Here is a 57,671-nt window from a genome sequence, read left to right on the forward strand (position 1 = left end):
ACCGTCTGTCGCAGGGAGCTGGGGCAGTGCAGCAGGAGCAGGTCGTGCGCGGTCGGCGCCCGGCCGTCCATCGCGGGGACCGGGCCGACCACCCGCCGGGGGCGGCCGGGGTGTTCGTCCTGCTCGCTGTCCCGGTGGCGGCGGCGGGGTGCTGCGGTGGTCATGGTTACCGTGCTCCTGCGTGAGGGGTGGTCAGATGGCGTTCAGGCCGTGGCCGGTGAAGACGGCGCGGGCGGCGGCGACCTGTTCGGGGGTGGGGGTGGGGGTGTCGGCGAGGGGGAAGTCCTGGCCGAGGGCCTCGTACTTGGCGGCGCCGAGCTTGTGGAAGGGGAGGACGTCGACCCGGGAGACGTTGCCGAGCGAGGCGGCGAAGCCGGCCACGCCCTCGACGTTCTCCACCGGGTCGGTCAGCCCGGGCACCAGGACGAAGCGGACCCAGACGTCCTTGCCGAGGTCGGCGAGGCGGCGGGCGAAGTCCAGGGTGGGGTCCAACTGCCGTCCGGTGACCTTGCGGTAGAGCTCGCGGTCCCAGGACTTGATGTCGAGCAGGACGAGGTCGACGTCGGCGAGCAGGGCGTCGGTGGCGCGGGCGCCGAGGAAGCCGGAGGTGTCCAGGGCGGTGTGCAGGCCGAGTTCGTGCTTGAAGCGGTGGAACAGCTCGCCGGCGAAGACGGGTTGGAGCAGGGGTTCGCCGCCGCTGACGGTGGCGCCGCCGCCGGAGGCGCGGATGAAGGTGGTGTACTTCGCGGCTTCGGTGAGGATTTCGTCGGCGCTGGTGCGCTTGCCGTTGCGCATTTTCATGGTGTCGGGGTTGTGGCAGTAGAGGCAGTTCAGCGGGCACCCGGCGAGGAAGGTCACGAAGCGGGTGCCCGGCCCGTCCACCCCGGTGGAGAGGTCCCAGGAGTGCACCGAACCGGAGATCGGCCGCCGGCTGGCGGCGCCCGCCGGGGTGGTGGCGCAGCTCTCGGTCAGCGGCTCCTCGGCAGTCGGGTCGGCGGGCGGGCCGACCGGGATGTCGGTTCCGAGCAGTACGGCCATGGCAGGACCTCCGGGGAAGGGCTCCCGGAGGGCGGCGCCGGAACGGTCGGGGACCGGCGCCGTCCTCCAAGTGGTGGCGGCTAGAGCGAGCCGTGGAAGGTGCGGTTGAGGACGTCGAGTTGCTGTTCGCGGGTGAGGCGGACGAAGTTGACGGCGTAGCCGCTGACCCGGATGGTCAGCTGGGGGTAGTTCTCGGGGTGTTCCATGGCGTCGAGCAGGGTGTCGCGGTTGAGGACGTTGACGTTCATGTGGAAGCCGTTGGAGGCCATGTAGCCGTCCAGTACGCCCGCGAGGTTGGTGATGCGCTCGCCCGGGGTGCGGCCGAGCGCGTCGGGGGTGACGGTGTTGGTCAGTGAGATGCCGTCCTCGGCGTCCCGGTACGGCAGCTTGGCGACCGACAGGGCACTGGCGACGTAGCCGTGGCTGTCCCGGCCGTTCATGGGGTTGGCGCCGGGGGAGAAGGGTTCGCCGGCGCGGCGGCCGTCGGGGGTGTTGCCGGTCTTCTTGCCGTAGACCACGTTGGAGGTGATGGTCAGCACGGACTGGGTGTGCTCGGCGTTCCGGTAGGTGGGGTGCTTGCGGATCTTGCGCATGAACTCCTCGACCAGCCAGACGGCGATCTCGTCCACCCGGTCGTCGTTGTTGCCGTAGGCGGGGTAGTCGCCCTCGATGAGGTAGTCGGTGACCAGGCCGGTGTCGTCGCGCACGGGGGTGACCTTGGCGTACTTGATCGCGGCGAGCGAGTCGGCGGCGACGGAGAGGCCGGCGATGCCGCAGGCCATGGTGCGGCGCACGGCGCGGTCGTGCAGCGCCATCTCGATGCGCTCGTAGGCGTACTTGTCGTGCATGAAGTGGATGACGTTCAGCGCGTGCACGTACGTCTGGGCGAGCCACTCCATCTGCTGGTCGAAGCGGGCCATCACCTCGTCGTAGTCCAGCACCTCGGCGGTGATCGGCCCGGACGCGGGGCCGACCTGGGCGCCGGACTTCTCGTCCCGGCCGCCGTTTACCGCGTACAGCAGGGTCTTGGCGAGGTTGACGCGGGCGCCGAAGAACTGCATCTGCTTGCCGACGGCCATCGCCGAGACGCAGCAGGCGATCGCGGTGTCGTCGCCGAAGCGCGGGCGCATCAGCTCGTCCGACTCGTACTGCACGCTGGAGGTGTCGATCGACACCTGCGCGCAGAACTCCTTGAAACCCTGCGGCAGTTGCGGTGACCAGAAGACCGTCATGTTCGGCTCGGGGGCCGGGCCGAGGTTGTACAGGGTCTGCAGGTAGCGGAACGAGCTGCGGGTGACCAGCGGGCGGCCGTCCTGGCCGATGCCGCCGATCGACTCGGTCACCCAGGTCGGGTCGCCGGAGAACAGCTCGTCGTACTCGGGGGTGCGCAGGAAGCGCACGATCCGCAGCTTGATGATGAAGTCGTCCACCAGCTCCTGGGCCGCCTCCTCGGTCAGCAGCCCGCTGTCGATGTCGCGTTGGAGGTAGACGTCGACGAAGGTGGAGGTCCGCCCCAGCGACATCGCCGCGCCGTTCTGCTCCTTCACCGCCGCCAGGTAGGCGAAGTACAGCCACTGGATCGCCTCGCGGCCGGTGCCGGCCGGCCCGGAGATGTCGTACCCGTAGGAAGCGGCCATCTGCTTGAGCTCACCCAACGAGCGGATCTGCTCGGCGAGTTCCTCCCGCCCCCGGATGGTCTCCTCCAGCGCCGCCGGGTCGCTCGGCATCGCGTCCAGCTCGGCCTTCTCCGCCAGCTTGGCCTCGATCAGCCGGTCCACGCCGTACAGCGCGACCCGGCGGTAGTCGCCGATGATCCGCCCCCGCCCGTAGGCGTCGGGCAGGCCGGTGACGATGCCGGCCTTGCGGGCGGCCCGGATGTCGGGGGTGTAGGCGTCGAAGACCCCCGCGTTGTGGGTCTTGCGGTACTCGGTGAACACCTTCTCCAACTCCGCCGAGACCGGGTAGCCGTACGTCTCCAGCGCGCCGGCCACCATCCGCCAGCCGCCGTAGGGCATGATCGCCCGCTTCAGCGGCGCGTCCGTCTGCAGACCCACGATCAGGTCCAGGTCCCGGTCGATCCACCCCGGCGCGTGCGCGGTGATCGTCGAAGGCACGTCGTACGCGACGTCCAGGACGCCCTTGGCGCGCTCCTGCGGGAACAGGTCGGTGATCTTCTTCCACACCGCGGTGGTGCGCCCGGTCGGGCCGGCCAGGAAGGAGCTGTCGCCCAGGTAGGGGGTGTAGTTCTGCTGGATGAAGTCCCGGACGTCGACGCTGTCACGCCACAACCCGCCCTTGAAACCCTCCCAGGCCCCGCCCTGCGTCTTCTCGATGTGCTGGGTGCTCATGGTCTGCTGCTCCCGCTCTTCGTGGTTCCGAGCTCTGCGCCTACATTGTGAAACGATTCACAAAGTCACATGGGCTCGGAAAGTCCTGATTCGAAGGGACCTTCGTCCCAGCTCAGATGTGGTCCCCGTAGTAGGCCTGCCGCATCAGCTGCTGCATGTCGGCGAGCATCGGCATCCGGGGGTTGGCCGGGGCGCACTGGTCCTCGTAGGCGTACATCGCCTGCTGCGGGAGGGCGTCCAGGAAGGCGGTCTCGTCGACGCCCGCGTTCTTGAAGGACTGCGGGATGCCGACCCTGTCGCGCAGCTGCTCCACCGCGTGGGCCAGTGACTCGACGCCCTGCTCAGGGGTGCCGGCGGGCAGGCCGAGCATCCTGGCGATCTGCTGGAAGCGCTCGGGGGCCACGTAGCTCTGGTACTTGGGCCAGCTGGTCACCTTGGACGGGGCGGCGCCGTTGTAGCGGATCACGTGCGGCAGCAGGATGGCGTTGGTCCGGCCGTGCGCGACGTGGAAGGTGGCGCCCAGGGTGTGCGCCATGGCGTGCACCACGCCCAGGAACGCGGAGCCGAAGGCCATCCCGGCGATGGTGCCGGCGTTGTGCATCTTCTCCCGCGCCACCGGGTTGCCCGGCCCGTTGACCACCGCCTCCTCCAGGTTCTCGAAGATCAGCCGGATGCCCTGCAGGGCCAGGCCGTCGGTGAAGTCGTTGGCGTAGACCGACACGTAGGTCTCGATGCAGTGGGTGAGGGCGTCGAAGCCGGAGTCGGCGGTCACCGCCCTGGGCAGGTCCGTGGTCAGCGCCGGGTCGCAGATCGCCACACTGGGGGTGAGCGCGTAGTCCGCCAGCGGGTACTTCTGGCCGGTCTCCGAGTCGGTGATCACCGCGAACGGGGTGACCTCCGAGCCGGTGCCCGAGGTGGTCGGGATGCACACCAGCTTGGCCTTCTCGCCCAGGTCGGGGAAGGTGAAGGCGCGCTTGCGGATGTCGAAGAACTTCTCCTTCAGGTCCGCGAACACCGTCTCGGGGTGCTCGTACATCAGCCACATCACCTTGGCCGCGTCCATCGGCGACCCGCCGCCCAGCGCGATGATGGTGTCCGGCTGGAAGCCGCGCATCAGCTCCGCGCCCTTGTCCACCGTGTCGATGCTCGGGTTCGGCTCCACGAAGTCGATCACCCGGATCTCCACCGGCTCGGTGCGCCGGTTCAGCACCGACCGGACCCGCTCCAGGTGCCCGATCTCCACCATCGTCCGGTCGGTCACGATGACCACCTTGCGCGCCCCGCGCATGTCGGCCAGGTACTTGATGGAGTTGCGCTCGAAGAACACCTTCGGCGGGATCTTGAACCACTGCATGTTGGTGTTGCGCCGCCCGATCCGCTTGATGTTGACCAGGTTCAACGCCGTCACGTTCCCCGACACCGAGTTCGCCCCGTAACTGCCGCAGCCCAGCGTCAACGACGGCATGAACGCGTTGTAGACGTCCCCGATCCCGCCCTGCGAACTCGGCGCGTTCCAGATGATCCGGCACGCCTTCACGGCATGCCCGAACTCCTCCGCGAACGCCTCGTCCTCGGTGTGCACCGCCGCCGAGTGCCCCAGACCGTTGAACTCCACCATCTCGGTGGCCAGCTTCAGCCCCTGCTTGCGGGTGTCCGCCTTCAGCACCGCGAGCACCGGGCAGAGCTTCTCCCGGGTCAGCGGCTCCTCCGGCCCGACGAAGTCCACCTCCGCCAGGATGATCGAGGTGTCGGCCGGCACCTCGAAGCCGGCCGCCTCGGCGATCGCCACCGGGGACTGCCCCACCACGGCCGCGTTCAGCTTGGCGCCCGCGCAGTTGCGGTCCTCGCCGACCCCGAAGACGTACTGCTCCAGCAGCGCCTTCTCGGCCTTGCTGGCCAGGTGCGCCTTGAGCTTGCGGAACTCGCCGAGCGCCGGGCCGTAGATCTCCTGGTCCAGGATCACGGCCTGCTCGGAGGCACAGATCATCCCGTTGTCGAAGGACTTGGAGACCACCACGTCGTTGACCGCGCGCTTGAGGTTCGCGCTCTTCTCGATGTACGCGGGCACGTTGCCCGCACCCACCCCCAGGGCCGGCTTCCCGCAGCTGTACGCCGCCTTCACCATCGCGTTCCCGCCGGTGGCCAGGATGGTCGCCACCCCGGGGTGGTTCATCAGCGCACCCGTCGCCTCCATCGACGGCGACTCGATCCACTGCACACAGTGCGCCGGGGCACCCGCCGCGACCGCCGCGTCCCGCACGATCCGCGCCGCCTCCGCCGAGCACCGCTGCGCGGCCGGGTGGAAGCCGAACACGATCGGGTTGCGGGTCTTCAATGCGACCAGCGCTTTGAAGATGGTGGTGGAGGTCGGGTTGGTCACCGGCGTGACACCCGCGACCACACCGACCGGCTCGGCGATCTCCACGATCCCGTCGATGTCGTCCCGCCGGATCACCCCGACCGTCTTCATGTCGGCCATGGAGTGGGTGACGTGCTCGCAGGCGAAGATGTTCTTGACGGCCTTGTCCTCGAACACCCCCCGCCCGGTCTCCTCCACCGCCAGCACCGCCAGCCGGGTGTGCGCGGCCAGGGCCGCCAGCGACGCCTTCTTGACGATGTGGTCGACCTTCTCCTGGGTGAACCCCGCGTACTCCCGCAGGGCCTTCAGGCCGTTGCCGACCAGGACGTCCACGGCCGTGGCGGCCTCGGAGGGGGCAGGGGTCTCGGTTGCTGCGGCTTGCTGGCGGGCCATCTCGCTCACCTCGGAGAACGGTGCTGCGTGGCGCTCCGGCGGCGCTGCCGGTAGCGGCTGACAGCTCCACCCTCCGTCCGGAGCGGATGAGTCGGCCATGGGCCTACGATCGGAGTTACGGGGGACCAAAGGCCCAACGGCCCGGAGCCGTAAGGGCTGAGAGAAGGACGGCCGCGTCCGGTCCCGTTCGGCTGTACGGGTGAGCGGCCAGCCCCGGGGTGCGGACCGCCGCGGCCGGTGGAAGATTGGTGGCAGCCCGTCATCCGACCGATCGGAGGAGGAGACATGGGCATTCTGGACAGACTCCGCCACAAGGGTCAGGAGACCGCCGACCCGGTGGAGCGACAGCGGCTCGCCCACGACGAGGCGGCCGACGCCTTCCCCGACACCGCCGCACGCAGCGCCATGCACCGGGCGGAGCCCACCGAGGAGGACCGTCGGGCGGCCGAGGAGATGACCGCCGAGGGCGATCCCTGGGACTGAGGGCACACCGAAGGGGCGTATCCGTCAGCGGATGCGCCCCTTCGGCACGCCCGGCTCAGCGGGGCGGCAGTGGCGGGCGGCGCAGGTCGGGCCGGGGCGCGTCCGGAGGCGGGGGCGTGGCCGCCGGGTGCTCGGCCAGCAGCTCCAGCGCCAGCCGGACGGCCGCCTCCAGCTCGGTGTGCAGCGAGGCCGCCCACTCGTGCGGGCCGCGCACCACCCGGACGTCCGGTGCCACGCCGTGGTTCTCCACCGTCCAGCCGATGCCGCCGGTGAACCAGGAGGCGTTCTTCGGCACCGAGATCTGGGTGCCGTCGCCCAGGGTGTGACGGCCGGTCATCCCGACCACCCCGCCCCAGGTCCGGCTGCCCACCACCGGGCCCAGACCGAGCAGCTTGATGGCGGTGATGATCACGTCGCCGTCCGAGCTGGTGGCGTGGTCGGCCAGCGCCACCACCGGGCCGCGCGGCGCGTCCTTCGGGTAGCGGACCGGATGCCGGCCCCGGCTGTGGTCCCAGGCCAGCACCCGGCGGCTGAGTTTCTCCAGGACCAGTTCGGAGACGTTGCCGCCGGCGTTCCCCCGGACGTCCAACACCAGGGCGGGGTGGTCGAGTTCACGCCGGAGGTCGCGGTTGAACTGGGCCCAGCCGGAGCCGCCGAGATCCGGGATGTGCAGGTAGCCGCACCGGCCGTCGCTCAACTCCCGTACCAGGCTGCGCCGTCGGGTCACCCAGTCCTGGTAGCGGATCGGCCGCTCGTCGGTCAGCGGGGTGACCGCGATCCGGCGCAGGGTGCCGTCGGCGGCGGTCCTGAAGGTGAGCTCGACGGTGGTGCCGCCGGTGCCCGCGAGCAGCGGGGCGGGGCCGGCCGGCAGCTCGGGCGGGCGGCCGGAGACCGCCACGAACTCGTCGCCGTCGCGCAGCCCGTAGCCCGCCAGCGGGGCGCGGGCGCGCGGGTCGGAGGACTCGCCGGGCAGGATCCGGTCGACCAGCCAACGGCCGTCCGGGGCCCGGTGGATGTCGGCGCCGAGCAGGCCGAGCGGCTGCCCGGCCGGGGCCGGGCCCTCGCCGCGCCGGGACGGCGAGACGTACGCGTGCGAGGTGCCGAGCTCGCCGAGCAGTTCCCGGAGCAGGTCGGCGAAGTCGTCGGGGCTGGCCACCCGGTCCACCAACGGGGCGTACTGCTCGACCAGTCCGGGCCAGTTCAGACCGCACATCCCGGCGTCCCAGAACTGGTCCCGGACGATCCGGGCCGCCTCGTGGTACGCCTGGCGCCACTCCTCGGCCGGGTGCACGGTGTGCGTGATCCGACGCAGGTCGACGGTCAACGGCTGGCCTCCGGACGGGAGTTGGAGCAGGCGCAGGGTGCCGGCCGAGAACACCAGGACGGAGCGGCCGTCGCCGGAGACCGAGTAGCCGTCCAGCTGCTCGGCGACCGTGCTGCGGGTGCCCTGGGCCAGGTCGAAGTACTCCAGCGCCGGGCGGCCCGAGGTGTCGGCCGGGTTGGCGAAGGTCTGGCCGAGCGCGCCCGCGATCGGCCAGCGCAGCCAGAGCAGGCCGCCCCGGGCGGCGGCGGTGGCCGAGTACTTGGAGGCGATCACCGGGAACGGGACCAGCCGGGTGGAGAGCCCCTGCGGGTCCACCGTCACGGTGCCGTCGCCGCCGCTCTGCTCCGGGTCCAGGCCGACCGGAGGCCGTCCCTCGGCCGGGGCGGCGAAGGGTGACGGGGTGTCGGCGGCCAGCGGCACCAGGTACGGGCGGCAGCCGAGCGGGAAGGACAGGTCGCCGGTGTGCACGTCGTGCACCGGGTCGAAGCCGCGCCAGGAGAGGAAGACCAGGAACCGGCCGTCCCGGGTGAAGACCGGGTGCTCGTCCTCGAACCGGCCGCCGGTCACGTCGATGGTGTGGGTCGGATCGGCCACCCGGGCCAGCTGGATCGAGCGCAGTGAGCGGCCCGCCACCGGTTGGGACCAGGCCAGCCACTGCGAGTCCGGCGAGAACGCCGGGCTGCCGATCGGCCCGTAGCGGGAGCCGGCCGCCTCGGTGACGGTGCCGTCAGCAGTGGAGACCAGCAGCAGCCGGCCGTCCGAGGAGACCGCCGCCAGGGTCTGTCCGTCGGGTGCGGCGGTCAGCTCCAGCACCCGGCCGAGCTGCCCGGCGGCGATCCGGCGCGGCGGGGTTTCGGGCCCGGAGCGGCCCGGGACGGCGGCCAGCTCGATCGCGTCGGCGCCCTCCGCGTCGGTGATCCAGGCGAGCTGCCCGCCGTGGCCGAGCAGCACCGGCAGCCTGGTCCGCACCCCGGGGGTGTCGGCCAGCACCCGGGCCGGGCCGTCCCGGTGGGCCAGCCAGTACAGGCTGCCGCGCACCGTGATCGCGCTGGCCCGGCCGGTGGTGTCGCAGGCCAGGTCCTTGACCTGACCGGCCGTCGGCACCTGGTACGGGCGGCGGCCCGAGCGCGAGCCGCCGAGCGGGACGTCCAGCCGGCGCGGGTGCGGGTGGTCCAGGCTGTCCAGCAGCCAGAGGTCGCCCGCGTGCTGGTAGACGATCCGGGTGCCGTCGCTCGCCGCCTCGCGGGCGTAGTACGCGGCGTGGTCGGTGTGCCGGCGCAGGCCGGTGCCGTCCAGGCGGCAGGAGTAGAGGTTGCCGACGCCTTCGTGGTCGGAGAGGAACGCGATCCTCGGGTCACCGGGTGGGCCGACCGGCATCGGGGAGGCCAGGTGGCCGGGGTGGTCGGGGAGCAGCTGGGTGGTGCCGAGCCAGAGCCGGCCGGTGGCGCCGCCCCGGTAGCGCTTCCAGGCGGCGGGTTCGTGCGGGGCGGTGGCGGTGAGCAGCACGGTGTGCTCGGCGTCCTGCTGGGCGTCGCCGACCGGGCCCCAGGGCATCCGGCGTCCCGGGGAGCCGTCCGGGGGCAGTGCCCAGGCCCAGGTGTAGTGGGCGAACGGCTCGTGGTACGAGGTCACGGCGAGCACCTCGCCGTCCGGCAGCCAGCCGCGCACCCGGGTGTCCTGGCTGCCCCAGTGGGTGAGCCGGGTGGCCTGGCCGCCGTCCGAAGGGGCGGTCCACACCTCGGGGATGACGGTGAGCCAGCTGGTCCAGGCGACCGTGGCGCCGTCCGGGGAGAGCCGCGGGTGACTGACCCGGGTGCGGTCGCAGCTCACCCGCCAGGCCCGGCCGACAGTGCCGTCCGCGGCCAGCGGGGCGGCCCAGACGTCGTCCTCGGCGGTGAAGGTGAGCAGGCCGCCGCGCAGGTGCGGGTACCTGAGATAGCCGGGCTCGGTCACCCCTTCATGCAACGGGCGACCCGGGCGGGTCGCAACTCGGACGGACCGTCAGATCGCCCGCCCGCTCGGCGGCGCTCCCGCAGGCGGCGTTGCTGGTTCAGACCATTGACACCCGCAGGCCGGAAACGGTTCAGTGGTCCAGTCCAATCAGGCTCCCCACACCGCGCCTTCCCCCGAGGCGAGTTGGACGACCCCCACAGATCGAGGCAGGAGCATCCCCCCATGCGAACTCCCCGAACCACCAGACGAGTGGTCGCCGCCGCGACCGCCTGGGCCACGGCCGCGGCCGGCGCCGTCGCCCTCAGCTTCACCCTGGCCCCGACCGCGAGCGCCGGCGAATTCCTGACCAACGGCGGCTTCGAGACCGGCAGCGTCTCCCCGTGGAGCTGCACCGGCGGGCTCGGCAGCGTGACCGGCCAGGCCAGGACCGGCGGCTACGCCCTGGCGGCCGCCGCCTCGGCGAGCGACTCGGCCAAGTGCAGCCAGACCGTCACGGTCAAGCCCAGCACCACGTACCAGCTGACCGGCTGGGTCAAGGGCGCGTACGTCTACCTCGGGGTGGAGGGTGGTACCGCCGCCAGCACCTGGACCCCGAGCACCGGCGGCGCCTTCCAGAAGCTCTCGGTCAGCTTCACCACCACCGCCTCGCAGACCAGCGCCACCGTGTACACCCACGGCTGGTACGGCCAGGGCACCTACTACGCCGACGACCTCTCGCTGGACGGGCCCGGTGCGCCGAGCCCGTCGCCGTCGGCCTCGGCCTCCCCCTCGACCTCCGCGTCGCCGTCCAGCTCGGCCTCGCCGTCCGCCTCCCCGTCGGTCTCGGTGTCGCCCTCCCCGTCGGCGTCGCCGTCCACCTCGCAGTCGCCGACCGCACCGCCGAACGGCCTGCCCGCGCACGCGCTGGTCGGCTACCTGCACGCCAGCTTCGCCAACGGCGCCGGCTACACCAAGGTCGCCGACATCCCGGACTCCTGGGACGTCATCAACCTCTCGTTCGGCGAGCCGACCTCGGTGACCTCGGGCGACATCCGGTTCAACCGCTGCCCGGCCACCGAGTGCGCCGGGGTGGAGTCGGACGCCGACTTCAAGGCGGCGATCGCGGCCAAGCAGGCCAAGGGCAAGAAGGTGCTGATCTCGATCGGCGGCCAGAACGGCCAGGTCCAGCTCACCACGACGGCAGCCCGGGACACCTTCGTCAGCTCGGTCTCCGCGATCATCGACCGATGGGGTCTGAACGGCCTGGACATCGACTTCGAGGGCCACTCGCTGTCGCTGAACACCGGCGACACCGACTTCAAGAACCCCACCACGCCGGTGGTGGTGAACCTGATCTCGGCGCTGAAGACGCTCAAGGCCAAGTACGGCCAGAACTTCGTGCTGACCATGGCCCCGGAGACCTTCTTCGTCCAGCTCGGCTACCAGTACTACGGCTCCGGCCCCTGGGGCGGCCAGGACCCGCGCGCCGGGTCGTACCTGCCGGTGATCCACGCGCTGCGCAACGACCTGACGCTGCTGCACGTCCAGGACTACAACTCCGGCTCGATCATGGGCCTGGACAACCAGTACCACTCGATGGGCGGCGCCGACTTCCACGTCGCGATGACCGACATGATGCTCAAGGGCTTCCCGGTCGCGGGCAACACCGCCAACATGTTCCCCGCGCTGGCCGCCTCCCAGGTCGCCATCGGCATGCCGGCCACCACCAACGCCGGTAACGGCTACGTCGGCCCGGCCGAGGTGAACAAGGCGCTGGACTGCCTGACCAAGCTCACCAACTGCGGCAGCTACGTCCCGCGCAGCGGGGCCCAGCCCAACCTGCGCGGCCTGATGACCTGGTCGATCAACTGGGACCAGTACAACGGCACCCGGGAGTTCTCGAAGAACTTCGACGGCTACTTCGGCTGAACGAGCCGGGAACGAAGGAAGGCCCTCACCGTGAGGTGGGGGCCTTCCGACCGTCGGTGCGCCGCCAGGGACTCGAACCCCGGACCCGCTGATTAAGAGTCAGCTGCTCTAACCAACTGAGCTAGCGGCGCCTGCTGACGGAGAGAACATTACCTGGTCAGCAGCCGAAAGCAGAAATCAGTCCGTCCAGGGAGTGATGACCGCCTTGCCCCGGACGTGTCCGTCCTCCACCAGCCGGTGCGCCTCGGCCGCGCGGGACAGCGGGAAGGTCGCGGCGATCTCCAGCCGGAGGGCGCCGGACTCCCAGAGCGCGGTCAGCTCGGCCAGCCGGGCGGCGGTGCGGGGGCCGCGCAGGCCGGCGAGGCCGAGCCGCTGGGCGCCGGCGTAGTCGACGATGGTGCCGATCCGGGAGCGGTCGGCGACCAGCTCGACCGAGACCTCCAGCGCGCCGCGCCCCGCCGCGTCGAAGGCGGCGTCCACGCCGTCCGGCGCCAGCGCGCGGACCCGGTCGGCCAGGCCCTCGCCGTACGTGACCGGGATCGCGCCGAGCCCGCGCAGGTAGGCGTGGTTGTGCTCGCCGGCGGTGCCGATCACGGTGGCGCCCCAGGCCCTGGCCAGCTGGACGGCGACGGTGCCGACCCCGCCGGAGGCACCGTGGACCAGCACCGTGTCGCCCGGGCCGACCTTGAGCGCGGTCAGCGCGACGTGCGCGGTCTGTGCGGAGGCGGAGAACGACCCGGCCTCCTCCCAGCTCATCCCGGCGGGCTTGGCCACCAGCTGGGCGCCGTCCACCACCACGTGCTGGGCATGGCAGTTCAGCAGCCGGAAGCCGAGCACCTCGTCGCCCACCTCCCAGCCGAAGCTGCCCGCGCCGAGCTGCTCGACCACCCCGGCGAACTCGTTGCCCGGGATCGCCGGGTAGCCGACCTCGGCGCCCGGCGGGGACCAGCCGGCCCGGACCGCGGTGTCGGCCGGCTGGATGCCCGCCGCCAGCACCCGGACCAGCACCTCGCCCGGCCCCGGTGCGGGCACCGGCAGCTCCGCCACGTACAGCACCTCGGGGCCACCGGGCTCGTTGAACATCGACGCCAGCATCGGACCGCTCCTTCTGGGATCTCGGCTTCTGCGGCCCACTCTGAATGCTCAAGCGGACTTGAAGTCAAGCACCTCCGGCGAGCCGGTGCGCCGCCTGGCGCATTGTCAGATTTATCCTGGCCGAGGGACCGTCAGAGCCGAGAGGCCGTCAACCGAGAGGACAGCACTCCGTGGGTCAGCTGTCACTGCTCTTCCTGGTGCTGCTCGCCTCGGTGGTGACCATCCCGGTGGCCCGGCTCACCCGGGTGCCGCAGCCGGTGCTGATGACCGGGATCGGCCTGCTGTTCGCCTGGCTCCCGCAGGTGCCGGACATCGCCATCAACCCCGAGCTGATCCTGCCGCTGGTGCTGCCGCCGCTGATCTTCGCGGTGGCCCGGCGCTCCTCGGTCCGGTACTTCCGGGCCAACATCCGCTCGATCCTGCTGCTCGCGGTCGGCCTGGTGATCGTCACCACCACGGTGGTGGCCGGGGTCTTCCACTGGCTGGTGCCCACCCTCCCGCTGGCCGCCGCCGTCGCGCTCGGCGCGCTGGTCTCGCCGCCCGACCCGGTCGCGGCCGTCGCGGTGGCGGGCAGCGTCGGACTGCCCCGGCGGCTGGTCGCGGTGCTGGAGAGCGAGGGCCTGTTCAACGACGTGACCGCGATCGTCATCTACTCGGTGGCCGTCCAGGCGGTGGTCACCGGGGACTTCTCGGCGGGCGGGGCGGCGCTCAGGTTCGTGCTCTCGGCGGTGCTCGCGGTGGTGGTCGGGATCGCCCTGGGCTGGCTGAACGCCAGGCTGGCCGGGCTGCTCGACGACCCGACCCAGCAGGTGGCGCTCAACCTGCTGGTGCCGTTCGCGGCCTACGTGCTGGCCGAGGAGATCCACGGCTCGGGCGTGCTGGCCGTGGTGGTCTGCGCGCTCTACCTGGCGGACCGGGCGGCCGACGCCGACGACGTGGCGTACCGGCTGGTCGGCAACGCCTTCTGGGAGATCGTCGAGATCCTGATCACCGGGGTCGCCTTCGGGCTGATCGGGTTGGAGCTGGCCCCGCTGATGGCGGAGGTCAAGGACGGCTGGCACGACATGGTCGGCGACGCGGCCTGGGTGATCGGCGCCATGGTGCTGGTCCGGCTGCTCTGGCTGCTGCCGGCCGCCTGGATCTCCAAGCGGGTCAGCCGGGCGGACGAGGACACCCCGATCAGCTGGCGGGAGACGGTGGTGCTCTGGTGGTCCGGGATGCGCGGGGTGGCCACCGTCGCGCTGGCGCTCGGCATCCCGCTCACCATCCACGGCGGCGTGGGCTTCCCCGGCCGGGACGAGATCATGGTGGTCGCCTTCGCGGTGGTGCTGTTCACCCTGCTGGTGCAGGGCCTGACGCTCCCTCTGGTGGTCCGGCTGCTCGGCCTCGGCGGTGCGGCGGACGCGCACGAGGAGGCGGTCAAGCGGATGTGGTGGCGGGCGGCCAAGGCCGGGCTGACCCGGCTCGGTGAGCTGGAGGACGAACGCGACCTGCAGCCCGAGGTGGTCGAGCGGCTGCGCGAGCGCCAGCACGACCGGCTGGCCCGGCTCTGCCCGGAGAAGTACGCCGAGGAGGAGGCGCAGGAGGCCAGGGAACGGTTCGTCCAGTGGCAGGCCGCGGCCGACATCGAGCAGGAGATGATCGCCGCCTCCCGCCGCGAGGTGCTGGCCGCCCGGGGCGAACTCGGCGCCGACCCGGAGGTCGCCGACCAGGTGATGCGCAAGCTCGACCTGCGCTCGCGCCGCAAGTGACCTGTGCGGGTGACCTGCACAGGTGGCCTGCGGGTGTGGAAGCGACGAAGTGTCGGTGACCGCCGGTGGCGGGGCGGGTGACGGACCGCCAGGACGCGTAGGCTGGCCCGGGCAGGCCGTCAACGGAGTCGGCGCAGCACCACCCGTACCACCGCCGGACCTCGCGTCACCCTCCCGCTGGGCCCTGCCGGTACCCACAACCGGATGACTTCGAGGAGCAACCGATGACGGCGCAGAACCGCACCCCCCTGGACCGGCTGCCGCAGTGGGCGGCGCTGGCCAAGCACCGGGAGGAGTTCGGTGACACCCACCTGCGCGAGCTGTTCGCGGCCGACTCCGGCCGCGGGGCCGACCTCACGCTGCGGGTCGGCGACCTGCTGGTGGACTACTCCAAGCAGCTGGTGACCGGCCGGACCCTGGAGCTGCTGCGGGAGTTGGCGGCCGCCACCGGCGTCGCCGAGCTGCGGGACGCGATGTTCCGCGGCGAGAGGATCAACATCACCGAGGACCGGGCGGTCCTGCACACCGCCCTGCGCGCGCCGCGCGGCGCGGTGGTCGAGGTGGACGGCGAGAACGTGGTGCCCGCCGTGCACGCGGTGCTGGACAGGATGGCGGTCTTCGCCGACAGGGTCCGCTCCGGCGAGTGGACCGGGCAGACCGGCCAGCGGATCAGGAACGTCGTCAACATCGGCATCGGCGGCTCCGACCTCGGCCCGGCGATGGCCTACGAGGTGCTCCGGTCCTACGCGCAGCGCGACCTGACGGTCCGTTTCGTCTCCAACGTGGACGGCGCCGACCTGCACGAGGCGATCCGCGACCTGGACGCCGCCGAGACGCTGTTCATCGTCGCCTCCAAGACCTTCACCACGATCGAGACCATCACCAACGCCACCTCGGCCCGGGAGTGGCTGCTCGACGAGCTGGGGGCCGGCCAGGAGGCGGTGGCCAAGCACTTCGTGGCGCTCTCCACCAATGCGACCGGCGTGGCCGACTTCGGCATCGACGTGGCCAACATGTTCGAGTTCTGGGACTGGGTCGGCGGCCGCTACTCCTACGACTCGGCGATCGGGCTCTCGCTGATGATCGCGATCGGGCCGGAGAACTTCCGCGAGATGCTGGCCGGCTTCCACCTGGTGGACGAGCACTTCCGCACCGCGCCGCCGGAGCAGAACGTCCCGCTGCTGCTCGGCCTGCTGGGCGTCTGGTACGGCGCGTTCTTCGACGCCCAGGCGCACGCGGTGCTGCCGTACTCGCACTACCTGGCCCGCTTCACCGCCTACCTGCAGCAGCTCGACATGGAGTCCAACGGCAAGTCGGTGGACCGCGACGGCAACCCGGTGGCGTGGCAGACCGGCCCGGTGGTCTGGGGCACCCCGGGCACCAACGGCCAGCACGCCTACTACCAGCTGCTGCACCAGGGCACCAAGGTGATCCCGGCCGACTTCATCGGCTTCGCGCAGCCGGTCGCCGAGCTGAGCCCGGCGCTGGCCGCCCAGCACGACCTGCTGATGGCCAACTTCTTCGCCCAGACCCAGGCGCTGGCCTTCGGCAAGACCGCCGAGGAGGTCGCGGCCGAGGGCGTGCCCGCCGAGCTGGTCCCGCACAAGACCTTCAAGGGCAACCACCCGACCACCACCGTGCTGGCCGCCGAGCTGACCCCGTCGGTGCTCGGCCAGCTGGTCGCCCTGTACGAGCACAAGGTGTTCGTGCAGGGCGCGGTGTGGAACATCGACTCCTTCGACCAGTGGGGTGTCGAGCTCGGCAAGGTGCTGGCCAAGCGGATCGAGCCGGTGCTGCTGACCGGTGCGGGCGCGGACGCGCTGGACAGCTCGACCGCCGTGCTGGTGCAGAACTACCGCTCGCTGCGCGGGCGCTGACGGTGACCCGGCCCCCCGCTCCGGCGGGGGGCCGGGCAGGCCGTTGTCGAACCCGGGAACGAAGGAAGGCCCCCACCGTGAGGTGGGGGCCTTCCGACCGTCTGTGCGCCGCCAGGGACTCGAACCCCGGACCCGCTGATTAAGAGTCAGCTGCTCTAACCAACTGAGCTAGCGGCGCCTGTCTGACGTGGAAAACATTAGCAGCGGGATCGGGCGGAACCAAAATCGGTTTCAGGCCCCGGCGGGCTCGGCCGTCGACCGCACCCGGGAGGCCCGGACGCAGGCCCAGAGCACGGTGGCCGCCCCCGGCAGCCAGGGCTCCCGGGAATCCGGCGCGACCACCCAGCGGCCGGCACCCTGGCCGGGGGAGACCGGGGCGTCCACCATCCGCTGGATCGGCGGCACGGTCACCGCGTCGCCCTGCCCGTGGCAGAGCAGCGGCGGCACCTCGCGGGCCCACTCCTCCCAGGCCAGCAGCGTCCGGAGCCGGGGCGCCGCGCCCGGCTGGACGAACAGCAGGGTCCGCCCCCGGAAGGAGGCGACCGGGCCGCAGCCCGGCCCCGAGGCCCACAGCTCGTCCAGCACGGCGCGGCCGAACAGGGCCGGCATGCTGATCACGTCGAAGACCCGCCCGCAGGGCAGGACGGTCGGCGCCCAGGGGCGTGACTCCCAGAGGGCGCGCATGCTGCGCGGGTACTCACTCGCGGAGGCCAGCCAGGACTCCCCGGCCACGGTGACGTACTCCACGGATTGATACGTCCAGATGTCCACGGGCAGCAGACTGGCCCGGCCGGGGCGGGCCGCGCCGGGAAAGTGACGTTCGGCGGACAAGAGGCGGGGGAGGGGCGTACCCTTTCCGCCCGCATATGCCAGAGGCGTGTCGCCGGTCTCAGTGCTGCTCGCCGCTGTGCTGCTGGCGGATCAAGGTCTGCCCGTACTCGACCATCCGGGTCGCGTAGTCCGGCGTCCAGTCGATCCGGGCGGCGATCTCGGCGGGCGAGAGCGCGTCGAACCGGCGGGTGTCCGCCAGCTGGGCGGCGGCGATCGCCTGGAAGTCCGCGGCCCGCTCGGCGGCGACCCGGAAGGCCAGGGTCAACTCGGTGGCGCGGCGGAGCAGTTCGGCCGGGTCGTCGATCGACTCCAGGTCGAAGAACCGTTCCTCCTCGGCCTCCTGGGCGGGCGGCTCGAACAGCAGCTGGGCCGGCCGCCGACGGCGCGGCGGCGGGGCCTCGGCGGTGCTGGGCGGGGTGGTGCTCGGCTCGCCAGCGGAGGGGCCGGACTGTGCCGGGAGCGGCACCGCGGCTTCGCGGTCGACCGGCTGGGCGGACACCGGTGGATGGCGGTCGGGCATGGGACGACACCTCCGAGGTGGCGGGTGAGGGGACTGCCGTCCATTGTCGCGCGGGGACGGCCGGTAACGGAACGGTGCGCGTGCGGGCGCTATTCCCCGGCCACGCGCCCCCGATTTCAGGCCAACCGCACCCGGTGCTCGCTCAGCTGGGCGAGCACGGCGTGGTTGGCCTCCCAGCCGTCCGGGAACTTCATCGTCACCCCGAGCTGCACCGGCTCGGTCGCCGGGTGCTCGTCCAGCAGCTCCGGGATGCCGGCCCTGGCCACCACGATGCAGGCGTGCCGGTGCCGGGAGGCGAGCACGCAGAGCCGCCCGGTCTCCAGGTGGAAGGCGGTGGCGTCCGGCCGGCCGGAGAGCGGGTGCAGCACCACCGTGACGTCGTACTCGCGGCCCTGCAGCCGGTTCGCGGTGTCCACGGTGACGGCGGGACCGGCCGCGCCGTCCACCGGCACGCCGAGGCCCAGCAGCGCGGCCCGGACGGCGGCAGCCTGGTCCCGGTGGGCGGTGCCGACCGCGATCCGGTCGGCGGTGAGCGGGGTGCTGCCCTGCTCCGAGTGCGCGGTCAGGCCCCGGGTCAGCAGCCGGTGCACGGTGGCGGCGGTGGCGGCCACCGCCTGCGGGTCGGTCCGCACGGTGTGCCGGGCGGGCAGCTCCAGCAGTGCCCAGCCGTGCTCGGCCGCCTCGTCGATCGCCGCGTCCAGCGCGGAGCCGTCCGGGGCGGTCGCGGTGGTCAGCCGCCGGTCGTCCGGACCGGTGCCGGAGCGGAACGGGGTGTACGGGTAGAAGGCGGCCGAGATCAGCGGCGCGGCCGAGTACGGCAGCCGCCAGGAGACCGGCAGCCGGTGCGGCCGGATCTCCGGGTTGTGCGCGAGCAGGGTGACCACCGCGCTGCTGGAGGGGTCGTAGGACAGGCCGGCCCACTGGTCGGTGCCGACCGCCGTGAACGGGTCCAGCTGGCCGGGGTCGCCGACGAACAGGGCCCGGTCGAACAGCCCGGCCACGGCGAGCAGCGCGTCCGAGCGCATCTGGTACGCCTCGTCCACGATCGCGTGCCGCCAGCGGGCCTCGGTCTTCACCCACTGCCACTTGGCCGCGGTGGAGATCACCACGTCCTGCTCCAGCAGGTCGCCGACCTTGGGGGCGGCGGTGACGTTGGCGTACCGGGACAGCTCGGCGCCGGGCCTGCCGTCGGCGGCGTGCAGCCGGCCGATGGTGAGGTCCGGGCCCTTCTCGGCCAACCGGCCGACCAGGTCGTCCACCTGACTGTTCGTCTGGGCCACGATCATCAGCTTCTCGCCGCCCGCCACCAGCTCCCGGGCGGCCCGCACCACCAGGGTCGACTTGCCCGCACCGGGCGGTGAGTCGACCACCACCCCGCGCGGGGCGCCCGGGGCGGGGTGGACGGTGGCGGCCAGGATCGCGGCCACGGCGGCGTCGGCGGCGGCACCGGGGTGCTCGCCGGCCGGACGGGCGGTCTGACTGATGGTCATGCCGGTGGTCATTCCCACTCTTCGGTGGCAGTAGGCGAACGATCGCCGCCGCCCGGCGGTCCACCGTGCGTCCAGGGGGTGTCGTCCGGCTCGGGGAGCGGGGCGGACTGGCGGGGCGTCAGCTCGAACAGGGTCAGCACGATCCGCTCCCCGGGCTCGGGCAGGCTGCCCGGCTCCGGCTCCTTCTTCCGGCCCATCCCGCTCAGCACCCGGACGGTGACCGTGCCGGCGGCCTGGTCGGCCGCCACGATCACCGCCTCCTGGGCCGAGCTGTGGTTGGCCCGGTGCACCTTGCGGCCCGGGTCGGCGTGCGGCCGGTCGGTGGTGCGGATCACCAGCAGCGGGCGGGGCTTGGGCGAGCGGCCCGAGGTGTCGTACTCCGGGACCACCTCGATGACCTCCCCGGCGAACGCCTCGCCGGACAGCCGGTGCTCGGCCATCGCCAGCGGGTCGTCCAGCGCCTCCTGGACATCCGACCTGGCCTGCTCGCGCTCCCGCTGGGCCAGCTTGCGGGCGGCGGTGACGGCGTCGTCCTGCTTGGGCTGCGGCGGCTCGCCGGCCGCCAGCCGGTCGCGGTGGCCGGTGTAGGACCAGCGGTCGCCCTCCCAGCGCTCGGCCAGGTGGGCGGCCGGGGGGAGGGCGCGGAGCAGGTCGAGGCCGCGCCAGACGTCCTGCCAGGTGGGCAGCAGCACCCGGAGCAGTGCGGCGTGCAGCTCCTCGGCGGCGTGCTTGACCCGGAGCCGGGCCGCCTGGCCCTCGCCGGGCCGCCCGTTCCGCTCGGCCTGTTCGGCGGCCGCCAGTGCGGCGAGCGCGGTGTCGTGCCGGGTGATGGCCGGGGCCAGCACCCGGGCGTCGAAGGCCGGGTCGGTGGCCGGGCCGGCCGGAGGGTGCAGCAACTGGCCCGCGGCGTCCCGCTCGGTCTCCACCCGGGTCGCCAGCTCGGCCCCGCCGACGCCGAACGGCGGCCGGTGCCAAGCGAGTTGGGCGCCGAGGTGCTGGTCCTCCAGGTGGCTCTGGCCGGTCGCCCAGTGCCGGGCCAGCAGCCCGGTCATCGGCAGCAGCAGGCTGGAGCCGGGCACCTGGGTCCGCTCGGTGAGATGGGTCAGCCAGCGGCCCAGCAGTGGCACCCTGGTCGGTGCGGGGTAGGGGCCGGGATCCGGGTCCTCGGCGGTGCGGCGGAACCGGGTGGACCGGCCGAGCAGGGCCAGGTGCTGTACGGAGCCGCTGTTCGGCACGATCAACTGCGGTGCGTCTGCGCAGAGTTCGCGGAAGGTCTGGGTCTTCTCGCCGGTCTCCGGGTCCTTCTCGGTGCGCTCGATCTGCTCGACCTCGGCGCCGTACGACTCCAGGTAGGGGACCAGCTCGGCGGCGAACGCGGCCAGGAACTCGAACCGCTGAGCGCGGTTCAGCGGCTGCGGGACCAGGTGCAGCCGGGGCGCGTCCCGCTCGGTGCCGAGCAGCACCGCGAGCGGGGCCCCGGCCTCACCGGCGGCGGCCAGCGGGACCAGCACCATCGGCCGGTCGGACAGGTGCCGGTGGCGGACGGTGGCCAACGGCTCGGCGTGGCCGCTCCGGACGGCCTCCAGCCGGGCCAGGGTGGCGAGCAGGCTCACCGGTCGGCTCCGGCGGCTGTGGTGGCGGGGGCGGCCGCGACGAGCGTCTCGGCCGCCGCGAGCGCCTCGGCGCGCAGGGCGGCGGCGTGGGCCAGCCGGGCGGCGGCCTCCCGGTCGGCCTGCTGGTCGACCTGCGGGCCCTGGTCGGTGGCCGCCGCCAGGGCGGCGGCCACCGTGCGGAGGCTGCCCAACTCGCCCCGGACGCCCCGGCCGAGCTGCTCCACCGCGTCCGCGCAGCGGGCCTGCGCCCGGCAGTGGAAGCCCAGCTCGCAGGTGGAGAGGCAGTCCGGACTGTAGGCGGCCGGGACGGCGGCGACGGACTCGGTCAGCTCGGCCACCGGACGGGTCGGCACCCCGGCCTGATCCGGTGCCAGGTCGAAACTGGTGCCGGCCGGGAGCGCGTCGAGCAACTGGTCGATCCCGGTCAGCCTGGCCAACTGCCGCCGGGTGGTGGCCAGCTCGCGCCGGACGTCCACCACGGTGGCCGTCGGCCGGTTGGAGAAGTCCCTCGGGCAGACCAGCAGCACACTGAGCTCCGGGCTGCCGGGGAACGCGTCGGTGGCGTACGGGGACCGGTCGGCCGTCGTACCGGCCGGCCCGGCCGCCGTCTCCTGGAGCGCCAGCACGTACACCGCCGCCTGCCGGGCGGCCGCCCCGACCTTCGCCGGATCGGCCGAACCGTCGATGATCGGGAAGGACTTGATCTCCACCACCGTGCAGCGACCGCCGTGCACCACCACCGCGTCCGGCTCCAGGTAGGCCGGGCTGCCCGCCACGGTGAGCCGGAACATCGGGTGGTCGAGCAGCGTCCAGCGGGTGGGGTCGGCGGCGGCCTCGGCCAGCACCTGGGCCGTCCGCTCGGCCCGGGTGGCGGGTGCGGCACGGGGCAGCAGATCCGGCACGGTCAGCTCGCCGCCCTCCGGCGGTGCGCCGAGCAGGCGGCGGAGCGGCTCCAGCAGCGCCGCGTAGCCGTCGGCCTTGAGCCGGGCCTCGAAGACGTTCCCCCGGGTGATCGCGAAGGGGGACTGCCCGAACGGTGCGGGGTGCCCGAGCCGCTCGGCGACGGCGCCCTTGTCCACCCCCGCCGCGTCCAGCACCGCGCGACGGCGGCACCCCGGATTGGCCGCGAGGGCGGCCAGCGCCCGGGCGTCGAGGCTGCGCTGCGGCGCCTGGCCGCGCAGATCACGGAGCCGCCGCGCGACCGGCTCCGCCTGCCCGTAGGTCAAGACGTTCATGGTGCGGCCAAGTCTCGCACCCGGCACCGACAAACCACCCCGGAACGCGCTCCCCGGACCTTCCGGGGCCATCCGGACCCCGGACCGCCGGCCGGGGCACCCGGGTGGTGAGGGATCATGGAGGGGTCGAATGCAGCCCCCCGTCTGCGAGGAGTCCGCTCATGCCCGCCCGTATCGTGCTTGTCCGGCATGGCGAGACCGCCTGGTCGGCCAGTGGTCAGCACACCGGCCGTACCGATGTCCCGCTCACCGAGGAGGGCCGCGGGATGGCCCTGGCCCTCGGGGCCCGGCTGGCGAAGGCCCCCTGGAACGGACTGCCGGGCGCCACCGTCTACACCAGCCCGCTGTCCCGGGCCAAGGAGACCTGCGAGCTGGCCGGCTTCGGCGACCGCGCGGTCGACCGGGACGAACTGCTGGAGTGGGACTACGGCCGGTACGAGGGACGCACCGGCCCCGAGATCCGGGCCACCGACCAGCCGGGCTGGCTGATCTGGCGGGACGGCGTGCCGGGCGGCGAGAAGCTCGCCGACGTGGCGGCGCGGGTGGACGGCTTCCTCGCCGGGCTCAACTCCGAGCACGGGACGCCGCATCCGGACACCACCACCATGCACTGCGCCGACCACGACGTGGTGATCTTCGCGCACGGGCACCTGTTGCGGATCCTGACGGCGCGTTGGCTGGGGCTGCCGCCGGAGTTCGCGCAGCGGTTCAAGCTGGGGACGGCGGCGCTCTCGGTGCTGTCGTGGGAGTACGGGGCACCCGCGGTGGAGATCTGGAACGACCACAGCCACCTCCAGGGCTGAACGCAGGAAGGCGCTCAGTTTCTTGCAGGGCGCTCCGTTGCCCTGCCCAGGGGCTCGGGGCTGCACTTTTGCAGGTGATCCGGGTCTACGGTCCAGGGGCTCGGGGAACTGCGAGGAGGTCTGGCGTTCGGGTCACTGCGAAAGTGCCTGACCCTTTACGCACGGATCACCTTTTCGAGGCCGACGTCGCAGTTCCCCGAGCCCCTGACGGCTGAGCCCGGACCGCAGGTCACCTGCTCAGGCAGCTTCGTAGCTGGTGAGGAAGGCGGCGACCTCGGGGACGGTGCGGTGGGGGCGGAGCCGGTCCGCGGTGGTGGCGAGCATGCTGCGGATGCGGGCCGAGCGGACCTGGTCGAGGAGGGTGACGGCGGCGGTGCCGTGGACCGCTGCGCCGGCCAGGTCGCCGAGGCCGAGGCGGTCGTGGGCGAGCTCGGCGGTGTAGAGCACCCGGTTGCGGACGAAGTGCGGCTCCTGGAGGGAGATCGCCCGGCAGACCCGTTCGGTGGCCCGCTCGAACTCGCCGAGGGCGGACCAGCACTGGGCCTCGAGCCCGGCGATCTCGGCTTCGCCGAAGAAGCTCATCCACTCCGGGTCGGCCTCCGACTCGCCCCGGTCGAAGAGGGTGTGCGCCCGCCCCAACGCCCGTTCGCAGGCGGCCCGGTCGCGCAGCAGCGCCCAGGCCCCGGCCTCCCGCATGACCAGCAGCGAGAGCAGCCGGTCGGAGTCCAGGTGCCGGGCCGCGGACTGGCCTGCCTGGGCGGCCCGGAGGGCTTCGCGGGCCCGGCCGGCGTCCCTGGCCAGGAAGGCGCTGTTGGAGAAGACGTGTGCCTCCAGCGCCGCGTCGTTGGCCATCCGGGCGGTGGCGAGGGCCTCGGAGTAGAACGAGCGGGCGTCCGCCAGCCGGTCCGAGTCGTGGGCCAACCAGCCGACCGAGATGGCCAGTTCGCCGGCCCCGGACTGCAGCCGGCGTTCGGTGGCAGCGCTGTACTCGCCGTCGTTGAGCATCACGTACGCGCCGCGCAGCGACTGCCCGGCCAGCTCGAACAGGGTGTCCGCGCCGTGCACGTCGTCCAGCAGCCTGATGTCGCGGACGGCCTGCTCGACCCCGAGCACCTCGGCCGCGCCGACCCGGCGCTGGGGCGGCACGACCGGGGTCGCGGCCTGGGCCGGCAGGTCGAGGGCGAGCGCGGTCACCAGGGCGGTCGAACCGCCGTTCAGGAATGTACGGCGACGCACGTCGTCGTTCTCCTCGTCGGGATGGTACGAGTCGTCGAGCCGGACCGGCCCGCCCGGCCCGAGCCTGGGGGCCGGGACTGACGGTGGGTCGGCCGCCCGGCGGCGGACCGCCGTACGGGGGGTGAACCCGAGTTCGGACAGGGAGCGGCCCGGCCACATGTGCCTGAACACCCGCTCGTACGCGTAGTTGGGACAACGGATCTCCCCGGCCTCCACCCGTCCGACGTAGCGGGCGTCGCAGGAGACGTGCTCGCCGATCTCCCGGGCGGCCCGACGGATCGCGACCGCGAACTCGCCGGGGGAGAGGTCGCCGCGCAGCGCTCGCATGGCGGCGTTGGGGGTGGGGGGCCTCGTGGCTGCCATCTGATGCGCTCCGAGCTGGTGCGTCGGGGGTACGTCCGTTGTCGGTGGTGGAGATGGTGGAGGTGGGGGCGACGGCCCGGGTGGGCCTCGATCCAGCGCAGAGAGTACCGGGCGTGACGGACTGATCACGTCCGGTTGTGGGTTGATCTGTGGTCAATTGGCATCAAATCGGGCACTGTTGCCGAGATCCGCCATGAAATGCCATGGCTTGCTGTACGTCGCCCCGTGGCCTTTCGGGGCCGTCCGGCGTTGTCCTGATACGTGGAAGCCCACCGCCGCGCCGCCACCGATCCGCTCCTCCGATCGAGCGACCCCCGGCTTCCGACCTGACGAGGTGACAGGAGGGCCCATGGCCACCGGACTTCCGTACTACCGACGCATCACGGCCGGGGCGAGCCGGGGCCTGCCCGGTCTCGGCCCGGCGCTGCACCCCGCACTGGTCCCGGGCGGGGTCGACCAGGAGCCGCCCGGCTTCGCCGTCGGCGGCGGGGGCCCCGGCGCCGCGCGGCCCGCCCCCGCCGGGTTCGACACCGTCACCGTCCCGGTCCGGCACGGTCTGGAGACGGTGGACATCCTCCGGCTCCGCCGAGCCTGCGGCACGGTGCACCAGACCGGCGGCGGATCGGCGATCGCGTTCCTGGTCCCCGCCGGGGTGGCCGGGCAGTGGCACCTGCCCGGCACCAGCTGTACGCCGGGGGCCAAGCAGCTCCCCGCGACCGACCCGCGCTGGGTGATGCCGCCCGCCGGGCCCACCGCCTCGGCCCGTGCCACCGACCCCTGGGTGCTCCGCTCGGCGCTCTGCGAGGCGGCCTGCACCCTGACCGCCGGCGGCCTCGGCCCGTTCTGACCTGCGCCGTCCGTCCGCTCCCGGCCTGCCGCCGTCGGCCGTGAGGTCGGGTGGCCTCGTCCTGCCCGGCGATAATGGTCCCCATGGGACGCAGCAACCGGGCCGGTCGGGCTCGCACCGAGACCGAGCCCGCCACGACGGCCCCCACCGGGTCGCCGGGCGGTCGTACCCATGCCCAGGGCCCGCTGGCCCGCCCGGTCGCCTCCGGCCTGGCCGAGCTGATCCCGGACCGTGACCGCCCCGCCGCCTGGACGCTGCTGCTCGACGGGGCGCCGCAGTCCCTGGTCGACCTGGCCGACCCGGGCCACCTGGGCTTCGAGTACCAGCGCCGGCTCGGCCACCTGATCGACCTCGCGGCCCCGCCCGGCAAGCCGATCACCGTGCTGCACCTCGGCGGTGGCGCGCTCACGCTGGCCCGCTACACCGCCGCCACCCGGCCGAGGTCCCGGCAGCAGGTCGCCGAGATCGACCCCGAGCTGACCGAACTGGTGCGCGCCGAACTGCCGTTGGAGCGTGGCTGGCAGATCAAGGTGCGCGGTGCCGACGCCCGTGCGGTGCTCGAACGGGCTCCCGAGGGCTCGGTCGACCTGGTGATCGCCGACATCTTCTCCGGTGCCAGGACCCCGGCCCACTGCGCCACCGTCGAGTTCGCCGCGCTGGCCGCCCGGTGCCTCGCCCCCGGCGGGCGGTACGCCGCCAACATCGCCGACGGCGGGGCGTTGAGCTTCGCCCGCTCCCAGGTCGCCACGCTGCTCGCGGTGTTCCCCGAGGTCTGTCTGACCGCCGACCCGGCGGTGCTGCGGGGCAAGCGGTTCGGCAACCTGATCCTGGCCGCCGCCCAGCAGCCGCTCCCGCTGGACGAGTTGGGTCGCCGGGTGGCCTCCGACTCCTACCTCGGGCGGATCGAGCACGGCCGCCCACTGGCCGACTTCACCGCCGGTGCAGCCCCGGCCACCGACGCCACGGCGGCGCCGTCCCCGGCACCGCCGCCGGGCGTCTTCCGCTGAAGCCGGTCCGCCCGGGGCGGTTCAGGCCGACCGGCACATGGTGCGTGGCGCCGGGGTGCGCGCCCTCCTTGCCCGGCATCGGGCAGGAGGGACCCTTCGCGGGCTTCGCGTCGGTCGCCGATGCTCCGCATGAACTCTCCCCCAGCCTTCGGCCGGGGGGACCCCCGCCCAGCCTTCGGCATCCCAGCCTTCGGCCGGGGGGACCCCCGCCCAGCCTTCGGCATCCCAGCCTTCGGCCGGGGGGACCCCCGCCCAGCCTTCGGCATCCCAGCCTCCGGCCGGGGGGACCCCCGCCCAGCCTTCGGCATCCCAGTCCTCGGCCGGGAGGGGCCCCCTGCTCCGCACCGCCGAGGCACGCACCCCGCAGAGACATCAGCCGCTGACGCGGCGGGCGCTCCTTAGCCCACCCACCATGTGCCGGTCGGTCTCAGTGCCCGCTGGGGATGCCCCGGTGCTTGTACATCGCCGCCCCGGTGAGCAGCAGCCCGGCCGCGATCGGGACCAGGACGGCGGTCAGCTTGCCCTCGGTGTCGGCCGGGGCGGCGGTGGTGACCACCGCCAGTTCCGGCTGGACGGGTTCCCAACTGCCCTGCACCACCTGGAGGTCGGCAGTCCTGGCGATCGGGAGGGTGCGGTCCACGGCGGTGCTGGCGACCGTCGCCTGCGCGACCGCCGCCGAGCGCAGCGTGGCGCTCGCGACCGGCAGCGGCCCAGGCGCCGCCTCCGCGGCCCCGACGCCCCCGACGGACCGGGAGGCCCGGGGCTCGCCGTCCCCCCGGGGCTGCGGCGGCACGGCGGGCAGCAGGACCGCCGCGATCGCGAAGGCGTCCGGCACGGTGGTCGCCTGGCCGGGCAGCGGCAGCCCGTCGGTCCTGATCCGGTCCTGCAGGGCGCGGCCCACCGAGGCGGTCTGCTGCTCCAGCACGGGTACGGCCGCCCCGGTCAGCCGGCCCAACAGCTCCGGGGCGCCGGCCTGGTTGACCAGGTCGGTGACGGCCGGACCGTCACTGGCGTAGGCACTGCTCACCCCGAGGCCGAGACCCCAGACGTGGGCGAGCACCGCACCGCCGGCGGCGAGCGTCCTGGCCCGGGGCCGGGGCAGTCGCCCCCGGCCCTGCGCCGGACCAGGACGCCCCTGACACTCCGGGTCGCCGCCCGGGGCTTCGACTCGCGGCCGGGCCGCGTGATTTGCTCGCACGACAAGAGAGAACGACCGGCCGGTGGTCAGGTCACGCGGCGGGGGTCACCCCTGCGGAAGGGTTCCGGTACGGATCACCTCGGCGTACCAGCGGGCACTGGCCTTCGGGGTGCGGGCCAGCGTGCCGTAGTCGACGTGCACCGCGCCGAACCGCTTGGCATAGCCGTACGCCCACTCGAAGTTGTCCAGCAGCGACCAGAGGTAGTAACCCCGGACATCCGCGCCGGCCGCCACGGCGTCGGCCACCGCGGCCAGGTGCCCGTGCAGGTAGGCGATCCGGTCCTGGTCGTCCACCAGGCCGTCCGGGCCGACGGTGTCCTCGAAGGCGGCGCCGTTCTCGGTGACCAGCATCGGCAGCCCGGGGTGCGCCCGGTGCACGTCGAGCAGCAGGTCGGTCAGACCGGTCGGGTCGATCGGCCAGTCCATCGCGGTGCGTTCGCCGGGGGCGAGGTGGAACGCGACGTCCTCGGCGCCCGGCCAGGGCGACTGGTCGCCGCCGCCGTGGCCGTCGTGGCGGGGCAGGTCCCTGGCGTTCTCGGCACTCGAAACCACGGTCGGGGTGTAGTAGTTGATGCCCAGCAGGTCGATCGGGCGGCCGATCTCGGCCTCGTCGCCGGGCTGGACCAGGGTGTCCCAGTCGACCAGGTGGGCGGTGTCGGCGAGCAGGTCGGCCGGGTAACCGCCGCCCAGCATCGGGCCGGTGAAGATCCGGTTGCCGACAGCGTCGATCCGGCGGGCGGCCGTCAGGTCGGCCGGGTCCGCGCTGAGTGGCCGGATCTGGTGCAGGTTGAGCGAGACGGCCAGCTGGGCGGACCGTGGCAGGGCCGCGCGCAGTGCGCCGACCGCGAGGCCGTGGCCCAGGTTGAGGTGGTGCGCGGCCCGGAGCGCGTCGGCCTGGTTGCTGCGCCCGGGGGCGTGCACGCCGGAGCCGTAGCCGAGGAAGGCGCTGCACCAGGGCTCGTTCAGGGTGGTCCAGGTGGAGATCCGGTCGCCGAGCGCCTCGGCGGCCAGTGCGGCGTAGTCGGCGAACCGGTAGGCGGTGTCCCGGGCCGGCCAGCCGCCCAGCTCCTCCAGGTGCTGCGGCAGGTCCCAGTGGTAGAGGGTGGCGACCGGCGTGATGCCGTGCGCCAGCAGCTCGTCGGTCAGCGCCCGGTAGAAGTCCAGCCCGCGTTCGACCGCCGGGCCGCGCCCGGTGGGCTGGACGCGCGGCCAGGAGAGCGAGAACCGGTACGAGGTCAGGCCGAGCTCGGCCATCAGCCGGACGTCCTCGCGGAACCGGTGGAAGTGGTCGACGGCGATGTCCCCGGTGTCACCGCCGGCCACCTTGCCGGGGGTGTGACTGAAGGTGTCCCAGATCGACGGGGTGCGCCCGTTCTCGGTGGCGGCCCCCTCGATCTGGTACGCGGCGGTGGCCGCGCCCCAGGCGAAGCCGGGCGGGAAGGCCGGGCCGGTGCGGATGGTGCTCGGTTCGGTCACGGTCATTGCGGGAGCGCTCCCATGGTGAGTGTGGACGCTGACGTCGGATCAGCTCTTGACGGCACCGGCGGTGATGCCGCCGACGATGTGCTTGCCGAGCACGGCGAAGATCAGCAGCAGCGGCAGGGTGCCGACCAACGCGCCGGTCATGATGACCGCCTGGTTGATGTCGTACGCGCTGCCGCCGCCGATCGCGGAGAGCGCGACCTGCACGGTCGGGTTCTGCTGGGTGAGCACCACGAAGGGCCAGAAGAAGTCGTTCCAGGACTGCACGAAGACCAGCATGCCCAACACGGCCATGGCGGGGCGGGCGATCGGGAAGACCACGTGCCAGACGATCCGCAGGCTGTGCGCGCCGTCCACCCGGGCGGCCTCGATCAGCTCCACCGGGAGCGCCTCGGCCAGGAACTGCCGCATGAAGAACACCCCGAAGGCCGCCACCAGCGAGGGCAGGATGACGGACTGGAGCTGGTTGCCCCACTCCAGGTCGGTGATGATCTGGTAGAGCGGGATCACGCTGAGCTGCGGCGGGATGGTCATGGTCGCCACCACCAGGGTGAGCAGGACGTTCCGCCCGCGGAACGGGAGCTTGGCGAACGCGAAGCCGGCCAGCGTGGAGAACGCGACGGTGGAGAGCGCCACCAGCCCGGCCACGATGGTGGAGTTGAGCAGGGCCTGGCCCATCGCGGTCTGGTCCCAGACGGTGGAGAGGTTGGTCCACAGTGCGCCGCCCGGCATCAGCGGCGGGGGTGACTGGGCCACCCGTTCGCCGGTGTGACTGGCCGCCACGAAGGTCCAGTAGAGCGGGAACAGCGAGAGCGCGGCAGCCAGGCCGAGCAGCAGGTAGGTGACCGGTCCGGCCTTGTCGTGGTCGCCGGCTCCGGCCCGGAACCGCCGTCGGGCGACGACGGGCCCCGAGCTGCTCGGGGCCTCGGCCGGACGGGGCGGGGTCAGGGTGCTCATCGCTCAGCCTCCCAGCTTGGCGCGGTTGCGACGGGCGATCAGCAGGTTGACCGCGCCGACCAGCAGCAGGAGCAGCAGCATCGTCCAGGCCACCGCCGAGGCGCGGCCCAACTGACGGCTGGGCCAGCCGAGTTCGTACAGGTAGAGGCTCAGGGTCTGGAACTGGTGCGCGGAGCCGCCGCTCACCCCGACCCCGCCGCCGAACAGCATCGGCTCGCCGAACAGCTGGGTGGCGCCGATGGTGGAGACGATGATGGTGAACAGGATGGTCGGCCGGATCGACGGGATGGTGATCCGGGTGAACTGCTGCCAGCGCGAGGCGCCGTCCAGGCTCGCGGCCTCGTACAGGTCCTTCGGCACCGCCTGCATCGCGGCCAGGTAGATCAGCGCGTTGTAGCCGGTCCAACGCCAGGTCACGATCGAGGAGATGGCGATCTGCGAGGGCCAGGTGTCGGCGAACCAGTCGGTGCGCTCCACCCCCAGCGCGGAGAGCGCCCAGTTGATCATCCCGTAGTCCGGGTTGTACAGCTGGACGAACACCAGGGTGGCCGCGGCGATCGAGGTCGCGTACGGGGCGAGCACCGCCACCCGGAAGAAACCCCGGGCGCGCAGACGGTAGTTGAGCAGGTGGGCCAGGCCGAGGGCCATCAGCAGCTGCGGGACGGTGGAGATCACCCCGATGGTGAAGGTGTTCCGGAGCGCGGTCCAGAACTGCTCGCTGTCCCAGAGGCGGGTGTAGTTGCCGAGCCCGCGCCACTCCAGCACGTCCGGCGTGAGCAGGTCGACCTGGTGCAGGGAGAGCCAGCCGGTCCAGACCAGCGGGATCAGCCCGAAGGCGGCGAAGCAGAGGAAGAACGGGGCGATGAATGCGTAGGGGGCGGCCTTCAGGTCGAAGCGGTAGAGGCGCGAGCGCCAACTGGTGGACGGGGCTGGGGTGGCCACGGGGTGTCCTCCCGGGGGTGGCTGCTGATGGTGCCGCCCGGCCGACGGGTCGTCAGGGTCGGCCGGGCGGTGGCGCTGGGGATACTGGGGATGCTGGGGGTGTTACCGGTGTGGGACGTCGCGGCTGGGGGTCGTCGCCGCAGGGGCGGGCGACGGCGGCAGTCGGCGGGGTGGTCGCCGACTGCCCCGGCAGTCCTAGCCGTTGACCTTGTCCTCGATGCCCTTGAGCACGTTCTGCCAGGCCTTGGCCGGGTCGGTGCCGTGCTCCTCGATGTCGAGGATGCCGTTGTCGGTGATGATGGTCTTGGCGGTGCCGTCGTCCGGGCCGATCTTGGCGGGCTTGATCGAGGCGGCGGCGGCCGCGTAGATCTGGCCGGTCGGGGTGTCGCCGAAGTAGTCCAGCTTGGCCGACTGGACGGCGGGCAGCTGGAGGCCGGCGGAGGTCGAGGGCAGGTTGCCGACCTTGGTGAAGACCTTGGCCTGCTGCTCCGGCGCGGTCAGCCAGGCGGCCAGCGCGGCGGCGGCCTTGGTGTGCTTGCCGGCCTTCGGGACGGTCAGGAAGGCGCCGCCCCAGTTGGCGGCGACGGGGGCCTTGGCGATGTCCCACTTGCCCTTGCCGGCCTCGCCGGACTGCTTGCTGACGATGCCGGTCATCCACGACGGGCAGACCACGGTGGCGAACTTCGCGTTGGCGAAGGCGGCCTCCCACGGCTTCTGGAACTGCCGGAGACCGGCGCTGATCTTCGCCTGCGAGGCGGCGACCGAGATGTCCCAGGCCTTCTGCACGGCCGGGCTGTCCTTGACGCTCAACTTGCCCGAGGCGTCGGAGTACTGCTGGGTGTCACTGGAGATCACGGCGTTGAACAGGCCGCTCGCCGAGTCGGTGAAGAAGGTCCCGGCCGGGGCCTTGGCCTGGTACTCCTTGCCCTTCTCGACGAACTTGCTCCAGTCGCCGGCCCAGAGCGCGCCGACCGCCTCCCGGTCGGAGGGCAGCCCGGCCTGCTCGAACAGGTCCTTGCGGTAGCACACCGCCATCGGGCCGATGTCGGTGCCGAGGCCGATCAGTTCGCCCTTGCCGGTGGTGGCCTGCTCGGACTTCCAGGGCAGCCAGGCGCCCGCCGAGATCCCGTCGGTCTTGCCGAGGTCGACGAACTTGTCGGCCAACTTGCCGGTGGCCTGGGCGATGTAGCCGACCTCGACGGCCTGGATGTCGGTCAGGCCGCTGCCTGCCGCCAGGTGGGTGGTGAGCGCGTCCCAGTACTTCTGGCCGTCCTGCGCGGTCTCGGCCTTGACGGTGATGTTCGGGTGGGCCGCCATGTACTCGGCGTAGAGCCCGGCCTCCTGGTAGCCGAAGGTGCCGAAGTCGCCGACGGTCAGGGTGATCTTCTCGTTGGCGTCCCCGCCCTTCGCGTCGCCGGAGCCCCCGTCGGAGCTGGAGCAGCTGGTGAGCAACAGGGCGGTGGCGGCCACCGTGGCGGTGGCGAGGGCGGCGGCTCTGCGGGGGCGGGTGGTGCTGCGGCGCATGGCGGTCTCCTTGTTCCAGGGTGGGGCAGGGGTGCTGTGTGCGCGGTGATTGGCCAGTAGGGTGTGGGAGCGCTCCCACGAAAGGCATGCCGGAAGGTTGCTCGGTCGCGGGGGTGAGTGTCAAGAGCAGAAGTCGGAACCGTTGCGGGAGTGTGTCCTGCGGGGCCCCCGGCGGGCTGCCCGGCGGGCGTCCGGACGGGTGCTGGGACGGCGGCTCGGGCGGGTGCTGGGACGGCGGCTCGGGCGGGTGCTGGGAGGGCGGCTCGGGCGGGTGCTCGGACGCCGGTCGATCGGCCCGGGGCCGAACCGGCCACAATGAGCAACGACGACCACGACGACGTGTCCCACGAGGTGAGCGATGAGCCAGACCGCACAGCGGCCGACGGGGCCGAACGGGCCGCAGCGGCCGCACAGCTCGCAGGGCTCACAAGGCTCGCCGGGCCCACAGGGCGGGCCGGGCGGTACGGGCGGTACGGGTTCCGGCCGCGCCGGGACGCGTACCGCCGCCGGATCGGCCCGGCCGACGCTGGAGGAGGTGGCCGCACTGGCGGGCGTCGGGCGCGGGACGGTCTCCCGGGTGGTGAACGGTTCGCCCCGGGTGAGCGAGAAGGCCCGGGAGGCGGTGAACGCCGCGATCGCCGAGCTCGGCTACGTCCCGAACCGGGCGGCCCGCACCCTGGTCACCTCACGGACCGACTCGATCGCCCTGGTCGTCCCCGAGGCGGAGACCCGGCTGTTCTCCGAACCGTACTTCTCCGACATCATCAGCGGCGTCTCCGCCGAACTTGCCGAGACCGACATGCAGCTGCTGCTGATCCTGGTCCGCAACCAGCGCGAGCGGGAGCGACTTTCGGCCTATCTGACCGCCCAGCGGGTGGACGGCGTACTGCTGGTGTCGGTGCATCAGGACGATCCGCTGCCGAGCCTGCTGGAGAGCCTGGAGATCCCCTCGGTGCTGGCGGGGCGGCGGGGGGACCTGGAGCCGCTGAGCTACGTCCACGCGGACAACGCGGGCGGGGCCCGGATGGCCGTCCGGCACCTGCTGCGGCGTGGCTGTGCGCAGGTCGCGACCATCACCGGGCCGCTCGACATGGAGGGGGCCAGGGCGCGGCTCTCCGGCTACCGGCAGGCGCTGGAGGAGGCCGGCCGGCCGTACCAGGAGGAGCTGGTCGGCCCGGGCGACTTCACCGAGGAGGGCGGGCGGGTGGCGATGCGGGAGCTGCTGGAGCGCCGGCCCGGGCTGGACGCGGTGTTCTGCGCCTCGGACGTGATGGCGGCGGGCGCGCTGCAGGTGCTCCGGGCCGCCGGGCGGCGGGTGCCGGACGACGTGGCGGTGATCGGCTTCGACGACTCGATCGTGGCCCGGCACACCGACCCCCCGCTGACCAGCGTGCGCCAGCCGATCGAGGAGATGGGGCGGACGATGGCGCGGCTGCTGCTGGAGGAGATCGCCGAACAGGGGCGCGCGCGGCGGCAGGTGGTGCTGGCCACCGAGCTGGTGGTGCGGGAGTCGGCGTAGGGCCCCGTGCGGACAGGGCTCGCGCGGGCAGGCCCAGGTGGTGTGCTGCTCAGGTGGGCGGTGCTCGGCGGGGAGGCCGGGTCGGCTGCTCCCCGCCGGGTGACCGCGCGTCAGGAGTTGGGGCGCAGGGTCCAGGTGATGGTCATCACGCCGGTGACGTCGCCGTCGGCGCGGGTGATGTCCACGGTGACCGTGAACTCCGGGCGCTCGCCCTTGTCGAGCTCGGCCACCACGTCGGCGGCCGGACGGTCCAGGGTGGCGGTGGCGGTGACCACGCCCTTCGCCAGCTTCTTGTACGCGATCTCCGCCTTCACGGCGAGCGGCACGGCCCGGTGCAGCTGGTCGCCGAACGCGGCGAGCACGATGCAGCCGCTGGCCGACTCGGCCAGCGTGAACATCGCGCCGGCGTGCGGGCCGCCGACGTGGTTGTGGTAAGCGGGCTGGTCCGGCAGCCGGAGCACCGCGCGCTCGGGACTGGTCTCCAGGTACTCGAGGTTGAGGGTGTGCGCCATCGGCACCGTGGAGTCGAGCAGCTGGCCGATCGAAGGTGTGGTCATGGCAGAGATGTTACTAGTGAGTAGCTTCTGAGGGTAGTGCCGGTTCGGCGTGGAGGTGTGGAGGCGTGGAACGCAGAAACGCCTTGAGGGTCCGATCTCCAGGAGATCGGACCCTCAAGGCTGTTGGGGTGAGTAACGGGACTCGAACCCGCGGCCACCTGGACCACAACCAGGTGCTCTACCAACTGAGCTATACCCACCATCTGCCGGTGCGTTCCCGCTCCGACAGGAAGAACTCTACAGGATCGGAACGGGTGCTCGCGCCAGGGTTTCGGTGACCGGAGGAGCGTCCCGCTGGTCAGCCCGTCGGCAGCTGGTACTTGGCGGCGATGGTGCGAGCGGCGTCGGTGTCCGGGCCCGGCGGGGCGACGAACACCGCCTCGCGGTAGTAGCGGAGTTCGGCGATGCTCTCCCGGATGTCCGCGAGGGCGCGGTGGCTGCCACCCTTCTGCGGGCTGTTGTAGTAGGCACGCGGGAACCAGCGGCGGGCCAGTTCCTTGATCGAGGAGACGTCCACGATCCGGTAGTGCAGGTGGCTTTCGAGCGCGGGCATGTCCCGGGAGAGGAAGCCGCGGTCGGTCGCCACCGAGTTGCCGCAGAGCGGGGTCTTGCCGGCTTCGGCGGCGTGCTCCCTGATGTAGGCGAGCACCCGGGCCTCCGCCTCGGCGAGCGTGACGCCGTCCGCGAGCTCGTCGAGCAGGCCGGAGGAGGTGTGCATCTGGCGCACCACGTCCGGCATGGTCTCCAGGGACTCGGCAGGGGGGCGGATGATGACGTCCACGCCCTCCCCGAGGATGTTCAGCTCGGAGTCGGTCACCAGAGCGGCGACCTCGACCAGGGCGTCCCGGCCGAGGTCGAGCCCCGTCATTTCACAGTCGATCCATACCAGGCGGTCATTCACACGCTCACCCTACGGCGCGATCACGCGAGCCGGACAGCTGTCGGCCCGTCCGCCCGTCCGTGGCTTCGCCCGCAGTGCCGTCGGCGGCGCTGTTCGCAGGGGTGCCCGGGGGCCGGCCGGAACCGGCGGGAGGGCCGCCGTGGCCCGGGCGGGGCCCGGACGCCGGTGCTCCGTCCGGACGGTGACCCTGGCCCAGATCACGGGCCGTCGGCTGGCCGTACCCCTCCTCGGACGCGGTGGCGTGTGCGTGCTCCACGGCGCGTTCGGGGCCGATCCCGCTGGCGTGGGTGTCGGCGCTCGGGTGCCCCTGATGGCCGGGGTGGCCCGGGTGAGCCGGGTGGGCACCACGGGAGGCCGGACGGGGAGCGGCGCCCGCCTGGGTGGGCACCAGCGGACGGGTCGGACCCGCCGTCAGGTGGGTCGCCCCGCCCTGGACGCCGGCCGACCGGTCGGCCGGATGGGCCTGCGCGGGCACGGTCGGGTTGGTCCCGGTGGGCAGGGTAGGACCGGCGGTCGGCTGGGGAGCCGGGCGCCGGGCGCGGTAGCCCGTCCGGTACGCGGCGGGGGAGACTCCGAGCTGGCGGCGGAAGTGCCCGCGCAGGGCCACCGGCGAACGGAAGCCGCAGCGGCGCGCGACGTCGTCCACCGAGAGCTCGGACGCCTCCAGCAACCGCTGTGCCTGGAGCACCCGTTGGGTGATCAGCCACTGCAGCGGGGCGCTGCCCGTGAGGGTGCGGAACCGCCGGTCGAACGTACGGCGGCTCATGTAGGCGCGGGCGGCCAGGACCTCGACGTCGAACTGCTGGTTGAGGTTCTCCAGGGCCCAGGTCACGACCTCGGCGAGCGGGTCGTTGCCGATCTCCTCAGGTAAAGACTGGTCGATGTACTGGGCCTGACCGCCGCCGCTGCGCCGGCTCGGGACCACGAGGCGACGGGCCAGCGCGTTGGCGGCCTCGGCGCCGTGGTCGCTGCGGACCACGTGCAGGCAGAGGTCGATACCGGCGGCGGTGCCCGCCGAGGTGAGGACGTCGCCGTCGTCGACGAAGAGCTCGCGCGGGTCGACGTGCACCTTGGGGTACCGCTTGGCCAGGGTCGGCGCGTACATCCAGTGGGTGGTGGCCGGGCGGCCGTCCAGCAGGCCGGCCGCGGCGAGCACGAACGCACCGGTGCAGAGGCCGATGATCCGGGCCCCTTCGTGGTGCGCCTTGCGGAGCGCGGCGATCGCCTCCGGCGGCGGGGGCTGCGAGATCGACCGCCAGGCCGGGACGACGATGGTGCCGGCCCGGGCGAGCGTCTCCAGCCCGTACGGTGCGGTGAGGGTCAGCCCACCGGTGGTCGCCAGCGGACCGTCCTCGCCCGCGCAGACCAGCAGGCGGTAGCGCGGCACTCCGGCGTCCTGACGGTCGACGCCGAAGACCGAGAGCGGGATCGAGCTCTCGAAGATCGGGGCGCCCCCGAAGATCAGTACGGCCACCGTCTCGCGGCGGCGGCGGCCGGAGAGCTTGCGCGGTGCGGCGGCGTGGCCGAGCAGGCCGGCATTCGCCGCGGTGGTGGCGGTCGGCGCAGTGAGGGTGGCCGTCGCGGACCCGGTGGAGAACTGGCCTTGCGTCAGTTGGACTGCGGTGGTGGCACCCTGACCTGCCGCCAGATTGGCGGCGGGGGAGATCCCGCGGCGCGAGGCGGAGTTGGCGGACGGCTGCTGCCCGGTCTGGTGGTTCACCGGGTGTCCGGCCTGATGTCCAGTCTGATATCCGGACTGGGAACCGGCCGACGGGCCGGTCGACGGATTGGCCGGATGTCCTGCTTGGTAGCCCGGTTGGAATCCGAGGGATGGGGCGGAGGGGTAGATCTGGTGCTGGTGTGACTGGTGGGGCGCGTTGTCTCTCGAAGCGCGGTTCGTGAAGCCGGCCGACGACTGGCCGCCGTCAGGACCCGTGTCGCTCCTGCTCACCCTGCTCAAGGCGCTCCAGCCCCCTCGGTGGTGTGTGTGGTGGTGCCGCGGTGCCGAACTGCTCGCCGTGATCACCGAATCGCCTTGCAGATCGCCTTGCTCGCCAAGATCGAATCTACTGGTTGGACCGTTGCCGTTGTGACAAGTTCACCATCCGACGCTATGTCGACATGGCAATTTGGCGTGATGCATTCGATCACGAAGCGTGGCAGCCGTCGACCCCCCTGTGAAGAGGGCCGGAGGAGCGATGGCTTGTTGCCGCACGACCTACCTCTCGGTCGCACGGGAGATTGGGCTGCGCCGGCTGCTCTGGGCTGCGACTTTGCCGAACGGGACGGGCGGGCAGTGAGATTGACCGAAAACAGCCGGTCCGTAGCGGGGGCGCTCGCGGTAGGGGTGCGCGCCTGTGTGCGCCGTTCCGCCGCGGCGAGGCGGTGGAACGGGGGGTGGGGCGAGGTTGGCGCGGGGGCGGTGCGAGGCGGAGTGCGGGGCGTGCGCCCGAGGTGCGGGTGCGGGCGGGTTCGGCGGGCGGGTTCGATGGGCGGGTTCGATGGGGCGGGAGGGAATGGTGGGGCTGGAGCGGACGCATGTGCGAGCGCTGGTTAGGGTCGGGCCATGACGAATCGAGGTCGGCTCGAACAGGCCAATGACAACGCGGCAGCCTTCTGGCTGGCCCAGGCTCGGGCGCACGGTTGGGAGTTCACCGTCCGCCCCGGATTCACGGCGGTCCGGTGCGCCCGGGATGCCGCCGACACCCGTCGCGTGGTGATCACCCGCCCTTACGGGCCGGACGGGGTCGAACCGTTGCTGGCCGAAGTGGCCGAGCTGCTCAAGGAGTGGGACGGCGAGCGCTACCTCCTGGAGGACCCGTACAGCGGGATCGATCTGACCGGGGAGGGCCTGGAGTCCATTCGTGCGATGGCGGTGATGGTCCGCGAGCCTGACGCACCGTCGGTTGCGGAGCGGCGCCCGTCGGAGCGGCGGGACGGGGCGCCGGGTCCGGTCGAGGAGGTCTCGGTCGCTGAGGTGCACGGGGTCGAGGAACTGGCCGGTCTGGAACGGGTGGTGGTGGACGGCTTCCCGCTCGAGGCCAGGCAGCCCTGGGAGCGGGGCGTGCAGTTCCCGCCCGAGCTGCTGGCGGAACCCGGATACCGGGCCTGGCTGGGCCGGGTGGACGGCGAACCGGCCGCCGCCTGCATGACCTACGACAACGAGGAGACGGTCGGCGTCTACTGGGTGGCGGTGCTGCCCGAGTACCGCTCGAAGGGGCTGGGCCGGGCGGTGCTCTCGGCAGCTCTGCTGGCGCAGCCCGGCCGGGTGACCACCCTGGTGGCCACCCAGCTCGGCGAGCCGCTCTACCGGCAGTTGGGTTTCCTGGAGCAGGGCGTCACGCGCTGGTGGCGGTAGCGGAACCCGCCGTACCGGGAGGGACGGGGGCGAACCTGGTCGGGGCGGAGCGGAACTGGTCGCGAGCCTGATCGCGAGCCTGGGTCTGGGCCTGGGTCTGGGCCTGGGCCGGTGACGGGGACGGCGGCCGGGAGAACGTGGCGCCCGGGTGGCGGGCCGGCTTGGCCCTGGCGGCGGCGGTGCTCATGGAGTTGCCGGCGCTGTTGGGGACGGCGCTGTTGGGGACGGCGGTACTGGGGACGGCGGCGGTGCGGCGGGGCCCCGGGGCGGAGCGGGCGGAGAGGATCAGGCCGACCGCCTCGGGGATGCCCGCCGCGCTGAGGGTGGGTCGGTACCCGAGCTCGGGCCAGGGGCGGCCGTGGTGGAGCCAGACGCTGCGCAGGCCGGTCAGTTCGGCCCCGGCGATGTCGGCGGGAGCGTGGTCGCCGACCATCCAGGTGTGGGTGGCCCAGTCACCGGTCGGCGGGACTCCACAGCGTTGGGCGGCGATCTCGAAGATCCGTGGGTCGGGCTTGAGACATCGGGCCTCCTCGGAGATCACCCAGCCGTCCACCAGTGAGCCGAGGCCCACCCGGCGGATCTTCTCCAGTTGCGGTCGGGTGCCCCCGTTGCTGACGATGCCGAGCGACCACCCGGCCGAGCGGGCCGCGTTGAGTGCCTGGATATGTGAACTCGGGCATTGGATATGTGCATTGATGCCTCGCCGGTAGTGGGCGAGCAGGAAGTCCATCGACCGGTCGAGCCCGTAGCGGCGCTTCGCAGCGCCCAGTACCGTGCTGCGCGGGACGTGCCCACTCCCGTCGATGGTGGTGAACCAGCCCAGGTCCCCGGCCGGTAGCCGGTGTTCGGCCAGGAAGTCCTGCGCCCAGGCGCGGAAGGCGGCGTCCCGGGGCAGCAAGGTGTTGTCAAGATCGAACAGCAGCAGCGGCATGCGCTGCATGCTGCCAGCGCCCTGGCAGTTGCAGCAGGCATTTGCCGCGTCGCGTTCCGTAGTTGACCGAAATGGCCAGAAGCGACCGGTCCGGCGACTTGCGGGGTTTGGGCGGCAGGCGGCTGGGATCCGGATGGGAGGCGGTCGGGGTCGGGGCGTTGAGGCGGGCCGAGGGCGCATTGTCCGCGCCTGGTGTGCGGGTCTGTGGCCTGGGTGAATTCGTGGACGGATGTGTGGGCCTATATAGGGGACGGCAACAGACAGACCGCCCGGTCGGGTCGGCTGTCGGACGATGACAGTCGGGTCACGTTGTGTGGCGGCACTGTTGCGTCCCGGGGCTTCCTCGGCGAAGCTCCAGGGAACCTTCTCGTCGGGCGGCGCGCGGCCTCAACAGAGGGGCGCGAAAGTTACGGCGCGCGCATCCTCCGTTCGCAGGATCAACGCCGTTTCAGGGCTCCGCAGCTGGGCGGGACCCTGGCCCCGTCGTACTCTGAGAGGAACAGGTCGCATTCGGTGGTGCTCGGCAGAGACGGACTCGGTGTCGGGAGTGGGCCTGTTGCCCGGGCATCCGTGCCCCTTCCTGTCGGCCCATCTCACTCGAAGAGCTTTGAGCCATGGTTGGTTTTGAGCCTCCCCGATCCGCTGCCACCGATGATGCGGTCGGCACGTGGACGGTGGATGGGTTGTCGTCCGGCTTGTGGGACCTGCCGGGCCTGTCGGGCCTGCCCGGTCGTCGGCGTCCGCCGGTCGTCCTCGTCCGCGAGGTGGTCCGTCGGGGTTGGCCACGGCCGCGTCACTGGCGAGCGGGACAGCGGGGTGCCGGTGCGGGTGCGGTGGAGGAAGCCATGACGGACGGAATGATCGCGGGCGGCGCGGGGACGGGTTCGGGCGGTCCGAGTTCCCACCCGGGACGGGGCGGCGAACCCACGCTGCGGGAGCAGCCCGTACCCGCCTGTGACCCGGCCTTCCAGCACGGTGTGGTGGTCGGCTTCGACGGCTCCCTCTCCAGCGAGCGGGCGCTCGCCTACGCGGTGGGCATGGCCCGCCGCTCACGCTGCGGGCTGGTCATCGTGCACGTGGCGAACCGGTTGCCCGCCACGGTCTGGGCCGGCTGCGAGCCGCCCGTCTTCGTCGACATGCCGGATCATCGGACCGAGTTGCTCGGCCTGGAACTCGCCTGCGCCGACTACCTTGCGGGCGTGCCGTGGATCCTGGTCGAGCGGGGCGGGGACATCTGCCACGAGATCGAGGAGGTCGGCCGGGAGTACGCCGCCGACGCGATCGTGGTCGGCAGTACCCACGGGCTGCTCGGCAAGCTCTTCGGCTCGGTCTCCGGTCGGTTGGCCCGTAGGGCGAACCGACCCGTCATCGTCATTCCCTGACCGCCCCGGGCGGGCTGGTCCGGCCCGAGCGACCGCTCGGAACGGGATCGCGGACGGTCATTGGTGCGTATCCGTACGGTTGTTGTGGCGAGAGTGCGCCGCCGGCACCGGGTGGGCCGATCGAGTCATCTTGATCGCTGATGAGGTGTCAGGGTGCTGGATGACCGGGTGAATCGGGCAAGCATGACAACATGATCATTCGACCAGGGGGTGCGGCCGCCCGCCGACACCCGGGTGCCGAACCGGCCGGAGTGACCGGCGTCCGGGGCCGGGGTGGGTTCGTGGCGGTCGGCTTCCTGGCGCTGGTGTTGGTGCTGGGGATCGTCGGGTCGGGTGGCGGCGAGGTGGCCCGCGCCGCCGTGGTCGCGGGGACGCAGCGCGGTGGTGAGGCCCGGGACGCGCTGCGCCTGAGCGTCCGTACCAATGCCACGGAAGGCACGGCGGTCCGCGTCCGGGCCGGTGAGCAGGTGCTGCGGAGCTATCGGATCGTGAACCGGGCCGAGTACGGGCTGACCGCCGTCCTCAGCGATCAGCAGGTGCCGGGCGGGCAGGTCCGTTGTGGCCAGGGTGGTCAGGGCGGTCAGGGGGCAACAGTCGCGGTGCCGCCGTTGGGCACGGTCGAGTGCGGTGTCCGGTTCGTGGCCGGGGCCGGGCCGCAGGAGACCACGGTGACCGTGGACGGGGCAGCGCCGGACGGTCTGCCCAGGGCGGTGGCGACCACCCGGGTCGGGTACGTCGGGATCGCGTCGGGGCTGGCCCTGCGAGCGGTCGGGCGGCCAGCTGGGTCTGGGGTGACCCGGCGGTCGGGGGCGGTGGAGGCGCGGCCGGTGCGCCGGGTGCAGGCCGCTCCGGCTGCCGGGGCGGTTGAACTCCACTTTCAGGTCGAGGCGTTGGGGGATGTGCCGGTCAGTGGGACGAAGGTGGCCTCCGGGGTACCGGGAGCGGGCGCGGTCTCCTGTGCGTGGCTGTCCGGTGAGGGGCTGTTGGTGCCCGGGCATCCGGTGGAGTGCGTGGTGAGCGGTGCGGCACGTCCTGGCCCGCAGTCGGGGGTGGTGCGGGGCGATGGTTACGCGGAGGACGGCGCGATCGGGGAGGACGGGCAGCGACTGGCGGCACGTCGGCTGACGGGCGAGGCACCTGGCGGATATGACGGAGCGTCGGGCCAGGGCGGTGGTGGCAGCGGCTCGGGAGGCGGTGGAGGCGGTGGCGGGGGTAACGGGCACGGCGGCGGGACCGGTGCCGGTACGGGCGGATCGGGTGGTGGCCCCCAGGGCGGCGCGTCCGTAGGTGGGGGCGCTGGGGGAGGAACGGCGACCGGCGGCGCAGGTCCCGGCGGGGTGAACCCGGCGGGTGGCCCGGCGAGCGGACCGGCCGCGAGTTCGGACGGGTTGGCGGCGGGGCAGGCCGCCAGCGGGCTGGTTGTGCCGTACCGACCGGGTCTCGGCCCGCTGCCGGGGCTCGGCAGCCCGTTCCGGGTACCGGCAGCCGGAACGGGGCAGCCCGGTTCACCGGGGCCAGGCGCTGACGCGGTCGGTGTGCCCGCACCGGGCGCGGCCGCAGCAGAGCCGGGGGCGAGGGCGGGTGCTGGGGCCGGGGCGGAGGCACCCCTGGGGCACGAGGTTGCCGCCGAAGCCCCGGGGTCGGACGGTCGGGTCGACCCGGACGACAACGAGCCTTGGGAGATGGATGAGGTGATGGTGCTGCTGCTCGCGATGCTGCTTCCGGTGTTGTGCGCCTTGGCCGCGGCTTTCGCCGCCCGAGGGCGAGGCGGCCGGGGCTGAGCGGCTGAGCAGTCGAGCGGCCGGCCAGGGCCCGGAACTGGCGCCGAGGCGGGCGGCCGAAGGGTCGGTATCGGAAGGCCGGTATCAGAAGGGCCGACAGCGGATGGCACGCCAGGGCAGGCCACCGGCAGCGCCGGCCGGTGGCGGTGGGTTCGGAGGAGGAGTGGCAACTGATGTGGACGATCGGTCTGTTCTGTCTGGCGGGTGCCGTCCTGGCCCTGTTCTTCGGCCTGCTCTTCGGGCGGACCAAGCGCTCGCGTGAAGGGGTGACGTCTCCGCAGGCCCTGGCGTTCGCGGGTGCCACCGTGCTCGGCTTCTTTGCTCTCTTCACCGGCTTCAGCGTGGCCGGGGCCTGGCAGCAGCTCAACTCCGCCCGCCAGCAGACGTATGCGGAGAGCCGAGCGCTCACAGAGGTGTACTGGATCGCGAAGGGACTGCCTGGCCCGGACCGCGCGGTGGTCCGGCAGAAGGTCCGGGAGTACACCAGGGACGTGGCGGGGGACGAGTGGGAGCAGATGCAGAAAGGGCGGGGCAGCGCGACGGCGTGGCAGGCGCTCGACCAAGTCCGGGTGGCGCTCGACGGTTCGGTGGCCGTGACCCCGGGTGAGCTCGCGGTCAAGAACGAGGTGATGCGGAATCTGACCGACGCCTACGCCAGGCGGAACACCCGCCTGGCCGACGTCAGGGCGGTGGTGCCCGAGGTCGTGCTGAGTGGTCTGTTCGTCGGGGCGGTCTTCGTGGTGGCGACACCGCCGGTGATCGGACTCACCGTCAATGCGCGGAACCTGGTGCTGATGGCCTTCCTGGGAGCGTGTGTCGCGTTCGGGGTGAGCCTGGTCGTGGAGCTGAGCGGGCCGTACTCGGGGCTGGTGCGGTTGCAGCCGACCGCCTTCCAGCTGGCCCAGGTCAGGTACGACCAGATCGACGCCCAGGTGGGCGGCTGAGGCAGTACCAGGGGGTTCCGGGCGTTGCGCACCGCCCGGAACCCACTGGCCGTTCGAGGACGGCGGCCTGGTCGGCACCGTCCTGGTCCGGATCAGACATTGACCCCCAACTCGCGTGCGATGAGCATCCGCTGGACCTCGGAGGTGCCCTCCCCGATCTCCAGGATCTTGCAGTCGCGCCAGAAGCGGGCGACCGGGAACTCGTTCATGAAGCCGTAGCCGCCGTGGATCTGGGTGGCCTCGCGGGCGTTGTCGACGGCGGCCTCGGAGGAGAACAGCTTGGCGATCGCGGCCTCCTTCTTGAAGGGCTCGGAGTGCAGCAGGCGGGAGGCGGCGTCCCGCCAGGCCAGGCGGGAGGTGTGCGCGCGCATCTCCATGTCGGCGAGCTTGAACTGGATGACCTGGTTGGCGCCGATCGTCCGCCCGAAGGCGCGGCGGGTGCCGGCGTAGCTGACTGACTGGTCGACACATCCCTGAGCCAGCCCGGTGGCCAGGGCTGCGATGGCGATGCGCCCCTCGTCGAGGATGCGCAGGAACTGGGCGTAGCCGCGGCCTTGGGCGCCGAGCAGGTTGGCCGCGGGGACTCGGCATTCGGTGAAGGACAGTTCGCGGGTGTCGGAGGCGTTCCATCCGACCTTGGAGTACTTGCGGGAAACCGTGAAACCACTGGTACCGGTGGGCACGATGATGGAGGAGATCTCCCGGCTTGGCGAGGGGTCCGAACCGTCTTCACTCGAACGAGCGATCGGTTCGGTCAGGGCCGTCACCGTGACCAGACCGGTCATCTCCGTACCGGAGTTGGTGATGAAGCACTTCGTGCCGTTGATCACCCACTCGTCGGTGGCCTCGTCGTAGCGGGCGGTGGTCCTGGTCGCGCCCGCGTCGGAACCGCCCTCCGGCTCGGTCAGGCCGAAGGCGCCCAGCAGTTCGCCCGAGGTCAGCCGGGGCAGCCACTCGCGCTTCTGCTCCTCGGTACCGAACCGGTAGATCGGCATCGCGCCCAGCGAGACCGCGGCCTCCAGCGTGATCGCGACCGAGGAGTCGACCCGTGCCAACTCCTCCAGCGCCAGGCAGAGCGCGAAGTAGTCGCCGCCCATCCCGCCGTACTCCTCCGGGAACGGCAGGCCGAAGAGCCCCATCCGCCCCATCTCACGGATGATCTCGTACGGGAACTCGCCCTGCTCGTAGTACTCGCCGATCTTCGGGGCGACCACGTCCTGGGCGAACTCGGCGACGGTGCGCCGGAGTTCCTCGTACTCACTGTCCAAGCGGTGATCGAGCATGGTGATCCTCCTGGATCGAGGCGGCTGAGGGGCCGAGAGATGGGCCGAAGAGGGCCGGGAAGACGGTGGTACCGGTGGCACGGGCCCGGCGCGCGATCGGAGCGATCGCCGGGCCGAAGTGCCGGGTCGAAGCGTGGGGTCGAAGTGCGGGGCGGGCTCCATCGAGGCGCTGCCCACAGGGGTGGACCGCTCAGGACAGACCGCTCACGCCGCGTGGCCGGCCAGTGCCTGGACCGCTCGGGACGGGCTGGGACGGCCGAGCTGCCCGGCCATCCAGGTGCTGGTGGCGACCAGTGCGCGCAGGTCGACGCCGGTCTCGATGCCCAGGCCGTGCAGCATCCAGACCAGGTCCTCGGTGGCCAGATTGCCGGTCGCGCTCTTGGCGTACGGGCAGCCGCCCAGGCCGCCCGCCGAGGCGTCGACCGTGGTGACGCCGGCGCGGAGCGCGGCCAGCGTGTTGGCGAGGGCCTGTCCGTACGTGTCGTGGAAGTGGACGGCGATGCTGCCCATCGGGACCCCGGCCGCGGCGAAGCCCTCGAGCAGGGTGACCACCTGGCCCGGGGTGGCCACCCCGATGGTGTCGCCGAGGCTCAGTTCGGTGCAGCCGAGCTCCAGCAGCCGGACCCCGAAGTCGACCACCTGGGCGGTGGGCACGGGGCCTTCCCACGGGTCACCGAAGCACATCGAGAGGTAGCCGCGGGTCGGAACCCCGGCCGCACCGGCCCGTTCGACCACCGGCCGGAACATCTCCAGCGCTTCGCCCGCCGTCCGGTTGAGGTTCCGGCGCGCGAAGGTCTCGGTCGCGCTGGCGAAGACGGCGATCTCGGTGGCGTGGTGGGCGAGCGCGCGGTCGAGGCCGCGCTCGTTCGGCACCAGAACCGGCAGCCGCAGCCCGGGGTACTGCTCGGGCAGCCCGGTCAGCCGGGGCATCAGCTCCTCGGCGTCCGCCAACTGCGGTACCCACTTGGGGTGCACGAAGCTGGTGGCCTCCACCGTGCGCAGCCCGGCGGCGGCGAGCCGGGCGATGAACTCCGCCTTCACCGTCACCGGTACGAGTGAACTCTCGTTCTGAAGGCCGTCACGCGGCCCCACCTCGTGGATACTGACCCGACCGGGCAGGCCGGGTTCCGGTACGGGGGTGGGCAACCCCAGTTCGAGGGCGTCGGGCTCATGGGTGGCCGATGCCCCGGAGGTCTCGTCCGTCAGGGTCGACTCGCTCATGACGCGGACCCCGTGAGCTGCTCGGAAGCTTCCTCGACGGGTTCCACCACGACCAGCAGCTCATCCATCGCCACGGTCGCCCCGGCGCTGACCCGCAGTTCGCCGACGGTGCCGTCGTGCGGTGCGGTGATCACGTGCTCCATCTTCATCGCCTCCAGTACCAACAGGGGTTGCCCGCGACGGACCAACTCGCCGAGGGCGGTCTTGACCACGGTGACCGTGCCCGGCATCGGTGCGGTCAGGCCGCCGTGGTGGGCGGCGCTCGCGCCGGCCCGGTCGACCACCGGGTCGTACGGGTGCACCGCCCAGGCGTCCCCGTCCACTCCGAGCCACTGGACCGGCCCGTGGGTGGCGCCGAAGCCGCTGTCGGTGGCGTAGGCGAACGTCGACCGCAGCCCGTCGACCGTCAGGTGCAGCCGCCCCGGCGCCAGGGTGGCCCGAGCGAGCCGCGACGGGCCGGCCTCGCCGAGCCGGACCTCGAACTCCTGGCCCGCGCCTGACGGTTGGCCCGCGCCTGACGGTCCGCCACTCGACGCTCCGGTGCCCGTCGGCCCGGCACCTGACGGGGTGTCCACCGCAGCGGGCCGGATCAGCACGGTGGCCGGGTCGTGCCCCGCCAGCCGCAGCCGGTGGGTGGTCCAGGCGGCCGTGCCCCCCAGCCGCCAGCCGGACGGTACCGCGAACGGGTCGGTCCAGCCGTCCGCAGCGGTGGCCGGGGCCAGGCCCAACTGCCGGGCCAGCGCGGCCGCGTAGTAGAGATCCTCGGCCGGCAGGGTGCCGGCCGAACCGGTCGGCACGGCGCCGGCCGAATCCGCCGAGCTACGTACCAGGGAGGAGGCCAGGACCTCGGGAGTCTGCTCGACGGTGCGCTCGACCAGCCCGGTGTCGAGGCGGCCCGCCACCACGTCGGGGTGGGCGAGCAGGCGGCGGAGGAAGCCGGCGTTGGTGGTGACACCGAGCACCCGGGTCTCCGCCAGGGCGGCCCGCAGTCGTCGGAGCGCGGTCGGACGGTCCGGCCCGTACGCGATCACCTTCGCCAGCATCGGGTCGTACAGGCTGCCGACCTCGGTGCCCGCCTGGATGCCGGAGTCGACCCGGATGCCGTCGCCGGTCGGCTCGTCCAGCAGCAGGATCCGCCCGCCGGTGGGCAGGAAGTCGCGCTCGGGATCCTCGGCGCAGATCCGGGCTTCGATCGCGTGACCCTTGAAGGAGATCTCCGACTGATCGAACGTCAACTCCTCGCCGGCGGCCACCCGCAGCTGCCACTCGACCAGGTCGAGCCGTTCCGGTGCCGGGGTGTCGGCCCGCACGGCCACGGCGAGCTCGGTGACGGGGTGTTCCACCTGAAGCCGGGTGTTCATCTCCATGAAGAAGAAGTCCAGGACGCCGTCGGGGGTCGGCCCGTCGGGGTCGATGCCCGGCACGATGAACTCCACCGTCCCGGCGCCGGTGTAGCCGCACGCCTCGGCGGCCCGGACGGCCGCCAGACCCATCGCCGCCCGGGTCTCCGGGTTGAGCAGAACGGAGGGCGCCTCTTCGATCAGCTTCTGGTGGCGGCGCTGCAGGCTGCACTCGCGCTCACCGAGGTGCACCGTCCGGCCGTGGGTGTCGGCCAGGACCTGGACCTCGATGTGCCGGGGACGGTCGACCCAGCGCTCCAGCAGCAGGGTGTCGTCACCGAAGGCCGTCCGGGCGACCCGGCGGGCGGCGGCCAGCTCGCCGGCCAGCTCGGCCGGGTCGTGCACCAGCCGCATGCCCTTGCCACCGCCACCGGCCGAGGGCTTGAGCAGCACGGGGTAGCCGATCTCGGCTGCGGCGGCGGTCAGTTCGGCATCGGTCGGCGAGCCGCCCTGGCTGCCGGGCACCACTGGCACGCCTGCGGACCGGACCGCCCGCTTCGCGTTGATCTTGTCGCCCATCAGCTCCACCGCGGCCGGCGGCGGGCCGATGAAGACCAGACCGGCCTCGGCGCAGGCCCGGGCGAAGCCGGGGTTCTCGGCGAGGAAGCCGTACCCCGGGTGGACGGCCTGGGCCCCGCTGCGGCGGGCCGCGTCCAGCAGCAGGTCGGTGCGGAGGTAGGTCTCCGCCGCCGAGCTGTCGCTGTGCCCCGGCGGGCCGAGCCGGACGGCGAGGTCGGCCGCCCGGGTGTGCGGTGCGTCGGCGTCCGCGTCGCTGAACACCGCGACCGAGCGCACACCGAGCCGGCGCAGGGTGCGGATCACCCGGACCGCGATCTCGCCTCGGTTGGCGACCAGAACTGTGTCGAACATGGGAGGTGTTCCTCCGAGTCGGAAATTCAGGAGAACAGCAGGGCGGGTCGAACGGGGAGCAGCGGACGGGGCGTCACATCCGGAAGACCCCGTACGGCCGGGCCGGGGCCAACGGGGCGTTGGCGCAGGCGGTCAGCGCGAGGCCGACCGCGGTACGGGTGTCCAGCGGGTCGATCACGCCGTCGTCCCAGAGCCGGGCGGTCGCGTAGTAGGCGTTGCCCTGTCGCTCGTACTGCTCCCGGACGGGCCGCTTGAACTCCTCCTCGGCCTCCGCCGGCCAGTCCTCGCCCTGGGCGTCGAACTGGTCCCGGCGGACGGTGGCCAGCACCGATGCCGCCTGCTCGCCGCCCATCACCGAGATCTTGGCGCCCGGCCACATCCACAGGAAGCGGGGTGAGTACGCCCGGCCGCACATCGAGTAGTTCCCGGCGCCGTACGAGCCGCCGATCACCACCGTCAGCTTGGGCACCCGGGTGCAGGCGACGGCGGTGACCATCTTGGCGCCGTGCTTGGCGATGCCGCCCGCCTCGTACTGGCGCCCGACCATGAAGCCGGTGATGTTCTGCAGGAAGAGGAGGGGGATGCCGCGCTGGTCGCACAGTTCGATGAAGTGCGCGCCCTTGAGGGCGGATTCGGCGAACAGCACCCCGTTGTTGGCCACGATGCCGACCGGGTGGCCGTGGATCCGGGCGAAGCCGGTGACCAGGGTGGTGCCGTACTCGGCCTTGAACTCGGCGAACCGGCTGCCGTCCACCAGCCGGGCGATCACCTCGCGGACGTCGTAGGGCGTCCGGGGGTCCACCGGCACCGCGCCGTACAGCCCGGCCGGGTCGACGGCGGGGGCCTCCACCGGCGCGAGCGGCCACGGCTTGGCGGGCCGGGCGCCGAGCCCCGCCACGATGGTGCGGACGATGGCGAGGGCGTGCGTGTCGTCCTCGGCCAGATGGTCCGTCACCCCCGAGGTGCGGGAGTGCAGTTCGCCGCCGCCCAGCTCCTCGGCGGTGACCACCTCGCCGGTCGCGGCCTTCACCAGCGGGGGGCCGCCCAGGAAGATGGTGCCCTGGTTCCGGACGATCACCGCCTGGTCGCTCATCGCCGGGACGTACGCGCCGCCGGCCGTGCAGGAGCCGAGCACCGCCGCGATCTGCGGGATGCCGGCGGCGGAGAGCCTGGCCTGGTTGTAGAAGATCCGGCCGAAGTGGTCGCGGTCCGGGAAGACCTCGTCCTGCATCGGCAGGAAGGCGCCGCCGGAGTCGACCAGGTAGATGCAGGGGAGCTGGTTCTCCAGCGCCACCTCCTGGGCCCGGAGATGCTTCTTGACCGTCATCGGGTAGTAGGTGCCGCCCTTGACGGTGGCGTCGTTGGCGACCACCACCACCTCGCGGCCGGCCACCCGGCCGATGCCCGCGATCACCCCGGCCGCCGGGGCCGCGCCGTCGTACAGGCCGTCCGCCGCGAGCGGGCTCAGCTCCAGGAAGGGGGAGCCGGGATCGAGCAGGGTGTCCACCCGGTCGCGCGGCAGCAGCTTGCCACGGGCGGTGTGCCGGGCCCGGGACTTGGCGCCGCCGCCGAGGGCGGCTGCGGCGAGCTTCTCCCGGAGTTCGACCACCAGGGCCCGGTGGGCGGCGGTGTTCGCCCGGTACGCCTCCGAGCCGGGGTCGGCCGCGCTGGTCAGCCGGGGCGCGGGCGCCGCAGCCGGGTCGGTGGGTACGACCGGCGGCGGAACAGCAGCAGCGACCGGACCGACGGACGGGCCGGCGGTGGAGATGGCCATCCCAGGAGCTCCCTTGTCCTCGGAGAGCGGACGGGACGGGTGGCCGAGCGGGTAGCCCGGCACCCGAATCCACCCAAGGTTAATGAGCGTTAACTCGTGGGCTCAGGTTAACCATGGATAACCCCACTGTCTACGATGGGAGGCATGCCGAACGTCCCAGCAGCCCCCGCAGTCCCGCGTCGCGACCAGATCCGCAAGGAAGCGGCCCGGCTGTTCGCCGCGCGTGGCTTCCTCGGCGTGGGCGTGGACGAGATCGGCAAGGCGGTCGGGATCAGCGGTCCCGCGCTCTACCGTCACTTCTCCGGCAAGGACGCGATGCTCGCCGACCTGCTCATCGGCATCAGCGAGCGGTTGCTGGAGGAGGGCCGCCGCCGGGCGGGTGAGGCGACTGCTCCGGACGGCGCACTGGAGGCCCTGGTCGTCGGGCACGTCGACTTCGCGCTGGACGACCGCGACCTGATCACCCTGCACGACCGTGAGCTGCTGCACCTCAAGGAGGAGGACCGCCGCCGGGTCCGCCGCCTCCAGCGCGCCTATGTCGAGCTGTGGGTCGAGGTGGTCCGGCAGACCTATCCGACCCTGGCCGAGCCCACGGCCGAGCCGACCGCCCGTACCGCCGTGCACGCGGTCTTCGGCCTGCTCAACTCCACCCCGCACAGCGCCGACCGCACCGGTCTGTCCCGGTCGGCCATGGCCGGACTGCTGCGGGCCCTCGCCCAGGGAGCGTTCGCCGCCGCCGCAGCGGAGCAGGACGCAGCGGAGCGGGACGCAGCAGTGCAGGACACGGCCGAGCAGGGCGCAGCCGAGCAGAACGCCTGATCCCGCCGCGTTTGGCCCGGTCACCCGAGGTGTGATGCCCACTCGACGGGCTTCCGGCCGCCGGTGTCCGGCCCGTGAACGACGGCCCAATTCGTGCATACGGGTGAACTTTTCGGTACGCCGACCGGGGGACTGCCTATGATCCACTTCCATGATGGAGAGTCAGATCATCAGAGGTGTGGGCCGTTCGGCTGACGTGGTCGTCCTCGGAGCCGGGCCCGCCGGGCTGGTACTGGGCAACCTGCTGCTCGCGGCGGGGGTGGACTGCGTCATCCTCGAGCGCGCCACCCGGGCTCAGTTGACCACTCGGGCCCGGGCCGGGTTCCTGGCCGCGAACACCGTGCGGGTGTTGGACCGGCACGGCCTCGCGGAGGGCCTGCACCGGCACGGGAAGGAGCACGCGGTATGCGAGTTCCGTACCGAGGACGGCCGGTTCCGGCTGGACTACGGCGGTCTCGGCCTGGGTGAGCGGCACACGGTCTACCCGCAGCACCTGCTGGTGGCCGACCTGCTGACGCACTTCGAGGAGGCCGGTGGGCAGATTCGTTTCGGCGCCGAGGCACAGGCCGTCCTCGACATCGGGACCAGCCGCCCCCGGGTCACCGTCCGCGAGCCCGACGGCCGCCAGGAGACCTGGCAGGCCCGGTACGTGGCCGGCTGCGACGGTCGGCACGGCGCGGCCCGCCGTTCGCTCCCGCCCGGCAGCTTCCGCCACCACCGCCACGACCACGGCGTCTCCTGGCTCGGCCTGCTCGCCGAGGCGCCGCCGAGCCTGGACGCCGTGGGCTACGCCGTCCACCCCCGGGGCTTCGCCGGACACATGGCGCGCACCCCCTCGGTCACCCGGTACTACCTCCAGACCGAGCGCGGGAGCGCGGCCGAAGCGTGGTCCGAGGAGCAGATCTGGGCGGAGCTGGAGCTGCGGATGCGGACGGCCGAGCACGGCCCGCTGCACCGTGGCCCGATCGTCCAGCGCGCCGTGGTCGACCTGGAGTCCGACGTGCTGGAGCCGCTGCGGCACGGCTCGCTGATCCTCGCCGGTGACGCCGCGAGCCTGCTCAGCCCGTCCGCGGCCAAGGGGGCCAACCTGGCCGTGCTGGAAGCGGAGCTGCTGGCCGAGGCCCTGGTCGCCGAGCTGCGGCACGGTGACGGCGACGGGCTCGCCACGTACTCGGAGCGCTGCCTGCGGTACATCTGGCGCGCGCAGGAGTTCTCGCACTGGATGGTCCAGCTCCTGCACGGCGTGCCCGGGCAGGAGGCCGGAGCGCCCTTCCAGGACGCCCTACGGCGCTCGCGCCTGGACTCGCTGCGCACCTCGCGCAGTCACCAGGACTGGTTCGCCGAGCACTACGTCGGCGTCTGACCCCTTCCGGACGCGTCCGGAGAATCGTTTTCCCCTAGGCACACACCGTCTCCACATCGCCTCCATGGCACCGCCATGCCCGGATCCGGCCCCACACCCCAGAAGTGAGGACCTGTCACCATGACCACCACCACCATGCCCACCACGACCGCCGCCGCCACGACCTACCCGACCGACCTGGACCGGTTGACCGAGACGGTCGCCTTCGTCCGGGAGCAGGACACCGCCACCCTGCTGCCGCTCCTGCTGCCCGGGCTCGACGCCCTCGAACTGCGCGCGCTGGTGGAGCGCTGCCGGTTCTCGCACGCGGCCCTGCTGGTCTTCCCGTCCTCTCCTGAGGACCTGTCCGCCCTCCTCGACGACGGCGGACTGCCCTCCGACGGGCCGGCGCGCCCCAGCGTGGTGGTCCGCGACCGCCTGGCCACCCGGCACGGGCGCGACCCGTCGGAGCTGGACGTGCGGATCCTCCGGCCCCGGGTGGCCGGGTCGGACCGTACGGTCGAGGTGTTCGCCCTGGCCGTCCCGCCCGGTTCGGACCTCGCCGGCCTGGCCGAGCACGAGCGCACCCGCGACCACGAGGCGCACCTCGCCCTGGAGGTCGCGCAGCCCGACCCGCTGGTGCTGCGCGGCCTGTGCGCGCTGCTGACCCGGAACGGTGCCACCGCCGACGGCGGCGGCTACAACCCGCACGAGGACGGCACCGTCCTCTACTTCACCGCGCCCACCGGCTCGAAGGCCGGCTACCGGCGGCTGGAGCTCTACGTCCCCGGTGAGCACCCCGACGTGCTCGACGCGCACCTCGCCCAGTACCGGGCCGGCCGACCGGCCGAAACGCTCCTGCGCCTGCTGACCGGTGCGTGGACCACCCAGGCCTTGGCCGTCTGCGCCGAACTCCGGCTGCCCGACGCCCTCGACACCCACACCGCCTTCGGTGCACCGGCCCTGGCCCGGGCGGTCGGCGCCGACCCGGACACCCTGGTCTCGCTGCTGCGCTACCTCGCCATGCTCGGCGTGGTGTCGGCCGACGCGGACGGCTACCGGCTCACCGAGATCGGCGCCCTGCTGCGCACCGACGTCCCTGCCTCGATGCGCCCGCTCGCCCTGATGTACGGCGGGCCGTTCTACGAGTCGTTCGCCGCCCTCGGGCACACCGTGCGGACGGGCGAGGTCGCCTTCGACCACCTGCACGGCGAGAACCACTTCGACCACTTCGCCCGCGACCCCCGGCTCGCCGCGCTCTTCGACGAGTCGATGGCCGCGAGCTCGCGGATGTTCGACCCGCTCTCCGCCCACCCGGTCGTGATGGCCGCGGGCCGGGCGGCCACCCCCGGCACGGTGGTGGACGTCGCGGGCGGGAACGGGGAGCTCCTGGGCCGGCTGCTCGCCGCCCACCCCGGTCTGCGGGGTGTGCTGCTCGAACGCCCGCACGCCGTCGCGGCCGCCCGGCTCTCGCTGGCCGCGGCCGGTCACGGCGACCGGTGCGAGTACGTGGCGGGCGACTTCGCCGACGTCCCGGCGGGCGGGGACGTCTACCTGCTCTCCCGGATCCTGCACGACTGGGACGACGACCGGTGCCGGGAGATCCTGCGGCACTGCGCCCGCGCGATGCCCGCCCACGCCGACCTGCTGGTGGTGGAGCGGGTGCTTCCCGACGACGGTTCGCCCTCGCTGGCCACCGCGTGGGACCTCCACATGCGCTGCAACGTGGGCGGCCGGGAGCGCCGGGCCGACCACTACGCCCGCCTGTTCGCCGACGCGGGCCTCACCCTGGTGGGCACCGCCCCGCTCCCGCTGGACGCCACCGTCCTGCACGTCCGCCGCTCGGGGACTCCCGTCCCCGGCCAGGCGGTCCGGCCGGGCGCCTAGGCCCGGTCCCTGCCGGATCGCGCCGGACCGGTCATCCTGGCCCGGGCCCGGCGTGATCCGCCAACAGCCCTAGGGCCTGTCGGCAGACTCCCGCCTGCCCCACGACGCCCGGCACGCACGCTCGCCGCACCGGATGAAAGCCCGAGGACGACCCAGTGCGCGTGCTCCTGCCCGGCACGCCGAGAGCACGCACCGGACGCCGCAGGGCCGCCCTCCGGGCGACGACGGGAGTCCGACGACAGGCCCTAGGTCGAAGGGCGGTCCCGACAGGGTTCGTCCGCCCGGTCCGGCCGGGTGTCCCGGCGGGGCATCCTGGTCGGGCGGGAAGCAGCTCGGCCGGAGCACTGTTCGGTCCGATGCGTGCCCGTCGAAAAGCGATGGGGGCGGACGATGAAATGGTTAGTATCCCTAAATATGTCTGAGACTCACGGATCTCGCGGACCGACAGTCGATGCCGAGCGCGGCTGGCTCCGCCGACTGGTCGGCTACAGCTGGCGGCACCGCCGCAACGTGCTGCTCTCGTTCGGTGCCTCGCTGGTCGGTATGGCCGTCACCGCCACCGTCCCCCTGATCACCAAGGTGATCATCGACGACGTGATCACCACGCACACCCGGCCGCTCACCCCGTGGGCGGTGGCGCTGCTGGTCGCGGCCGCGCTGGTGTTCGTCTGCACCCAGGTCCGCCGCTACTACGGCGGGCAGCTGGCGGTCGACGTCCAGCACGACCTGCGGTCCGACCTGTTCCGTTCGCTCACCCGACTGGACGGCGACCGGCAGGACCGGCTCGACACCGGCCAGGTGGTCGGCCGGGCGACCTCGGACCTCCAGCTGATCGTCGGCCTGCTGTCGATGCTGCCGATGATGACCGGCAACGTGCTGATGTTCGGCATGTCCGTGCTGGTGATGCTCTGGCTCTCGCTGCCGCTGACCCTGGTCGCGCTGGTGATGGGCCCCGCGCTCTGGTGGTTCGCCACCCTCAGCCGACGGCGGCTGTTCCCCGCGACCTGGGCCGCCCAGCAGGAGGCGGCGGCGGTCGCCGGCGTGGTGGACGGCGCGGTCGGCGGCGTCCGGGTGGTCAAGGGCTTCGGCCAGGAGGCCCAGGAGCGGGCCAAGCTGGAGCGCGCCTCGCGTGAGCTGTTCGGCGCCCGGCTCCGCTCGATCCGGTTGAACAGCCTCTACACCCCGGCGATGCAGGCCATTCCGGCGCTCGGCCAGGTCGCGGTGCTGGCGCTCGGCGGCTGGCTGGCCGTCCGGGGCGAGGTCACCCTGGGCACCTTCGTCGCCTTCTCCACCTACCTGGCGCAGCTCACCGGTCCGGTCCGGATGCTCACCATGGTGATCACGGTCGGCCAGCAGGCCAGGGCCGGGGTCGAGCGGGTGCTCCAACTCGTCGACCAGCGTCCCAAGGTGCAGGAGCGTCCGGACGCGGCCGACCTGACCACCGCACCGCCGGTCACCGCCGCCGCCCCGGCCGTCGAGTTCGACCGGGTCGACTTCACGTACGGCGAGTCGGCCCCCGTCCTGCACGAGCTGAGCTTCCGGCTCGCCGAGGGGGAGACGCTGGCCCTGGTCGGCGGCTCGGGCTCGGGCAAGTCCACCGTCGCCCAGCTCCTCCCGCGCTTCTACGACGCCACCGAGGGCACCGTCCGGCTCTACGGCCACGACGTCAGGGACCTGACGCTCGATTCGATCCGGGCCACCGTCGGCATCGTGCCGGAGGAGAGCTTCCTGTTCTCCGACACCGTCGCGAGCAACATCGCGTACGGCCGCCCGGACGCCACCGAGGCCGAGATCGAGGCCGCGGCCGGCGCCGCCCAGGCCGACGGGTTCATCCGCGAACTCCCGGACGGCTACGCCACCAAGGTCGGCGAGCAGGGCCTGACCCTGTCCGGCGGCCAGCGGCAGCGGATCGCGCTGGCCCGGGCGATCCTGAGCGACCCGCGGATCCTGCTGCTGGACGACGCGACCTCGGCCGTGGACCCGCAGGTGGAGGCCGAGATCCACCAGGCCCTGCGCGGCGTGATGGCCGGCCGCACCACGCTGCTGATCGCCCACCGCCGCTCCACCCTGCAACTCGCGGACCGGATAGCCGTGCTGGAGCGCGGCCGGCTGGTGGACGTGGGGACGCACGAGGAACTCGACGCCCGATGTCCCCGGTACCGGGCCCTGATCAGCACCCCCGAGGCACTCCTCGACGCGGCCACCGACGGCACCGCCACCGACGGCACGGCCACCGACGGGGCCCCCGAGGCGCCGAGCCCCGAGCAGGAGCCCGCGGCGTCCGGCACCGACCCCGAGCTGCTCGCCCAGGTCGCCGCCCTGCCCCCGGCCACCGACACCCCCGACATCCCGGTCGAGCGGGCCGAGGCCGGTGACCCGGACTTCAGCCTCCGGCGCCTGCTCGCCCCGTTCCGCGCCCCGCTCACCCTCGCCCTGCTGCTGGTCGCGCTGGACGCCGCGGCCGGGCTGACCCTGCCGATCCTGATCCGGCACGGCATCGACGACGGCGTCAGCAAGGCCGCGATGGCCGGGGTCGCCACCGCCTCGCTGCTCGCCCTGACGGTCGTGCTGCTGGACTGGGTGGTGCAGACCGCCGAGTCCAGGGTCAGCGGCCGGACCGGCGAACGGGTGCTCTACACCCTGCGCCTGAAGATCTTCGCGCACCTCAACCGGCTCGGCCTGGACTACTACGAGCGCGAGCTTTCCGGCCGGATCATGACCCGGATGACCACCGACGTCGACTCGGTGTCGAGCTTCCTGCAGACCGGCGTGGTCACCGCGGTGGTCAGCCTGTTCACCTTCTTCGGGATCTTCGCCGCCCTGCTGGTGATCGACCCGGGTCTGGCCCTGGTGGTGTTCGCGGTGCTGCCGGTGCTGGCGGTCGCCACCCTGGTGTTCCGCCGCAGGTCCAGCAGCCAGTACCAGATCTCCCGGGACCTGATCAGCACGGTCAACGCCGAGCTGCAGGAGAACGTCGCGGGCATGCGGATCGTCCAGGCGTTCCGCCGGCAGACCCTCAACACCGACCGGTTCGTGGCCAGCGGGCTGGCCTACCGGGACTCGCGGGTCAAGGCGCAGTTCTACATCTCGCTGTACTTCCCGTTCGTCCAGTTCCTGTCCAGCGC

40 protein-coding genes, 3 tRNA genes and 1 pseudogene (2 of these 44 only partly in view) are annotated in these 57,671 nt (G+C 72.7%); 16 read left to right on the plus strand and 28 right to left on the minus strand.

The genetic code is table 11. The annotated features are described in order from the left end of the window. The 4 genes from ACIRPK_RS19520 to adhE all read right to left on the minus strand — a co-directional run. Nucleotides 1-164 carry the 5' end (the start) of a phosphoribosyl-dephospho-CoA transferase MdcG domain-containing protein gene (locus ACIRPK_RS19520; protein ID WP_403040407.1) on the minus strand. 634 nt of this gene lie to the left of the window's left edge, so only the first 164 of its 798 coding nucleotides appear in the window; it begins with the start codon at nucleotides 162-164; its stop codon lies beyond the left edge, outside the window. Nucleotides 165-192: 28 nt separating this feature from the next. Further along, entirely contained in the window at nucleotides 193-1,038 is an 846-nt protein-coding gene (gene pflA, locus ACIRPK_RS19525) for a pyruvate formate-lyase-activating protein (protein ID WP_403040409.1), read from the minus strand. An 80-nt stretch (nucleotides 1,039-1,118) separates the two neighbouring features. Then, nucleotides 1,119-3,386 carry a formate C-acetyltransferase gene (gene pflB / locus ACIRPK_RS19530; RefSeq protein ID WP_403040412.1) on the minus strand — a complete coding sequence of 756 codons (2,268 nt, stop codon included), beginning with the start codon at nucleotides 3,384-3,386 and terminating at the stop codon, nucleotides 1,119-1,121. A gap of 112 nt (nucleotides 3,387-3,498) precedes the next feature. Beyond that, the gene (adhE, locus tag ACIRPK_RS19535) at nucleotides 3,499-6,138 is read right to left on the minus strand and encodes a bifunctional acetaldehyde-CoA/alcohol dehydrogenase (RefSeq protein WP_403040415.1); all 2,640 of its coding nucleotides are present in this window, start codon (nucleotides 6,136-6,138) and stop codon (nucleotides 3,499-3,501) included. 285 nt (nucleotides 6,139-6,423) lie between these two features. Between adhE and ACIRPK_RS19540 the strand changes: the two genes are divergently transcribed. Further along, the gene (locus ACIRPK_RS19540; RefSeq protein WP_403040417.1) at nucleotides 6,424-6,621 is read left to right on the plus strand and encodes a hypothetical protein; all 198 of its coding nucleotides are present in this window, start codon (nucleotides 6,424-6,426) and stop codon (nucleotides 6,619-6,621) included. 55 nt (nucleotides 6,622-6,676) lie between these two features. On the opposite strand, the gene ACIRPK_RS19545 is transcribed toward ACIRPK_RS19540, so the two are convergent. Then, on the minus strand, nucleotides 6,677-9,898 hold the full coding sequence (locus ACIRPK_RS19545; RefSeq protein ID WP_403040420.1) for a S41 family peptidase: 3,222 nt from the start codon (nucleotides 9,896-9,898) through the stop codon (nucleotides 6,677-6,679). Nucleotides 9,899-10,120: 222 nt separating this feature from the next. On the opposite strand from ACIRPK_RS19545, the gene ACIRPK_RS19550 reads away from it, so the two are divergent. Further along, nucleotides 10,121-11,806, plus strand: coding sequence for a chitinase (locus tag ACIRPK_RS19550; RefSeq protein WP_403040423.1), 1,686 nt, complete (start codon nucleotides 10,121-10,123; stop codon nucleotides 11,804-11,806). A 57-nt stretch (nucleotides 11,807-11,863) separates the two neighbouring features. On the opposite strand, the gene ACIRPK_RS19555 is transcribed toward ACIRPK_RS19550, so the two are convergent. After that, nucleotides 11,864-11,937, minus strand: a tRNA-Lys gene (locus tag ACIRPK_RS19555). A 46-nt stretch (nucleotides 11,938-11,983) separates the two neighbouring features. Beyond that, nucleotides 11,984-12,901, minus strand: coding sequence for an NADP-dependent oxidoreductase (locus ACIRPK_RS19560; protein ID WP_403040426.1), 918 nt, complete (start codon nucleotides 12,899-12,901; stop codon nucleotides 11,984-11,986). A gap of 170 nt (nucleotides 12,902-13,071) precedes the next feature. Between ACIRPK_RS19560 and ACIRPK_RS19565 the strand changes: the two genes are divergently transcribed. Both ACIRPK_RS19565 and pgi read left to right on the plus strand, forming a co-directional pair. Then, entirely contained in the window at nucleotides 13,072-14,652 is a 1,581-nt protein-coding gene (locus ACIRPK_RS19565; protein ID WP_403040429.1) for a Na+/H+ antiporter, read from the plus strand. Nucleotides 14,653-14,876: 224 nt separating this feature from the next. Further along, a complete protein-coding gene (pgi, locus tag ACIRPK_RS19570) occupies nucleotides 14,877-16,529 on the plus strand; it encodes a glucose-6-phosphate isomerase (RefSeq protein WP_403040432.1) in 1,653 nt (550 codons plus the stop codon). A gap of 104 nt (nucleotides 16,530-16,633) precedes the next feature. On the opposite strand, the gene ACIRPK_RS19575 is transcribed toward pgi, so the two are convergent. The 6 genes from ACIRPK_RS19575 to ACIRPK_RS19600 all read right to left on the minus strand — a co-directional run bounded on the left by ACIRPK_RS19575 (nucleotide 16,634) and on the right by ACIRPK_RS19600 (nucleotide 22,218). Further along, nucleotides 16,634-16,707, minus strand: a tRNA-Lys gene (locus tag ACIRPK_RS19575). Nucleotides 16,708-16,760: 53 nt separating this feature from the next. Continuing rightward, nucleotides 16,761-17,300 carry a bifunctional DNA primase/polymerase gene (locus ACIRPK_RS19580; protein ID WP_403040434.1) on the minus strand — a complete coding sequence of 180 codons (540 nt, stop codon included), beginning with the start codon at nucleotides 17,298-17,300 and terminating at the stop codon, nucleotides 16,761-16,763. A gap of 118 nt (nucleotides 17,301-17,418) precedes the next feature. Further along, nucleotides 17,419-17,880 carry a hypothetical protein gene (locus ACIRPK_RS19585; protein ID WP_403040437.1) on the minus strand — a complete coding sequence of 154 codons (462 nt, stop codon included), beginning with the start codon at nucleotides 17,878-17,880 and terminating at the stop codon, nucleotides 17,419-17,421. 116 nt (nucleotides 17,881-17,996) lie between these two features. Then, entirely contained in the window at nucleotides 17,997-19,370 is a 1,374-nt protein-coding gene (locus ACIRPK_RS19590; RefSeq protein WP_403040439.1) for a helicase, read from the minus strand. A gap of 8 nt (nucleotides 19,371-19,378) precedes the next feature. Beyond that, nucleotides 19,379-20,983, minus strand: coding sequence for a hypothetical protein (locus tag ACIRPK_RS19595; protein ID WP_403040442.1), 1,605 nt, complete (start codon nucleotides 20,981-20,983; stop codon nucleotides 19,379-19,381). Beyond that, complete coding sequence (locus ACIRPK_RS19600; protein ID WP_403040445.1) at nucleotides 20,980-22,218, minus strand: hypothetical protein; 1,239 nt, start codon at nucleotides 22,216-22,218, stop codon at nucleotides 20,980-20,982. The genes ACIRPK_RS19595 and ACIRPK_RS19600 overlap by 4 nt, the downstream gene beginning before the upstream one ends. A gap of 161 nt (nucleotides 22,219-22,379) precedes the next feature. On the opposite strand from ACIRPK_RS19600, the gene ACIRPK_RS19605 reads away from it, so the two are divergent. Next, entirely contained in the window at nucleotides 22,380-23,021 is a 642-nt protein-coding gene (locus ACIRPK_RS19605) for a histidine phosphatase family protein (protein WP_403040448.1), read from the plus strand. Nucleotides 23,022-23,258: 237 nt separating this feature from the next. On the opposite strand, the gene ACIRPK_RS19610 is transcribed toward ACIRPK_RS19605, so the two are convergent. Then, the gene (locus ACIRPK_RS19610) at nucleotides 23,259-24,620 is read right to left on the minus strand and encodes a tetratricopeptide repeat protein (RefSeq protein WP_403040451.1); all 1,362 of its coding nucleotides are present in this window, start codon (nucleotides 24,618-24,620) and stop codon (nucleotides 23,259-23,261) included. Nucleotides 24,621-24,969: 349 nt separating this feature from the next. Between ACIRPK_RS19610 and ACIRPK_RS19615 the strand changes: the two genes are divergently transcribed. Both ACIRPK_RS19615 and ACIRPK_RS19620 read left to right on the plus strand, forming a co-directional pair. Continuing rightward, complete coding sequence (locus tag ACIRPK_RS19615) at nucleotides 24,970-25,467, plus strand: hypothetical protein (RefSeq protein WP_403040454.1); 498 nt, start codon at nucleotides 24,970-24,972, stop codon at nucleotides 25,465-25,467. Nucleotides 25,468-25,550: 83 nt separating this feature from the next. Beyond that, the gene (locus tag ACIRPK_RS19620) at nucleotides 25,551-26,474 is read left to right on the plus strand and encodes a spermidine synthase (RefSeq protein ID WP_403040457.1); all 924 of its coding nucleotides are present in this window, start codon (nucleotides 25,551-25,553) and stop codon (nucleotides 26,472-26,474) included. 427 nt (nucleotides 26,475-26,901) lie between these two features. Here ACIRPK_RS19620 and ACIRPK_RS19625 read toward each other — a convergent pair whose 3' ends face one another. The 5 genes from ACIRPK_RS19625 to ACIRPK_RS19645 form a co-directional block, all read right to left on the minus strand. Continuing rightward, nucleotides 26,902-27,672 (minus strand): hypothetical protein, encoded by a 771-nt coding sequence (locus ACIRPK_RS19625; protein WP_403040460.1) that lies wholly within the window; start codon nucleotides 27,670-27,672, stop codon nucleotides 26,902-26,904. Nucleotides 27,673-27,717: 45 nt separating this feature from the next. Beyond that, entirely contained in the window at nucleotides 27,718-29,154 is a 1,437-nt protein-coding gene (locus ACIRPK_RS19630) for a GH1 family beta-glucosidase (RefSeq protein ID WP_403040463.1), read from the minus strand. Between the two features lie 42 nt (nucleotides 29,155-29,196). Beyond that, entirely contained in the window at nucleotides 29,197-30,111 is a 915-nt protein-coding gene (locus tag ACIRPK_RS19635; protein WP_403040466.1) for a carbohydrate ABC transporter permease, read from the minus strand. Nucleotides 30,112-30,114: 3 nt separating this feature from the next. After that, nucleotides 30,115-31,053: a carbohydrate ABC transporter permease gene (locus ACIRPK_RS19640; RefSeq protein ID WP_403040469.1), complete on the minus strand. Its 939-nt coding sequence runs from the start codon at nucleotides 31,051-31,053 to the stop codon at nucleotides 30,115-30,117. Nucleotides 31,054-31,248: 195 nt separating this feature from the next. Further along, entirely contained in the window at nucleotides 31,249-32,577 is a 1,329-nt protein-coding gene (locus tag ACIRPK_RS19645; RefSeq protein WP_403040472.1) for an ABC transporter substrate-binding protein, read from the minus strand. A gap of 358 nt (nucleotides 32,578-32,935) precedes the next feature. Here ACIRPK_RS19645 and ACIRPK_RS19650 point away from each other — a divergent pair, with 358 nt between their 5' ends. Further along, on the plus strand, nucleotides 32,936-34,096 hold the full coding sequence (locus ACIRPK_RS19650; protein WP_403040475.1) for a LacI family DNA-binding transcriptional regulator: 1,161 nt from the start codon (nucleotides 32,936-32,938) through the stop codon (nucleotides 34,094-34,096). A gap of 110 nt (nucleotides 34,097-34,206) precedes the next feature. On the opposite strand, the gene ACIRPK_RS19655 is transcribed toward ACIRPK_RS19650, so the two are convergent. The 4 genes from ACIRPK_RS19655 to ACIRPK_RS19670 all read right to left on the minus strand — a co-directional run bounded on the left by ACIRPK_RS19655 (nucleotide 34,207) and on the right by ACIRPK_RS19670 (nucleotide 37,085). After that, nucleotides 34,207-34,653, minus strand: coding sequence for a DUF4442 domain-containing protein (locus ACIRPK_RS19655; protein WP_184919342.1), 447 nt, complete (start codon nucleotides 34,651-34,653; stop codon nucleotides 34,207-34,209). 124 nt (nucleotides 34,654-34,777) lie between these two features. Then, nucleotides 34,778-34,853 (minus strand) — tRNA-His (locus ACIRPK_RS19660). Between the two features lie 98 nt (nucleotides 34,854-34,951). Further along, complete coding sequence (gene orn / locus ACIRPK_RS19665; protein ID WP_403040477.1) at nucleotides 34,952-35,554, minus strand: oligoribonuclease; 603 nt, start codon at nucleotides 35,552-35,554, stop codon at nucleotides 34,952-34,954. Between the two features lie 4 nt (nucleotides 35,555-35,558). Further along, nucleotides 35,559-37,085, minus strand: a complete 1,527-nt coding sequence (locus ACIRPK_RS19670) for a helix-turn-helix domain-containing protein (RefSeq protein WP_403040540.1) — start codon at nucleotides 37,083-37,085, stop codon at nucleotides 35,559-35,561. A gap of 1,035 nt (nucleotides 37,086-38,120) precedes the next feature. Here ACIRPK_RS19670 and ACIRPK_RS19675 point away from each other — a divergent pair. Then, entirely contained in the window at nucleotides 38,121-38,912 is a 792-nt protein-coding gene (locus ACIRPK_RS19675) for a GNAT family N-acetyltransferase (RefSeq protein WP_403040480.1), read from the plus strand. Here the strand turns inward: ACIRPK_RS19675 and ACIRPK_RS19680 are convergent. Continuing rightward, the gene (locus ACIRPK_RS19680) at nucleotides 38,893-39,843 is read right to left on the minus strand and encodes an HAD-IA family hydrolase (RefSeq protein WP_403040482.1); all 951 of its coding nucleotides are present in this window, start codon (nucleotides 39,841-39,843) and stop codon (nucleotides 38,893-38,895) included. The two genes, ACIRPK_RS19675 and ACIRPK_RS19680, sit on opposite strands and share 20 nt — an antisense overlap. Before the next feature lie 941 nt (nucleotides 39,844-40,784). Here ACIRPK_RS19680 and ACIRPK_RS19685 point away from each other — a divergent pair. The 3 genes and pseudogenes from ACIRPK_RS19685 to ACIRPK_RS19695 form a co-directional block, all read left to right on the plus strand. Next, nucleotides 40,785-41,225: pseudogene (locus tag ACIRPK_RS19685) on the plus strand (universal stress protein); the annotation flags it as partial. Between the two features lie 191 nt (nucleotides 41,226-41,416). Then, nucleotides 41,417-43,006 carry a hypothetical protein gene (locus ACIRPK_RS19690; RefSeq protein WP_403040485.1) on the plus strand — a complete coding sequence of 530 codons (1,590 nt, stop codon included), beginning with the start codon at nucleotides 41,417-41,419 and terminating at the stop codon, nucleotides 43,004-43,006. 173 nt (nucleotides 43,007-43,179) lie between these two features. Further along, the gene (locus ACIRPK_RS19695; RefSeq protein ID WP_403040490.1) at nucleotides 43,180-43,950 is read left to right on the plus strand and encodes a hypothetical protein; all 771 of its coding nucleotides are present in this window, start codon (nucleotides 43,180-43,182) and stop codon (nucleotides 43,948-43,950) included. A 92-nt stretch (nucleotides 43,951-44,042) separates the two neighbouring features. On the opposite strand, the gene ACIRPK_RS19700 is transcribed toward ACIRPK_RS19695, so the two are convergent. The 4 genes from ACIRPK_RS19700 to ACIRPK_RS19715 form a co-directional block, all read right to left on the minus strand. Next, nucleotides 44,043-45,233: an acyl-CoA dehydrogenase family protein gene (locus ACIRPK_RS19700; RefSeq protein ID WP_403040493.1), complete on the minus strand. Its 1,191-nt coding sequence runs from the start codon at nucleotides 45,231-45,233 to the stop codon at nucleotides 44,043-44,045. Between the two features lie 204 nt (nucleotides 45,234-45,437). Next, nucleotides 45,438-46,454, minus strand: a complete 1,017-nt coding sequence (locus ACIRPK_RS19705) for a hydroxymethylglutaryl-CoA lyase (protein WP_403040496.1) — start codon at nucleotides 46,452-46,454, stop codon at nucleotides 45,438-45,440. Next, a complete protein-coding gene (locus ACIRPK_RS19710) occupies nucleotides 46,451-48,724 on the minus strand; it encodes a biotin carboxylase N-terminal domain-containing protein (protein ID WP_403040499.1) in 2,274 nt (757 codons plus the stop codon). Before ACIRPK_RS19710 ends, ACIRPK_RS19705 begins: the two co-directional genes overlap by 4 nt. 73 nt (nucleotides 48,725-48,797) lie before the next feature. Continuing rightward, nucleotides 48,798-50,498, minus strand: coding sequence for a carboxyl transferase domain-containing protein (locus ACIRPK_RS19715; protein WP_403040502.1), 1,701 nt, complete (start codon nucleotides 50,496-50,498; stop codon nucleotides 48,798-48,800). Nucleotides 50,499-50,633: 135 nt separating this feature from the next. Here ACIRPK_RS19715 and ACIRPK_RS19720 point away from each other — a divergent pair, with 135 nt between their 5' ends. From ACIRPK_RS19720 to ACIRPK_RS19735, 4 genes are all read left to right on the plus strand, one after another. Then, a complete protein-coding gene (locus ACIRPK_RS19720) occupies nucleotides 50,634-51,317 on the plus strand; it encodes a TetR/AcrR family transcriptional regulator (RefSeq protein WP_403040505.1) in 684 nt (227 codons plus the stop codon). Nucleotides 51,318-51,468: 151 nt separating this feature from the next. Beyond that, nucleotides 51,469-52,680, plus strand: coding sequence for a 4-hydroxybenzoate 3-monooxygenase (locus ACIRPK_RS19725; protein WP_403040508.1), 1,212 nt, complete (start codon nucleotides 51,469-51,471; stop codon nucleotides 52,678-52,680). Between the two features lie 120 nt (nucleotides 52,681-52,800). Continuing rightward, entirely contained in the window at nucleotides 52,801-54,546 is a 1,746-nt protein-coding gene (locus ACIRPK_RS19730) for a methyltransferase (RefSeq protein WP_403040510.1), read from the plus strand. 414 nt (nucleotides 54,547-54,960) lie between these two features. Continuing rightward, nucleotides 54,961-57,671: the 5' portion of an ABC transporter ATP-binding protein gene (locus ACIRPK_RS19735; RefSeq protein WP_403040512.1), read on the plus strand. The gene runs 1,015 nt beyond the window's last position; only the first 2,711 of its 3,726 coding nucleotides appear in the window; the start codon lies at nucleotides 54,961-54,963; its stop codon lies beyond the right edge, outside the window.

Source organism: Kitasatospora sp. NPDC101801 (assembly GCF_044766665.1).
Lineage (GTDB): Bacteria > Actinomycetota > Actinomycetes > Streptomycetales > Streptomycetaceae > Kitasatospora.

What these genes read in the sequence shown, in the direction of transcription:
- pflA (WP_403040409.1), bottom strand. Translation starts at nt 1,038, where the DNA reads ATGGCCGTACTGCTCGGAACCGACATCCCGGTCGGCCCGCCCGCCGAC.
- pflB (WP_403040412.1), bottom strand. Translation starts at nt 3,386, where the DNA reads ATGAGCACCCAGCACATCGAGAAGACGCAGGGCGGGGCCTGGGAGGGT.
- adhE (WP_403040415.1), bottom strand. Translation starts at nt 6,138, where the DNA reads ATGGCCCGCCAGCAAGCCGCAGCAACCGAGACCCCTGCCCCCTCCGAG.
- ACIRPK_RS19540 (WP_403040417.1), top strand. Translation starts at nt 6,424, where the DNA reads ATGGGCATTCTGGACAGACTCCGCCACAAGGGTCAGGAGACCGCCGAC.
- ACIRPK_RS19550 (WP_403040423.1), top strand. Translation starts at nt 10,121, where the DNA reads ATGCGAACTCCCCGAACCACCAGACGAGTGGTCGCCGCCGCGACCGCC.
- ACIRPK_RS19560 (WP_403040426.1), bottom strand. Translation starts at nt 12,901, where the DNA reads ATGCTGGCGTCGATGTTCAACGAGCCCGGTGGCCCCGAGGTGCTGTAC.
- pgi (WP_403040432.1), top strand. Translation starts at nt 14,877, where the DNA reads ATGACGGCGCAGAACCGCACCCCCCTGGACCGGCTGCCGCAGTGGGCG.
- ACIRPK_RS19585 (WP_403040437.1), bottom strand. Translation starts at nt 17,880, where the DNA reads ATGCCCGACCGCCATCCACCGGTGTCCGCCCAGCCGGTCGACCGCGAA.
- ACIRPK_RS19590 (WP_403040439.1), bottom strand. Translation starts at nt 19,370, where the DNA reads ATGACCATCAGTCAGACCGCCCGTCCGGCCGGCGAGCACCCCGGTGCC.
- ACIRPK_RS19600 (WP_403040445.1), bottom strand. Translation starts at nt 22,218, where the DNA reads ATGAACGTCTTGACCTACGGGCAGGCGGAGCCGGTCGCGCGGCGGCTC.
- ACIRPK_RS19605 (WP_403040448.1), top strand. Translation starts at nt 22,380, where the DNA reads ATGCCCGCCCGTATCGTGCTTGTCCGGCATGGCGAGACCGCCTGGTCG.
- ACIRPK_RS19610 (WP_403040451.1), bottom strand. Translation starts at nt 24,620, where the DNA reads ATGGCAGCCACGAGGCCCCCCACCCCCAACGCCGCCATGCGAGCGCTG.
- ACIRPK_RS19615 (WP_403040454.1), top strand. Translation starts at nt 24,970, where the DNA reads ATGGCCACCGGACTTCCGTACTACCGACGCATCACGGCCGGGGCGAGC.
- ACIRPK_RS19620 (WP_403040457.1), top strand. Translation starts at nt 25,551, where the DNA reads ATGGGACGCAGCAACCGGGCCGGTCGGGCTCGCACCGAGACCGAGCCC.
- ACIRPK_RS19630 (WP_403040463.1), bottom strand. Translation starts at nt 29,154, where the DNA reads ATGACCGTGACCGAACCGAGCACCATCCGCACCGGCCCGGCCTTCCCG.
- ACIRPK_RS19635 (WP_403040466.1), bottom strand. Translation starts at nt 30,111, where the DNA reads ATGAGCACCCTGACCCCGCCCCGTCCGGCCGAGGCCCCGAGCAGCTCG.
- ACIRPK_RS19645 (WP_403040472.1), bottom strand. Translation starts at nt 32,577, where the DNA reads ATGCGCCGCAGCACCACCCGCCCCCGCAGAGCCGCCGCCCTCGCCACC.
- ACIRPK_RS19650 (WP_403040475.1), top strand. Translation starts at nt 32,936, where the DNA reads ATGAGCCAGACCGCACAGCGGCCGACGGGGCCGAACGGGCCGCAGCGG.
- ACIRPK_RS19655 (WP_184919342.1), bottom strand. Translation starts at nt 34,653, where the DNA reads ATGACCACACCTTCGATCGGCCAGCTGCTCGACTCCACGGTGCCGATG.
- ACIRPK_RS19675 (WP_403040480.1), top strand. Translation starts at nt 38,121, where the DNA reads ATGACGAATCGAGGTCGGCTCGAACAGGCCAATGACAACGCGGCAGCC.
- ACIRPK_RS19680 (WP_403040482.1), bottom strand. Translation starts at nt 39,843, where the DNA reads ATGCCGCTGCTGCTGTTCGATCTTGACAACACCTTGCTGCCCCGGGAC.
- ACIRPK_RS19690 (WP_403040485.1), top strand. Translation starts at nt 41,417, where the DNA reads ATGATCATTCGACCAGGGGGTGCGGCCGCCCGCCGACACCCGGGTGCC.
- ACIRPK_RS19695 (WP_403040490.1), top strand. Translation starts at nt 43,180, where the DNA reads ATGTGGACGATCGGTCTGTTCTGTCTGGCGGGTGCCGTCCTGGCCCTG.
- ACIRPK_RS19700 (WP_403040493.1), bottom strand. Translation starts at nt 45,233, where the DNA reads ATGCTCGATCACCGCTTGGACAGTGAGTACGAGGAACTCCGGCGCACC.
- ACIRPK_RS19705 (WP_403040496.1), bottom strand. Translation starts at nt 46,454, where the DNA reads ATGAGCGAGTCGACCCTGACGGACGAGACCTCCGGGGCATCGGCCACC.
- ACIRPK_RS19710 (WP_403040499.1), bottom strand. Translation starts at nt 48,724, where the DNA reads ATGTTCGACACAGTTCTGGTCGCCAACCGAGGCGAGATCGCGGTCCGG.
- ACIRPK_RS19715 (WP_403040502.1), bottom strand. Translation starts at nt 50,498, where the DNA reads ATGGCCATCTCCACCGCCGGCCCGTCCGTCGGTCCGGTCGCTGCTGCT.
- ACIRPK_RS19720 (WP_403040505.1), top strand. Translation starts at nt 50,634, where the DNA reads ATGGGAGGCATGCCGAACGTCCCAGCAGCCCCCGCAGTCCCGCGTCGC.
- ACIRPK_RS19725 (WP_403040508.1), top strand. Translation starts at nt 51,469, where the DNA reads ATGATGGAGAGTCAGATCATCAGAGGTGTGGGCCGTTCGGCTGACGTG.
- ACIRPK_RS19730 (WP_403040510.1), top strand. Translation starts at nt 52,801, where the DNA reads ATGACCACCACCACCATGCCCACCACGACCGCCGCCGCCACGACCTAC.